We start from the raw sequence: 53494 nt of genomic DNA, 5'->3' as shown, positions 1-53494 counted from the left end.
AACCGCTCGGCGACGGCGAAGCCGATCCCCCGGCTCGCGCCGGTGACGATCGCGACCTTGCCCTCGAAGCGGCCCCCGGAGGTCTGGCTCATCAGGACAGACGCTCCAGGACCATGGCCATGCCCATGCCGCCGCCGACGCACATCGACTCGACGCCGAACTGCTTGTCGTGGTGCTGCAGCGAGTTGATCAGGGTGCTGGTGATGCGGGCGCCGGTCATGCCGAAGGGGTGGCCGACCGCGATCGCACCGCCGTTGACGTTGAGCTTGTCCATCGGGATGCCGAGCACCTTGGCCGAGCCCCAGGCCTGGACGGCGAAGGCCTCGTTGATCTCGAACAGGTCGATGTCGTCCAGGCCCATGCCGGCGTTGCGCAGGGCCGCCGGGATGGCCTCGACCGGGCCGAGGCCCATGACCTCCGGCGACAGACCGGTGACAGCGGTCGACACGATGCGCGCCAGCGGCGTCAGGCCGAGCTCCTTGGCCTTGGTGTCGCTCATGATGACGACGGCGGCCGCGCCGTCGTTGAGGGGGCACGCGTTGCCGGCGGTCACGGTGCCGTCGGGACGGAACACCGGCTTGAGGCCGCTGATGCCCTCCAGCGTCGTGCCGGCACGCGGTCCGTCGTCGGCCGAGACGACCGTGCCGTCGGGCAGGGTCACGGGAGTGATGTCCTTGGCCCAGAAGCCGTCGTTGATGCCCTTCTCGGCGAGGTTCTGGCTACGGACCGCGAACTCGTCCTGCTCCTGGCGGCTCATGCCGAGGTGCTGGGCGACGTTCTCGGCCGTCTGGCCCATCGCGATGTAGAGGTCAGGCAGCTCACCGGACTCGCGGGGGTCGGTCCAGGTGTCGGCGCCACCCTCGGCGCGCTTCGCGGTGCGGGCGATCGCGTCGGCGAATCGCGGGTTCTCCGACCCGGGCAGGTCGGCGAATCCGTTCTGGAACCGGCTCACGGTCTCGACACCGGCCGAGATGTAGGCATCACCCTCGCCGGCCTTGATGGCGTGGAACGCCATGCGGGTCGTCTGCAGCGACGACGAGCAGTAGCGGTTGACCGTGACACCGGGCAGGTGGTCGAACCCCGACAGCACCGCGACCGCACGGGCCAGGTTGTGACCGGCCTCGCCGGCCGGCTGACCGACTCCCAGGTGCAGGTCGGTGATGTCGCGCGGGTCCAGACCCGGCACCTTGGCCAGCGCGGCCTGGAGCATCTGGACCGTCAGGTCGTCAGGACGCATGTCCTTGAGGGAGCCCTTGACGGCTCGTCCGATCGGAGAGCGGGCGGTTGAGACGATGACTGCTTCGGGCATGACGTGCCTTTCGGGTGGTGGTGGTTCAGAAGCCGAGGTCGCGGCCGATGAGCTCTTTCATGATCTCGTTGGACCCGGCCCAGATCTTGCTGACGCGAGCATCACGCCATGCGCGGGCCACGCGGTACTCGTTCATGAAGCCGTAGCCGCCGTGCAGCTGGACGCAGTGGTCGAGCACGTCGTTCTGGATCTCCGACGACCACCACTTCGCCTTGGCGGCGTCGGTGGCGGTGGCCTCGCCCTGCGTGTGGGCCAGGACGGCCTGGTCGACGTACGCCTCGGCGACCTCGATCTTGGTGACGAGCTCGGCCAGGAGGAACTTGTTGTGCTGCAGGCTGCCGATCGACTGCTTGAAGGCCTGGCGGTCGTGGGCGTACTGGATCGTCTCGACGAGGATCTGCTTGGCGTGCGCGATGTTGGACACCGAGCAGCTCAGCCGCTCCTGCGGCAGGCGCTCCATCATGTAGACGAAGCCACGGTCGACCTCGCCGATGATCCGGTCGTCGCCCACCCGGACGTCCTCGAAGAAGAGCTCTGCCGTGTCGGCCTCGCCCTGCCCGACCTTGTCGAGCTTGCGGCCGCGGCTGAACCCCGCATCGGTCGCCTCGAGGCCGAACAGCGTGATGCCCTTGGCGCCCTTCTCGGGCGACGTGCGCACGGCGGTCAGCACCAGGTCGGCCGAGAACCCGTTGGTGATGAACGTCTTGGAGCCGTTGATGACCCACTCGTCACCGTCGCGCACCGCGGTGGTCTTGAGGGCGGCGAGGTCGGAGCCACCCCCCGGCTCGGTCATGCCGATCGCGGTGACGATCTCGCCCGTCGCGCAGCCGGGCAGCCAGCGCTGCTTCTGCTCCTGGGTGCCGAGGTCGACGATGTAGGGCACCGCGATGTCGGAGTGGATGGCCGCGCACGACGCGAGCGCGGCGTTGAGCTTGCTGAGCTCCTCGGCCCAGACGGCGTTGAACCGGAAGTCGCCGGCCTCGGAGCCACCGAACTCCTCGGGGATCTCCAGGCCCAGGTAGCCCTCGGCCCCGGCGGCGAGCCAGAAGTCGCGCGGCAGCGCCTTGTCCTCCAGATAGGTCTCGAGGTTCGGCGTGACGTGCTTGGCCAGGAACGCGGCACACGAGTCGCGGAACGCGTCGTGGTCCTCGTCGAAGATCATCCGCTTCATGGGGACCGCCTCGTGCAGGAGATTCAGGGGGACATGCGAACTAAGCGCTTGCTTAGCATGCAAGTCCTCCGTCATGCTGTCAACCAAGGAGGCACCGACATGACGACCGTCACGGCACGCGAACGGCTGATCAACGCCGCCGTCGAGGCCTTTGCCGAGAAGGGGTTCGCCGCCACCACGACGCGCGACATCGCCTCGCGCGCCGGCATGAGCCCCGCGGCGGTCTACGTGCACCACGACTCCAAGGAGAGCCTGCTCTTCACCGTCAGCCTGACGGGCCACCGCTCGGCCCTCGCCATGATCAACGCGGCCGCCGCGTCGAGCACCGACCCGGTCGCCCGCCTGCGTGCCATGGTCTACGACTTCAGCCTGTGGCACGCCGACAACAGCCGAGTGGGCCGCATCGTCCAGTACGAGTACCACGCCCTCACGCCCGAGCACCGCGCCGAGGTGGCGGCTCTGCGGCGCAGTATCGAGAAGACGATGCAGGACGCCCTGGCCGACGGTGTCGACCAGGGCGTCCTGGATGTGGCCGACATCCCCGGGACGGCATTTTCGGTGCTGTCCCTGGGTGTCGACCTCGTGCGGTGGTTCGAGCCCGGCGGGTCACGCTCAGGTCACGAGCTCGCCGCACTGCACGCGGACCTCGCGGTCCGCATGACGCTGCGGACGTCGTCCGGCAGCGCCTGAGGGGCGATCAGGCCTGGAGGACGGCCTCGGCGACGATCGTGATCGAGATCTTGTCGCCGATCATGAGCTTGTCAGCACCCTCGACCGGGATGTTGAAGTCGATGCCGAACTCCTTGCGGCTGATCGACGTCGAGGCCTCGATGCCGACGCGCGTGCCGCCCCACGGGTCGCCGCCCTCGCCGAGGAACTCGGTGGCCAGCTCGACGGACTTCGTGATGTTCTTGATCGTCAGGTCGCCGGTGACGACGAACTCGCCCGCAGCCTTCTCGACGATGCCGGTCGACACGAAGGTCATCTTCGGGTTCTCCTCGGCGTTGAAGAAGTCACCGGAGCGCAGGTGCGCGTCACGGTCGGCGTTGCTCGTGTTGACCGAGGCGAGGTCGACGGAGACGGTGACCGACGAGGCCGTGATGTCCTCGGCGCTGACGATCGAGCCCTCGAAGGTCTCGAACTTGCCGCGCACCTTGCTCATCAGGTGGCGAACGGTGAAACCGATCTCGGTGTGGCTGGCGTCGATAGCCCAGGTTCCGGTGGTGACGCTGGTGGCGGTGCTCATGGTGTCTCCTCGAAAGTATGTAGTTGATCATTCAACAAGATAGACTGTAGCACGAGGTTTAAACTTCAACCAACACTCTCACGACGTAGGATGGATCACATGGAGACCGTCACCGACACCCCGTGGCTCAGCACCGAGCAGCAGCACATCTGGCGCGCGTTCCTCGGTGGGACCACCGTCCTCACGGACCGGCTCGATCGCGACCTGCGGACCGCCCACGGACTCTCGATGCCCGAGTACGAGATCCTGGTCCGGCTGTCCGAGGCTCCCGACCGGGCGATCCGCATGGCCGAGCTGGCCGATGCCGTCTCGCACTCCCGCAGTCGCGTGACCCACACCATCGCCCGCCTCGAGCGCGAGGGCATCGTGCAGCGCGGCAACTGCTCCGACGACGGGCGAGGTGTCTCCGCGATCCTCACTGACCACGGCTTCAGCGTCCTCGAGGAGGCCGCCCACACCCACGTCCGTGGCGTCAACGACTACCTGATCGAGAACGCCGACCCGGCCGACCTCGAGGCCCTGGGGCGCATCATGCAGCAGGTCGTCGAGCAGCTGCAGGGCAAGCGGTTCTGACCGCTGCCCTGCTGCCTGCTCAGTCGCGGGTCAGGCGACGGTGCGTGACGCGGTGCGGACGCGCGGCGTCGGCACCGAGGCGCTCGATCTTGTTGTCCTCGTAGGACTGGAAGTTGCCCTCGAACCAGAACCACTGCGCCGGGTTCTCGTCGGTGCCCTCCCACGCCAGGATGTGCGTGGCGATGCGGTCGAGGAACCAGCGATCGTGCGACGTGACCACGGCGCAGCCCGGGAAGTCCAGCAGCGCGTCCTCGAGCGACGACAGGGTCTCCACGTCGAGGTCGTTGGTGGGCTCGTCGAGCAGCAGCAGGTTGCCGCCCTGCTTGAGCGTCAGCGCCAGGTTGAGACGGTTGCGCTCACCGCCTGACAGCACGCCGGCCTTCTTCTGCTGGTCGGGGCCCTTGAAGCCGAACGACGCGACGTAGGCGCGGCTGTTCATCTCGAAGTTGGCGACCTTGATGAAGTCGAGCCCGTCGGACACGGTCTCCCAGACGTTCTTGTCGCCCGCGATCTCGCCGCGGTTCTGGTCGGCATAGCTGATCTTGACGGTCTGGCCGACGTCGAGCGCTCCGGCATCAGGCGTCTCAGCACCGGTGATCATGCGGAACAGCGTCGTCTTGCCGACACCGTTGGGACCGACGACGCCGACGATGCCGGCCCGCGGGAGCGTGAACGAGATGTCGTCCCAGAGCACCCGGCCGTCGTAGCCCTTGGTCAGGCCCTTCGCGTCGAGCACGACGTCGCCGAGCCGGGGGCCGGCCGGGATGTTGATCTCGCTGGTGTCGATCTTGCGGGCCTTCTCGGCCTCGGCGGCGAGCTCCTCGTAGCGCGCCAGACGCGACTTGGACTTGGTCTGGCGCCCCTTGGCGTTGGAGCGCACCCAGTCGAGCTCGCGCTCGAGCATCTTGGCCCGCTTGGCGTCCTTCTGCCCCTCGATCTTGAGGCGCTCCTTCTTGGACTCCAGGTAGGTCGAGTAGTTGCCCTCGTAGCCGTGGATCGACCCGCGGTCGACCTCGGCGATCCACTCGGCGACGTTGTCGAGGAAGTAGCGGTCGTGGGTCACGGCCAGGACGGCGCCCGGGTAGTTCTTCAGGTGGCCCTCGAGCCACTGGACCGACTCGGCGTCCAGGTGGTTGGTCGGCTCGTCGAGCAGCAGCAGGTCGGGCTGCTGCAGCAGCAGCTTGCACAGCGCGACGCGGCGGCGCTCACCACCGGACAGGTGGTCGACGAGCTCGTCGGCCGGCGGGCAGCGCAGCGCGTCCATGGCCTGGTCGAGGCGCGAGTCGAGCTCCCACGCGTTGTGCGTGTCGAGATCGGTCTGCAGGTCGCCCATCTCGGCGAGCAGGGTGTCGTAGTCGGCGTCGGGGCTCGCAAGCTCCTCGCTGATGGCGTTGAAGCGGTCGAGCTTGCCCTTGATCTCGGCGACGGCCTCCTCGACGTTCTCCAGGACGGTCTTGCCCTCGGTCAGCGGGGGCTCCTGCTGGAGCATGCCCACCGTCGCGTCGGGGTCGCGCACGATGTCGCCGTTGTTGGGCTGGTCGAGGCCGGCCATGAGCTTCAGCAGCGACGACTTGCCCATGCCGTTGGGACCGACGACACCGATCTTGGCCCCGTGCAGGAACGACAGCGTGACGTTGTCGAGGACCACCTTGTCGCCGTGGGCCTTGCGGACGTTGCGCAGGGAAAGAACGTATTCAGCCATGCGCACCAGCCTATCGAGCGCCCTGTGCAGGACCCACGGCGGTCAGGCGGCGGGGGTGGCGACCTGCCGGGACTCGAGCTCGGCGAGCGCCTCGGCCGTGCCGTCGGACGTCGGGGCAGCCTGCTGCTGTCGATCGACCTTGCGGAAGCGGGTCACGCCGCGGCCGAGGTCGTGGGCGATCGTCGACGCCTCGAGGACCGTGCTCTCGCGCGTCTCGCCCTCCTTGGTCGTCCACGTCTCCGTGCGCAGCCGGCCGATCACGATGACGGGGTCGCCGACCGACAAGGACTCCGCAGCGTTCTGGGCGAGATGGCGGAACGCCTTGATCGACATCCACGTCGTCGGCAGGTCGCGCCACGACCGGCTGGCCTGGTCCCAGACGCTCGGCGTGGACGCGACCCGGAACACGACCCAGGGAACGCTGCTGCCCTCGCGCACCTCGACCGGGGTGCCGACGTGGCCGTGGAACGTGAGCATGTTGTCGTACGACATGGAGGTCTCCTTCGATGTGAGGAGCTCCAGCCTCACCCGGCACGACGCAGCGAGAAACCGCACTCCCCCTGCCTGTGGACGACCGCGTGCGCACCGGCACCTGTGGAGAGTCGGTCGAGCGCATCCTCACCCCAGGGCGGTGAGGATGCCTGAGCGGTAGGCGCCGTAGGAGTCGAGCTCGACCTGGACCGGCGCGATGACCTTGTCAGCGGCGACGCGGTCGATGGCCGACCGCAGCTCGCGATCGGCCCGTGCGGCCTTGCGCCGACCACCGATTCGCGAGGCGATGCGCGACAGGCCGGCAAGCACGATGCCGCCGACCAGGGCGCCTACCGTGACCACGGCGGCCATCGGGACGCCGGCGACCTCACCGAGGTCGGGCATGTCGGCCGTCGAGAACTGCGTGATGCCCTGAGCAGCGAGCCACAGCAGACCCGCGCCGGCCACGACGATGCCGAGCATCTGGACGGCCTGGACGACCACCCACCACGCGGAGGGCTTGGCGACGTCGACGCTCGTCGCGTGGATCGCGGCGTCGAGCTCGCCGATGATGTCCTCACCCTGCGGGCTGGAGGCGTCGCGGACCGCGTCACGCCACGGCCGCTCGAGGCCCACGGCGGCCTTGTCGGCCAGGTCGCGGATCGCGAGCTCGGCGTTGGCCCGCTGCACGTTGCCTGCCTCGGGCAGCGCGACCCGCGCCAGCGACGAGAGCGAGAGGTCGTCGCCGAGCTCCAGCTCGTCGAGCGGCTTCTTGCCCAGGCGCCCGATCCACCGGGCGACGGGCCAACCGGTGCGGAGCACGGCGCGACGCCGGGTCGACGCCGCGATGGCATCGACGAGCTGGGGCACGCCCGCGCAGTCGACCAGGGCATCGTCGAGGGCCTGGCGGTCCGCGGGGCTGATGCCCGGGGCGGCGGCCGAGCCACCGACCTGGGCGATGACCTCGGCGGCGGCGGAGATGTCGGACGCCAGGCGCCCCTTGGCCGAGGTCTTCGCGCGGATCCGTGCGGCGAGCTCGCGCTTGAGGTCCTCGATGCCGTCGCCCCGGGTCGCCGACACACCGAGGACGGCGACGTCGGGCAGTCCCTCGTCGGCGAGGATGCGTCGGACGTCGGCCATCGCACGCTCGCGCTCCTCGAACGGGATGCGGTCGATCTGGTTGAGCACGACGAGGGTCACGTCGCTGTAGGCAGCCATGGGCCGGATGTAGCGGTCGTGGATCGCGGCATCGGCGTACTTCTGCGGGTCGAGGACCCACACGAGCAGGTCGGCGTACTTGACCAGCCGGTCCATCTCGAGGTGGTGCGAGACCTCGGTCGAGTCGTGGTCGGGCAGGTCGAGCAGCACGAGCCCGTCGAGCTTGGTGTCCTCGGCCGAGTGGTCGAGCATGCTCATGCGTGACACCTGGTGGCGCGCGGGGATGCCCATCCACTCGAGCAGGCCCTGGGCGCCGTCGGGACCCCACGCGCAGGCCAGGGCCCACGACGTCGTCGGGCGACGCACGCCCACGCCGGCCAGCTCCAGATCGGTCAACGAGTTGAACAGCGACGACTTGCCGGAGCCCGTGGCACCCGCCAGTGCGACGATCGTGTGCTCGCCGGACAGGGTCAGCCGCTCCGCGGCGCGACCGGACAGCATCTCGGCGGGAGCCAGGATCTCGTCGTCGATGCGACCGCGGCTGGCGGTGACCGCACGGGTCAGGCCCTCGAGGCGGGCTGCGACGTCGTTGCGCACGCCGCCGAAGACGACCTCGCTGGCCTCGACCGTGGATGTCATGACGTCGTCTCTCCGTCCAGGAAGTCGGCGTGCCGGGCGTACTCGGCCTTGCGGGCCGCCTCGCGCAGGGTCGCCTGGACGATCTTGAGGGTCTCGGGCGGGTCGAGCAGGGTGTGGAACCGGTGGAGCTCGGTCTCGAACAGAGCCGCGACGCGGGAGTCGAGGTCGGCGTGGGCGCGTTCGACCAGGTCGTCGACCACGGCCTCGCCGAAGATCGCGTCGAGCAGCTTGCGGCCGAGGGTTGCCGTGCCGCCGGCACCCGTGCCGTCGGTGCTGCGCGAGAACATGACGATCATCAGGGCCACGGCGATGCCGTTGACCCCGAACGCGAGGAACCGTGCGGTCATGCGCTTGTCGGCCCCCTCGACGCGGACGAGCTCGAGCACGGACTGACGCCAGTCGTGGACGGTGCGCTCGGCCTTGACGCGGAAGTCCTGCGAGGCACGGTCGAGGCCGCGCTGGCGGTCGAGCATCTGCCGGCCAGGCGTGGAGCCGCCCCAGCTGCGCGCGATCTGCTCGGCTGCGGACTCCGCGTGCTCGACGAGCAGCATGTGCACGGCGGTCTCGATCGCGTCGACGACCTCGGTGGACCGGGTGCGCTTGCCGGTCATGCCGTCGACGAACCGGTCGCGGATGCGGCTGACCTTCTCCTCGACCGACTTCAGCAGCTCGCCGGTGCCGACGAACTCCTGCCAGCTGGCCAGCACCTCGCCACGCAGCAGCGTGCCGTCGGACGTCTGGGTCGCGAGCTCGTCGAGCTCCTTGCGCTGGATCGTCTCGGCGTCGCGATAGAGCGACTCGGCGACCTCGATCTGGGCGTCGAGCGCGTCGGCGACGTCGTGCGTGCGCAGCACGACGTGTCGCACGGCCCCGTCGAGGGTGCGGTGGACGACCATCTGGCGGGCCTTGGGGTCGGCGGCCAGCTCGTGCAGCCAGCCGACCATCGGCGCGACGGCGTCGGCGGGCAGCAGCCCGTCGGCGTCGAGCCCCGACTCGGGCACGGTGAACAGGGGCGAGTCGGACAGCCCGCGCGACGTCATCATGCGGGCCAGGTGGCCCCGCACCTCGATGACGGCCTCGTCGCTCGTGCGGTCGAGCACGACGGCGACCGAGGTGCTGCGCTCGGCGGCCTGACGCAGGTAGTCCCACGGGACCTGGTCGGCGTAGCGGGCAGCGGACGTCACGAACAGCCACAGGTCGGCGGCAGCGAGCAGCTGGGCCGCCAGGTCGCGGTTGCCCTTGTCGATCGAGTCGACGTCGGGGGCGTCGAGGATCGCCAGACCCTTCGGGATCTTGGCGGAGGACGCCAGTCGCAGGGCGTAGGAGTCGTTGCCGATCGCCAGGGTCCGCGGCAGGTCGGGCAGGATGCGATCGGGCTGGAACCACGCCGCGTCGTCGGGGTGGTGCACGAGCACCGGCGAGCGGGTGGTCGGCCTCAGCACGCCCGACTCGGTGACCCGCTCCCCCACCAGGGAGTTGACGAGCGTCGACTTGCCGGCCCCGGTCGACCCGCCGACGACGGCCAGCAGCGGGGCGTCCAGCTGAACCAGACGCGGCAGCACGTAGTCGGAGAGCTGGTCGGTGACCGCGGCCTGCGTCTCACGCGCCTCGTCGATGCCCGGCGTGTCGAGACGCAGCGGGACGTCGCGCACGGTGATGAGCAGCGATCCCATGGCCGCGAGGAGCTCGGCCGAAGCGTGGTCGCCGGGCACGGGCTGCTCCTCTCGTCGACGGTGAATCTGCTGTGGGTGGGTGTACAGACAGATTAGTCGACTTGAGGCCACTTCGTGGCCGCGGCTCGTGCGGCACGGGGGTCAGGAGTGACGAGTGGTGTTCTGCAGCGCCGGTGGGAATCGGAGTGCCGGCCGCAGCGCGTACATCGCGTCGAGCAGCGCATAGGTGCGTTCGACCCCGTGCGGCTTGGAACGGCCGCTCATCAGCGCGTCGTGCAGGAAGGCCATCTCGCTCGACAGCCGTTGATATCGCTTGACGACCTGACCGGCCACCTTGCCGTGGTTCTTGGTCGCAAATCGCCGCGCGGCCTTGCGATGGCCGAAGCGCGACAGGTAGGGGATCTCCGCCGGGTGGATCCAGCCGCGCTGCGCGACGTACGACAGCGACCGCTCCAGGATCCGCACCTGTCGCACGCGGACCACGATGGCCAGGACGGCCGTGGCCAGCAGCAGTGCGGCGAGCGCCAGGTAGGCCAGGACGAAGGCCGTGCCCGTCTCGTCATAGCTCAGCGAGCCGTTCCAGAGGGCGTGCAGGCCGATGCTCGCCGCCAGGCCCAGCGTCCCGATGAGGAAACGGGCGACCTTGGACTTGCGCGAGACGGCGAGGCCGATCGCCACGCCGAACGCGGCGGTGAACAGCGGGTGCGCGAAGGGGCTGAACAGCCCACGGACCACGAACGTGCTGGTGACGCCACCGGCGCCGGCGACCTGGTAGTCGGCCGACTCGGTGTAGCTGCTGGCGTAGTAGCCGATGTTCTCGATGAACGCGAAGCCGATGCCGACGATGCCGGCGTAGATGAGTCCGTCGAGCACCCCGTCGATGACGCGGCGCGAGCGCACGAACGTCAGCAGCAGGAACAGACACTTCGCCGGCTCCTCGGCCAGCGGCGCGACGAAGGACGCCGTCGCGTCGTCGCTCAGGTCGAACGCCTTCTGCGCCCAGAGCTCGAGGGTCAGGGCGATCGCGACGGCGACGACCCCGCCCCAGACGAAGCCCGCGAACTTGTAGCGGCGCGGCTCGGGCTCGTAGCGGTCGAGCCACCAGAAGACGAACCACAGCAGCGGCAGCGGGATCATCGCGTAGAAGAGCGACAGGCCGGTGCCCTCGCCCGAGCCCGCGCTGAGCGAGATGCCGATGCCGCCCACTGCTCCGGCGATCGCGATCACGATGAAGCTGACGAGCAGCAGCGTGCGGCCCCGCTGACGGACCACCTCGCGATAGGGGGGCAGCGCGGCTGGAATCGGGCTGGCTGTCACGTCCGTCACCCGTCAGATCGTAGGGCATCGCCCTTCGGTGCGCGGGACGTGACAGCCGCGGTGAGCAGCGCCGATAGTCTGGCCTCAGCGCGCCCGTAGCTCAGCTGGATAGAGCAAGAGCCTTCTAATCTCTAGGTCGCAGGTTCGAGTCCTGCCGGGCGCACCCCGTCCCCGCTCCCGCCCACCCGTGTCACCAGCTCGACGTCGTGATGCCGGGCAGCTCGCCCCGGTGGGCCGCAGTCCGGAACCGGATGCGCGACAGCCCGGCGAGGCCGACGTAGCCCCGCGGCCGACCGTCGACCTGGTCGCGGTTGCGCACCCGCACCGGCGAGGAGTCGCGCGGCAGGCGCGCGAGCGCCCGCCCGGCCGCGATCCGTTCGTCGAGCGGGAGCCCACGATCCCTCGCGGCGGACCGCAACGCGGACCGCCGCTCCGCGTACCGCTCCACGACCACCTTGCGGCGCTCGTTGGCGACGATCTTGCTGCGCCTGGCCATCAGCGCTCCTCGCGGAAGTCGACGTGCTGGCGGACCACGGGGTCGAACTTGCGCAGGACGATCCGGTCGGGGTCGTTACGACGGTTCTTGCGGGTGACGTACGTGAAGCCGGTGCCCGCGGTCGACCGCAGCTTGACGATGGGACGGATGTCGTTGCCCTTGCGTGCCATCAGATCTTCTCTCCTCGTGCCTGGATGTCTGCGACCACGGCGTCGATGCCGCGGACGTCGATCGTCTTGATGCCTCGGGCGCTGACCCGCAGCGTCACGTGACGCCCCCAGGTCGGCACCCAGTAGCGCTTGCGCCCGATGTTGGCGTCGAACCGCCTCTTGGTCCGACGGTGCGAGTGCGAGACGTGGTGACCGAACCCCACCGTCGCGCCCGTGACCTGACACACCCGTGACATGCGCCGCTCCTTATGTAGACTGACAATCATTCTCATTAAGTCTACCCACAGGAGCAAGTCATGACGAAGAGCATCCCCGCGGCGGTGGCCCCATGAGCACGCCGCTCGTGCTGCTGACCGGGATCGACGCCGACGCGATGGCGCACGCGATGGTCGGCCTGCAGTGGGACGCCCCCCGGGCCGTCGCCGTCCGCCACACGATCGACGTCGACGAGCAGGTCCTGACCCGAGTCGTCAGCGACATGACGGGGGTCGTCGAGCGGGTCCACATCGACCTCGCCCACGCCTGCGTCGGCTGCGCCCTGCGCGAGGACGTCGTGCCGACGCTCGAGCGCCTCGCCGACGACGGCCGGTGGAGCACGATCATCGCGCACCTGCCGATCGCGGCCGGAGCCGAGCAGATCTGCGCGATCCTCGACCACGACGCCGTGCTCGGCGCGAAGCTCCACGTCGCGTCGGTGCTCGCCGTCGTCAACGGACCGACGGCTCGCGAGGACCTCCTCGGCGACGACCTGCTGCGCGAGCGGCACCTGCAGACCTCCGTCGAGGACGCACGCGGTGTGGCCGAGGTGCACGCCTCGCTCGTCGAGCACGCCGACATGGTCGTCGTGGTCGGCGACATCGAGGAGACCGACCGGGATCTCGTCCGGGCACTGCTCCGCCCCGGTGCCAGCGAGGTCGTCGACCACCTCTCGATCGACACCGCCGCCGTCGTGGGCGCCCGGCGCTCCCACCGTGACGCGCAGGCGTGGGTCGATCCCGCGCACCGCGCGACCGTCGGGCTCGTCGAGATCGGAGCGGCATGGACCGTGGAGCTGCGGTCCGACCGACCGTTCCACCCCGAGCGGCTGATGGCCAACCTGGAGGGTCTCGGCGGCGGCGCTCGGCGATCTCGGGGCTGCTTCTGGCTGCCGACGCGTCACGACCAGATCTGCGAGTGGGACGGCGCCGGCGGTCAGCTGAGCGTCGGCCCCTGCGAGCACGGATCGAGCGAGCCGCACGTCCGCCTCCTCGTGACCGGCATCGACGGCGGCCGGGACGAGCTGCTCGCCCTGTTCAGGTCGTGCCTGCTGACCGACCGGGAGATCGCCGAGCGCGGCACGATCTGGGAGAGCCACGAGGACGGCTTCGAGCCCTGGCTCGGCCCCACCCGTCAGCCTGCCTGACCCACCACCGGACACCCGTCACCCGACCCCGAAAGAGGCACCATGGCCGTCCCCAAGCGCAAGCTGTCGCGCAGCAACACCCGTCACCGCCGCTCGAGCTGGAAGGCGACGCCCGTCGCCTTGGTGCCGGTCACCGTCGACGGCGTCACGCACCGCGTCCCCCGTCGCCTCGTCCGAGCCGTCCAGCGCGGCCTCGTCACCCGCCAGGAGCACGCATGAAGGTCCGCAACTCGCTCAGGTCGCTCAAGAACCAGCCCGGTGCGCAAGTCGTCCGGCGCCGCGGTCGCACGTTCGTGATCAACAAGCAGAACCCGCGCCTGAAGGGCCGGCAGGGCTGACCCGCTCAGGGCAGGGCGTCGAACGCCTCGGGAGTGACCGCTCCCCCGGCCTCGCCCCGCTCCACCGCGGTGAGGAACCCGCGCCGCCGCGCCTCGGCGACCCGGTTGGTCCACGTGCCTGCCGCGCCGCCGAGGCGCTCGGCGAGCGTCTTGGACGGCGTACGATCGCCGGCCTCGACGATCGCGACGTACTCGAAGGCGAGAGCCGCCAGCATCTCGTCGCTGCTGCCGAACGTGCCGCCGTTGCCGGCGATCATCACCGCGAGGTCGACCGGACGGACCGTCGGCACCTGCACCTCGGCGCTCTTGGTGGCCAGACGGCGGGCCTCCGACAGCAGCGAGCCCAGTGGCAGCTCGCGGACGTCGTTGCCGTTGATGCTCGCGTCGTGGTCGAGCAGACGCAGGGTCACCTCGCGGATGTTCCACTGACGGTGGGTGCCGCGGCGGTGCAGCCTGACGCCGACACCCCAGTCGTCGGCGAGGCGCATCGCGACCAGCTGGTCGCCGTCGTCGCCCGGACTCACCGCGTGCGGCTCGAGGAGCCCGTCCAACAGCTCGTCGAGGTCCATCGCCGCTCCTCAGTGGTAGTGACTTGACGTTACCACCGCACGGGTCTCAGCGCAGGTGATCTGCAGCCGCTGCACGGACAGCGGCCGCCACTGCGTCGAGCGCCGGCGTCCGCAGCGTCCACTGCTGCCAGTGCAGCGTGACGTCGACGTGCTGGCCGGGGTCGAGCTCGACCAGGCGCCCGTCGCGCTCGGCGTCGAGGCTCTGCTCGTCCGGCAGCATCCCCCACCCCAGACCCAGCAGCACGGCCCGGGCGAACTCGACCGACGAGGGCACGTGGTGGCGCGGGGGCGACAGCCGGCTCCTCGACCGTCGGCGCAGGTAGGCGTCCTGCAGGTCGTCCTTGCGGTCGTAGACCACGACGGGTGCCGCGGCGAGGGACGACGCGTCGACGCCGTCGGCGAACCACCGCTCGACGACGGCGGGGGTCGCCATCGGTCGATATCGCATCGAGCCGAGCCGCTCGACCCGGCACCCCTGCACCGGCCGGTCGTCGGAGGTGATCGCCGCCATGACCGTGCCCGACCGGAGCAGGTCGGCAGTGTGCGCCTGGTCGTCGCGGTGCAGGTCGAAGCAGATCGTCGGGGGCAGCGTCGCCAGCGCCGGAAGGATCCACGTGGCGAGCGAGTCGGCGTTGACGGCGATGGGAATGGTGACCGTCGCCTCGACCCCCGTCTCGGCACGAGCCTCGTGCACCAGGGCGTCGACCTGGCGCGCCAGGCGCACGTAGGCCTCACCGGCGTCGGTCGCCGCGGTCGGTCGCGCGCGTCGCACGAGCACCTGCCCGGTCGACTGCTCGAGCGCCTTGATGCGCTGACTGATCGCCGACGGGGTGACGTGCAGCGCCGAGGCCGCGGCGTCGAAAGATCCCTCGTCGACCACCGCGGCGAGGGCCTGCAGCTGGGCCAGATCCATGTGAAGCAACACTAATGCAAGGCAAGAAACATTCGTTGGACTTCAGCAAGTGGGACCTCTAGCGTCGACGACATGACCCACGCCGCGCTCGTCGCCTCCGCCTCGGGGCTCGGCTTCGGGCTGTCGCTCATCATCGCGATCGGCGCCCAGAACGCCTACGTCCTGCGCCAGGGCCTGCGCCGGGAGCACGTCCTCCCGGTGGTCGCGATCTGCGCCGGGTCCGACGCCGTCCTGATCCTGCTCGGGGTCGGCGGGCTCGGCTCCCTGCTCGAGCTCGCCCCGTGGCTCACCGACGTGATGCGCATCGGCGGCGCCGCCTTCCTGCTCACGTACGCAGCCCTCGCGGCGCGCCGTGCCTGGCGCCCCGCGGCGCTCGACACCGAGGCCGACGGCAGGTCGACACCGCTGTGGCCGGTCGTCACGACGATCCTCGCGCTGACCTGGCTCAATCCCCACGTCTACCTCGACACGCTCGTGCTGCTCGGGTCGGTGGCCGCGACGCACGGCGACGACCGGTGGTGGTTCGGGCTGGGCGCGGCCGTCGGCAGCGTCGTCTGGTTCACCACCCTCGGCTTCGGCGCGCGCCTGCTGCGGCCCGTGTTCGCGCGCCCGGTCGCCTGGCGGGTGCTCGACGCGCTGATCGCGATCGTGATGGTCGCCATCGCTGCCACGCTCCTGCATGGTCTGATGGGCGGGTGAGAGCGTTCGCCGTCGTCGTCGCAGGTGGTGCCGCCGGCACCCTGGGCCGGCACGGCGTGTCGTCGTGGCTCGACAGCACACACCTCTTCCCCACCGGCACGTTCGTCGTCAACGTCACCGGCTCGTTCGTCCTCGGCGCCCTGCTGGCAGCGCTGGTCGTCCGTGGGGACGACACGGGCGACCGCCGCACGCTCCGTCTCCTGCTGGGGACGGGCTTCCTCGGCGGCTACACGACCTACAGCGCCCTCGCGGTCGAGACCGACACCCTGCTGCGCGGCGACCACGTGGCCCTCGGCCTGACGTACGCCGTCGGCTCGGTGCTGGCCGGCCTCGTCGCTGCCGCCGCCGGCATCGCAGCCGCCCGGGCGGTGACGCGATGACGACGCTGCTGATGGCCCTGGCCGGGGGGCTCGGCGCGGGCACGCGCTACTCGCTCGACGCGTGGATCCGACCGCGGACGTCGGACCGCCTCCCGTGGTCGACGCTCGTCATCAACGTCACGGGCTCGTTCCTGCTCGGGCTGCTCGTCGGGCTGGCCACCGGCGACGCCTGGCTCACGATCCTCGGCACCGGCTTCCTCGGCGGCTACACGACGTTCAGCACCGCGAGCGTCGAGACCACGCACCTGGCGCTCGAGCGCAGGTACGCAGCAGCCGCCGTCAACGCCCTGGTGATGCTCGTGCTGGGCGTTGCGGCGGCTGCGTGCGGGTATGCCGTCGGGCGCTAGGCCTTCTTGGCCGCGTCGATGGCCTTCTGGATGTCGGCCTGCTGCGGGATGGTGTTGCCCTCGCCGCTGACGTCCTTGCCGTCGATGCGCATCGTCGGGGTGCCCGAGACACCGTCGTCCTTGCCCTGCGAGAGGGCGTCCTCGATCCACGGGGTGAACGTCTGCTTGTTGATGCAGGCGTCGACGCCGGTGACTCCGGCCTCCTTCGCCCACTCGATCAGCTGGGAGTTCTCCGGTCCGGCGCCGCCCTCCTGGGGCTGGTTGGCGAACAGGATGTCGTGGAACGCCTTGAAGGCCTTGGGCCCGCCCTTGTCGTTGACGCACGCGGCGGCGTTCCAGGCACGCTGGGAGTACTCGTTGGTGCTCTGGTTCACGAGGAACGCGTAGGGGCGGTACTCGATCTGGATCTCACCCGCGGCGACCTGGTCGCTCAGGAAGGAGCCGGCGGTCTGCTCGAGGGCGCCGCAGCCGGGGCACAGGAAGTCCTCGTACAGCGTCACCTTGACGGGGTCGGCGTCGGAGGCCGGGGCCTTGCCCGTCGCGACCTCGGGCGTGTAGAGGATGCCGTAGTCCTTGTTGACGTTCTGCGGAGTCGTCAGCTCGGTGGCGATCTCCTTGTCCTTCTTCATGCTCTGGTAGCCGAAGCCGGCCAGCGCGATGAGCGCGACGACCACGACCACGATGCCCACCGTGATGAGGTTGCGCTGCTTGCGGTCGGCCTTCTCGCGCTCCTTGCGCATCTGCTCCGCGCGCGCGGCCCGTTCCTGTCGATCGTTCGCCATGTCGTTCCTCAGTCTGTCCAGCCGCATCGGTCGCGACGTGTTCGGGGATGGGCACTCGACGTCCTGCCGGTCACCGAAGGGACCAACGCAGAACCGTCGCCGAAGGTTCCTCGTGAGCCTACCGGCCCGTCCGAAGCCCCATCGCGGGCGTCGCAGTAGTGTCGGGGCGTGAATGACAAGCTGGTGTGGATCGACTGCGAGATGACCGGACTCTCCCTGGAGGCAGATGCGCTCGTGGAGGTGGCGGCCCTCGTCACCGACTACGACCTCAACGTGCTCGGCGACGGTGTCGACCTCGTCATCAAGCCCCCGCAGGCCGCTCTCGACCAGATGAACGACTTCGTCACCGACATGCACACCAGCTCAGGACTCCTGACCGAGCTCGAGACCGGCCTGAGCCTGCGCGAGGCCGAGGAGCAGGTGCTGGCGTACGTCCGCGAGTTCGTCAAGGAGCCGGGCAAGGCGCCGATGGCCGGCAACACGATCGGCACCGACCGCTCGTTCCTCGCCCGCGACATGACCGAGCTCGAGGGCTGGCTGCACTACCGCGTGATCGACGTCTCGTCCATCAAGGAGCTCTCGCGCCAGTGGTTCCCGCGGGCCTACTTCGCCGCGCCGACCAAGGGCGGGCAGCACCGCGCGCTGGTCGACATCCAGGAGAGCATCGAGGAGCTGCGCTACTACCGCCGTGCCGTCTTCACCCCCGATCCGGGCATCGACTCCGAGTCCGCCAAGGCCATCGCGGCCGAGGTCTCGGGCTCGGTGACGGGTCAGGCCTGAGTCGGCCCACCCGGTCGTGAGCACGGTCGGGCTTGCGTTAGACTCTTCTTCGCCGTGTCGGGCGTATGCCCGGCACGCGTGGTGGGTGTAGCTCAGCTGGTAGAGCACCGGCTTGTGGTGCCGGTGGTCGCGGGTTCAAGTCCCGTCACTCACCCCACATGACAAGGCCCCCGGACCGCGGTCCGGGGGCCTTGTCATGTCACCGGTCAGGCCGGGTGCAGGCTCACTTCGTCGTGATGTCGATGTCGCCGCTCGCCGTGGTCGCGCGCACGAACCCGTCGCCGTCCTCGTCGGACGTGAGGTCGGAGGACTCGTCCCCCGACGTCGACTTCATCGTGACGGCGTAGGTGACCTTGCCCGTCGGGATGCGGGCCGAGATGTCGCCGCTGCTGGTCGTCGCCTTGAGGGCGAAGGGCTGGGTCTTGAAGTCGGCCGAGATGTCGCCCGACGCGGTCTCGGCGGAGAACTCGTCGACCGTGAGACCGCGGCCCGAGATGTCGCCGCTGCCGGTCTGCACCGTCAGCACGCCCTCGTCGACCGTGTCGGCCACGACGTCGCCCGCCGTGGTGCGGATGACGACCGGGAACCCCTCGGGGATCTCGAGGGTCGTGTCGACGCCGCAGCCGGGGTTGAGCCACGTCTGGCAGCCCGAGAGGATCTTGATCTCGTCGCCGCGACGACCCACCTCGAACGACGTGGTGCGCAGCCCGCTCGTGATCCTCGCTGCGAGGCGGATGACGTCCGGTCCGCCCTGGACGATCTTCACGTCCGCGTCGCCGGCGTCGACGACGATCTGCTGGGAGTCGCCGATCTCGATGACGCTCGTCGAGACCTTGGTGTCGCGCATCAGGATGGACGCACCCAGCACCAGCCCGGCGACGAGGCCGACGAACAGGATCGTGCCGACGACCGTGATGAGGGTGCGGGACGCCGGAGAGCGGACGTCGTAGTCGGCGACGACCTCCTCCTCGGTCACGAGGCGTCCCCGGTGCTGGGCTGGGTCGAGACCGGCACGACGTCCTCGGCGCCCATGCGTGCGGCGTCGGCGGTCTCGTCGTCGGGCATCGTCTGGCTCTCGCGCTCGGCGGCGACGCGCTTGAGGTAGTGGTCGACCTCGTTGTCACGCTGCGCCTCGGTCCAGCCGAGCACGTCGCCCATGAGCCCGGCGACCTCCACCGCGACGTCGGTGCCGCGGTCGAACGTCTCGATCGAGATCCGGGTGCGGCGCGCGATCGCGTCGTCGAGGTGACGGGCGCCCTCGTGGGACGCCGCGTAGGAGATCTCGGCCCGCAGGTAGTCGTCGGCACCGGTCAGCGGCTTGCCGAGGTCGGGCTGCTCGGCGATCAGGTCGAGCAGCTCGCCGATGAGCGAGCCGTAGCGGTGCAGGAGGTGCTCGATCCGGCCGACGCCGAGCCCGCTCGACTTCGCGATCATGTGGCGCTGGTTCCACAGCGCCTGGTAGCCGTCGGCACCCAGCAGCGGGACGTCCTCGGTCACCGAGGCGGGCGCGTGACGATCGAGCTGGGTCGTCATGCCGTGGACAGCAGCGTCGACGGCATCCTTGGCCATGACGCGGTAGGTCGTGTACTTGCCGCCCGCGATGACGACGAGTCCCTTGACGCTCGTGCCGACGGCGTGCTCGCGCGACAGCTTGCTGGTCGCCTCGTCCTCGCCGGCCAGCAGCGGGCGGAGTCCGGCATAGACGCCCTCGACGTCCTCGTGGGTCAGCGGCTCGACGAGCACGCTGTTGACGTGCTCGAGCAGGTAGTCGATGTCGCTGCGGCTCGCGGCCGGGTGGTCCTTGGACAGCGACCAGTCGGTGTCGGTCGTGCCGATGATCCAGTGACGTCCCCACGGGATGACGAAGAGCACGGACTTCTCCGTGCGCAGGATCAGGCCGGACTCGCCCCGGATGCGATCGCGCGGCACGACGAGGTGCACGCCCTTGCTCGCGCGGACGTGGAACTGGCCACGCTGCCCCGCGAACGACTGGGTCTCGTCGGTCCACACGCCGCTGGCGTTGACGACCTGCTTGGCGAGGATGTCGAACTCGCGGCCGGACTCGAGATCCTTGACCCTGGCGCCCACGACGCGGTCGCCATCGCGCAGCAGGTCGATGACACGGGTGCGGCTCGCGACGTGCGCGCCGTAGGCCGCGGCCGTGCGCGACAGGAACATCGTGTGGCGGGCGTCGTCGACCTGGCCGTCGTAGTAGTGCAGGGCGCCGATCAGCGCGTCCTTCTTGAGCGCCGGCATCAGCCGACGCGCGCCGCGGCGCGTCAGGTGACGGTGCAGCGGCACGTCCTGCCCGTAGCCCGACGCCTTGCTCATCGCGTCGTAGAGCGCGACGCCGGAGCCGGCGTAGAAGCGCTCCCAGACGCGGTGGGTCAGGGGATAGATGAAGCCGACCTCGTGGACGAGGTGGGGCGCGAGCTTCTGCAGGCTCAGACCGCGCTCCTTGAGCGCCTCGGCGACCAGCCGGAAGTCGAGCATCTCCAGATAGCGCAGGCCTCCGTGCATGAGCTTGCTCGAGCGGCTCGAGGTGCCCGACGCGAAGTCGCGCGCCTCCACCAGGCCGACCGTGAGGCCTCGGGTCGCGGCGTCGAGGGCGGCGCCGCCACCGACGACACCACCGCCGATGACCAGGATGTCGAGCGGGGTCGACGCCATGGCGTCGAGGGCTGCTTGGCGGTTCTCGGGGGACAGGGCGACAGATCGCATGCCCCCAGTCAATCAGCCCGACCCAGCAAGGGCGAACGCCCGCCGCAGGATGTGACTCAGTCGACGTCGACCCAGCCGAGAGTGCGTTCGACGGCCTTCTTCCACTGCGCGTGACCCGCGGTGCGCTGCTCCGGCGTCGAGGTCGACTCCCAGCGCTTGGCCTCGTTCCAGTTGGCGACGAGCTCGTCGGTGCCGGCCCAGAAACCGACCGCGAGGCCTGCGGCATAGGCGGCACCGAGCGCCGTCGTCTCGGCCACGACCGGACGGCTGACCGCCACGCCGAGGACGTCGGCCTGGATCTGCATGCAGAGCTCGTTGTCGGTGACACCACCGTCGACGCGCAGGATCTGCAGGTCGAGAGCGGCGTCGGCGACCATCGCGTCGACGACGTCCTTGCTCTGGTAGCAGATCGCCTCGAGCGCGGCCCGGGCGATGTGGGCGACGGTGTTGTAGCGCGAGAGCCCCACGATCGCGCCGCGCGCGTCGGAGCGCCAGTAGGGAGCGAACAGGCCGGAGAAGGCGGGGACGAAGCACACCCCGCCGTTGTCGTCGACGCTCGCCGCGAGCCCCTCGGTCTCGGCCGCCGCCTTGATGACGCCGAGCTGGTCACGGAGCCACTGGATCGCGGACCCCGTGACGGCGATCGAGCCCTCGAGGGCATAGACCGCCGGGGCGTCACCGAGCTGGTAGGCGACCGTCGTCAGCAGGCCGTGGGTCGACCGCACGATCTCGGTGCCCGTGTTGAGCACCAGGAAGTTGCCGGTGCCGTAGGTGTTCTTGAGCTCGCCGGGCTCGAAGCAGACCTGTCCGACGAGGGCCGCGTGCTGGTCGCCGAGGTCGCCGGCCACGGCCACCTCTCCCCCGAATGGCCCCTCGGCCTCGGTGTGGCCGTAGACCTGCGAGGACGACCTGATCTCCGGCAGCATCGAGCGAGGGACGTCGAAGATCGCCAGCAGCTCGTCGTCCCAGGCCAGCGTCTCCAGGTCCATCAGCATCGTCCGGCTGGCGTTGGTGACGTCGGTGAGGTGCAGGCCGCCGTCCGGACCGCCGGTGAGCCACCACATGAGCCAGGTGTCGATGGTGCCGAAGATCGCGTGCCCGGCCTCGGCATCGGCGCGGGCGCCGTCGACCGTGTCGAGGATCCACTGGATCTTGCTGCCCGAGAAGTAGGGCGCCGGGGGCAGTCCGGCCCGGTGACGGATCCGGTCTCCCCGACCGTCCTTGTCGAGGGCGGCGACGACCGTGTCGGTGCGGGTGTCCTGCCAGACGATCGCGTTGTAGTACGGCACCCCGGTGCGCCGGTCCCACACGACGGTCGTCTCGCGCTGGTTGGTGATGCCGATCGCCGCGAGGTCGCCCGCGGTGATGCCGGCGCGGCCCATCGCGGTCTGCACGACGTCCTGGGTCGCCTCCCAGATCTCGTGCGGGTCGTGCTCGACCCAACCAGCCTGCGGGAAGATCTGCTCGTGCTCGAGCTGGTGCCGCGCGACCTCGTGGCCGTCGTGGCCGAAGATCATGAATCGTGTGCTGGTGGTGCCCTGGTCGATCGCACCGACATACTTCGCCATGGCCGAGACCCTATCCGTAGGCTCGCCCCATGCGTCTGATCCTCATCCGCCACGGCCAGACCCCTGCCAACGTCGCCGGCGTGCTCGAGTCGACCGTGCCGGGTCCCGGTCTCACCGACCTCGGCACGACCCAGGCCGAAGAGCTCGTCGAAGCCCTCGCCGGCGACTCGATCGACGCCCTCTTCGTGTCGAACATGGTGCGCACCCATCTCACGGCGGCACCGCTCGCGGCCGCCCGTGGTCTCGACCCGATCGAGCGGCCCGGGCTGCGCGAGATCGCGGCCGGCGACGTCGAGGGCAACACCGACGAGGCCTCGGTCCACCAGTACGTCTCCACGCTCCTCGCGTGGTGCGGTGGCGACCTCGACGTCCGGATGCCCGGCGCCGAGTCGGGTCACGAGGTCATTGCCAGGTACGACGAGGTCGTCGCCGAGGCGGAGGCCCTGGGCGTCGGATCGGTCGCGCTCGTCAGCCACGGCGCCGTCATCCGCGCCTGGTGCGCCGCCCGCACCGACAACGTCGATCTCGAGTTCGTCAGCACGCACTACGTCGTCAACACCGGCATCGTCGTCGTCGAGGGATCGACGGAGCAGGGATGGGAAGTCACGTCCTGGCTCGGCGAGAGCATCAGCGAGGCCGCGGCTCGCGGTGTCACCTCCGACCACAGCCCCGCCTCGGAGCCGCTCGAGGACTGATCCCCGGGCCGCGGTCACCACGATCGGACGGCGCGTGCTCCCGTGGGATGAGACGATGCCGACGAGAGGCAACGCCAGCAGGGTCGTACCTAACCAACAGGTACCTGAGTCGTTGACGTAGGCATGCGCTGGATCCGAAAGCACCCCCGCCAGTCCGCTGGTCTGTTCGCCGTCGCCATCGGGATCGTCCTGGCGGTGCTGGCCGCGACCAACCTGCTCGGCGGCGACGACTCTGACCCGCTCGCCGGATCCGGTGACTCCAGCACCGAAGGGCCCGTCGAGGACCCCTTCCTCGGCCCGGCCGAGGACATCGCGCCCGACGACACCCCTCCCACGAGCCTCGCCGACCTCGACCCCAACCAGGGACGCGTCGACTTCGCGGGCTCGAACGGCGGTGGCGGCCTGCAGGGCCAGGGAGCCACCACGGGACTCCCCCGTCACTCGCTCACGGTGCGCATGACGTCCAAGGAGCCCATTCGCGGCGTCGGCTACATCATCCCGACCAGCCTGGCGAAGTACTACGGCGTCGAGCGCAACGTCGGCACCTCGTGGACCCTCAAGACCACGGTCTACGGCGACCCGGCCTACGCCCAGGTGTTCTCCCAGGCAGGCGCCCGCGGATTCCCCGTGACCTGCACGATCTCCGTCGACGGCAAGGTCACGGAGCAGCGGGCCACCGAGGGTCCGTACGGCCAGCTCTACTGCGTGGGCTGACCGCACGGACCGCTCAGGCGGAGGTCACTCGGGCTGCAGCATCTCGCCGTGGACGTCCGCGTGCGGGACGGTCGGGATCGTGCCGAGACGCCCCTTCTGGAAGTCCTCGAACGCCTGCATGACCTCGGCCTTGGTGTTCATGACGAACGGGCCGGCCCAGGCGATGGGCTCGCGGATCGGCAGCCCGCCGAGCAGAGCCACCTCCAGGGTGGGGTTCTTGCTGTCCTGCTTCTGGTCAGCACCGACCGTGATGGTCTCTCCGTGGCCGAGGACGGCCAGCTGGCCGGCCCGGATCGGACGACGGTCGCGGCCGACGTAGCCGGTGCCGCTCATGACGTAGACGAGGGCGTTGAAGTCGGTGCGCCACGGCACCGTCATCTTCGCGCCCGGCAGCAGTGTCGCGTGCACCATCGCCATGGGCGTGTGGGTCGACCCGGGACCCTTGACGCCGTCGACCTCACCGGCGATCACGCGCAGCAGCGCGCCGGCGTCAGGGGTCGAGGCCAGGCCCACGTCTCCGCCGCGGATGTCCTGGTAGTGCGGCGGCAGCCACTTGTCGGCCTTCGGCAGGTTGACCCACAGCTGCAGGCCGTGGAACGTCCCACCCTTGACGACGAGCCACTCCGGCGGGGTCTCGATGTGCAGCAGGCCGCTGCCGGCGGTCATCCACTGGGTGTCGCCGTCGGTGATCGAGCCGCCACCGCCGTGCGTGTCCTGGTGGTCCATGACGCCGTCGATCATGTAGGTCACGGTCTCGAAGCCGCGGTGCGGGTGCCACGGGGTGCCCTTGGGCTCGCCGGGCTCGTACTCGACCTCGCCCATCTGGTCCATGTGGATGAACGGGTCGAGCTTCGCGGCGTCCACGCCCGCGAACGCGCGGCGGACGGGGAAGCCTTCTCCCTCGTAGCCGGTGGGGGCGGTCGTCACGCTGACCGGGGCTCGGTCCTCCTCCTGCGTCGGCGCAGCGATCACGCGGGGCAGGACGGTCCAGTCGGCAACGTTCACAGCAGGCATCGCGTTCTCCTTCGTAGGTCTGACAATCTAGTTCAACATTCAACTACCGTCAAGCATTCCATTACTCTCGATCCATGGATGCTGCACTGATCGACGCGATCCGGGCCGACCTGCGCGACGAGGCCGACCCCTCCAGGGCGCCCGGCATGCAGGCGTACATGAAGTCGGCCCTGCCGTTCCTCGGGGTCCGCCTGCCTGCCGTCCGGACGATCGTCGCGGCAGCCTCCCGTCGACATCCGCCACAGGGCCTCGACACGCTCGACGCGAGCGTCCGTGAGCTCTGGGACGGCGCAGAGTTCCGCGAGGAGCGCTACGCGGCCGCCGCCCTGCTGCGGCTCCCCCTGGCGCGAGGAGAGCTCGCTCTGGTGCCGCTGATCGAGCACCTCGCCACGACCGGCGCCTGGTGGGACCACGTCGACGACCTCGCGGGCCGCGTGGCCGACCTGCACGACGCGCACCCTCGCGAGACGGGCGACATCGTCCGGGCCTGGAGCGTCGACGACGACCTCTGGCTGCGCAGGCTCGCGATCATCAGTCAGCTCGGTCGCCAGGACCGTGTCGACCGCGCCCTGCTCGCCGACGTCATCATTCCCCGCCTGAGCGACCGGGAGTTCTTCGTGCGCAAGGCGATCGGCTGGGCGCTGCGGGACGTCGCGCGGGTCGATCCCGCCTGGGTGCGGCTGTTCGTCGCCGATCACGAGGACAGCATCAGCGGGCTGAGCAGGCGAGAGGCGCTCAAGCACCTGCAGTGACACCCGAGCCGCACGACCAAGGCCTCACGCGACGGGGATCGACCCTAGGCTGGGCGACATGACGTCGACCAGCACCGCTCCCGAGCGCCACGACATCGTGATCGTCGGCGGAGGCCACAACGCCCTCGTCGCCTCGATCTACTTGGCCCGCGCCGGCAAGGACGTGCTCGTCCTCGAGCGGCTCCCGCACGTCGGGGGCGCGGCCATCAGTGCGCGGCCCTTCGATGGCATCGACGCGCGCCTCTCGCGGTTCTCCTACCTGGTGAGCCTGATGCCGCAGCAGCTCATCGACGAGCTGGGGCTGCAGCTGGAGCTGCGATCGCGCGACACCGCGTCCTACACGCCGTACGACGGTGGCGGGCTGCTCGTCGAGACGGCGGAGGGACCGGCTACCGAGGAGTCGTTCCGGGCCCTGACCGGCAACGACGACGAGCTCGCCGCGTGGCGCCGCTTCTACGCCGAGGTGGGCACCGTGGCCGAGGCCCTGGCCCCCACCCTGCTGTCGCCTCTGCCGCACATCGGCGAGATCCGCGACCGGGTCGAGATGGCGATCTGGACCGACCTGGTCGACGAGCCGCTCGGCACCGCGATCGAGCGCCGCTTCTCGAACGACCTCGTGCGCGGCGTCGTGGGCACCGACGCCCTGATCGGCACCTTCGCCTCCCTGCACGACCGCACGCTCGTGCAGAACCGCTGCTTCCTCTACCACCTGATCGGCAACGGGACCGGCGAGTGGCGGGTGCCGGTCGGTGGCATGGGAGCCGTCACCGGTGAGCTCGAGCGGGTGGCCCGCGAGGCCGGGGTCCAGATCCGCACCGACACGGCAGCGACAGCGGCGACGGCCACCGAGTCCGGTGTCACCGTGGCCGGTGACGGGTTCGCGGTCGAGGCCGACTGGCTGCTCAGCGGCGTCGCACCGTACGTCCTGGCGGGCCTGCTCGGCGATCCCCTCCCCCCGAAGCCGTCGGGCTCCCAGTTCAAGATCAATCTCCTGGTCTCCCGACTGCCACGGCTGAGGTCGGGCATCGATCCGGCGGTCGCCTTCGCCGGCACGTTCCACCTCGGCGAGTCGATGACCGAGCTGGAGGACGCCTACGCGCAGGCGGCCGCCGGCGCCCTCCCGAGCCGCGCCGCCGGCGAGCTCTACTGCCACACCCTGACGGACCGATCGATCCTCGGGCCCGACCTGGCCGCGACCGACGCCCAGACCCTGACCTACTTCGGCCTGCACACCCCCTACGAGGTGATGTCGGACGAGGCCGCGGGCCGGGCCGCCTACGCCCAGTTCGTCGCTGCGCTCGACGAGCACCTCGCCGAGCCGATCGAGCCGCTGATCCGTGGCGTCGAGCACAGGACGCCGGCGCAGGTCGAGGAGGCCCTCGCCATGCCCGGCGGACACATCTTCCACGGCGACCTGCAGTGGCCGTGGCTCGAGGAAGGCGAGAGGCCCCGCCATCCCAGTGAGAAATGGGGTGTCGCCACCGGGAGTCCGCGCGTCCTCGTCTGCGGGAGCGGGGCTCGACGGGGCGGCGCCGTGAGCGGGATCGGCGGCCACAACGCAGCTCATGCGGTACTCGATTATGAGCAGGCGGGAGGGCCCTGCTAGTGTTTCTCGTCGCGCGGCATTAGCTCAATTGGCAGAGCAGCTGACTCTTAATCAGCGGGTTCGGGGTTCGAGTCCCTGATGCCGCACCAGCGCGAGAGGCCCCGGTCACCCGGGGCCTTCGTCGTTCCACCGGAGGCACTCATGGACGCTCGATCACGGCTCGAGTCGGACCGCCGGACGACCTTGGCCCGGCTGGCCCTCCTGCAGCGTGACGTCGCCGCCATCATCGCCGCCTCGGAGGGCTCCAACGCCGACGACGAGCACGATCCGGAGGGCGCGACGATTGCGTTCGAGCGGTCGCAGGCGACCTCCCTGGTGCAGCAGGCCGAGCGCCACCTCACCGAGATTGATGCGGCGCTCGCGCGCCTCGACGACGGCACGTACGGCGTCTGCGAGGTCTGCGGAGCGCCAATCCCGGCCCCCCGCCTCTCGGCCCGTCCTGTGGCCCGCACCTGCGTCACCTGCGGTTGACGCGGTCACCCTCCGGCGGGGCGGTCGTGCCGAGCCGCCTTCGCGCGGTACATCGCGACGTCAGCTTCGCGCACGATCTTGTCGATGTGCGCGCCGCTCTCTCCCCTGGCGACACCGATGCTGGCCGTCACCGTGATGTCGCCGTCACGCGACGGAAAGGGTGCCTCGATGAGCGTCCTCACCTTGGTGACCAGGTCGCCGACCGCCGCCTCGTCCAGGTCGACACCCATGACCAGCAGCTCGTCACCGCCGATGCGGAAGAGGCGTTCGCCACGCCCGAGTCCGCTCTCGAGTCGCTGCGCCACGTCCCGGAGCAGACGGTCGCCTGCATCGTGCCCGAGCTCGTCGTTGATCTGCTTGAACCCGTCGAGATCGATGAAGAGCACCGCGACGGGCCGCCTGTCGTCGGTCAGGCCGTCGGCGAAGGCCTGGTAGGCCGCTCGGTTGGGGACCGCCGTGAGCTGGTCGGTGAACGCCATGACGCGCAGGTGCTCCTCCGCCGCGGCACGCACCGCGTCGTCGAACATGACCGGCGTGTTGATCAGCGCCTTGTAGTTGCGGCGCAGCCCCAGGTAGGTGATTGCGACGACGGCACCGAGGATCTCGATGAGCACGTTGTGGATGCCGCTGTAGGTCTGGCGGGTCGCTTCGAGACCGGCCCTGCCGCCGCCCCCTTCCGGTATGAGCAGGTGAAGACCATGGGCCCAGTGGTGGATCGCACAGCTGGCGAAGATCATGCCTGTGGCCAGCGCCAGCCGGTTGGACCGCAGCTGTCTCGTCCGCACCAGGCCGGTGAAGATGAGGGCGGAGATCACGACGTACGCGACGGCGATCACCATGTTCAAGACGACCACCAGCGCCCACGTCATCTGCTGAAAGTAGCGCCGCGTGAGGTCGTCCCGACAGTGTCCGAGAGGGCGTTGACCCGATGTCCCAGCTGATTCAGGACATTGGTCCCCGTCTCTGGGGTCCCATCGGGCCATCGACGGGAACTCTTCGGCCGTGAGACCAGTTGGACAGGACAAGGAGGAATCATCCATGAAGTGCCCGACTGACAACGCGACGCTCGTCATGAGCGAACGTTCCGGCATCGAGATCGACTACTGCCCCGAGTGCCGGGGTGTGTGGCTCGACCGGGGCGAGCTCGACAAGATCATCGACCGCGCCACCGCCGACGTGCCGGCTCCGGCGCCCGCTGCAGCACCTGCACCTGCACCGCAGCAGTACGCCGAGCCTCGGTACGACGACCGGCAGCGCTACGGACAGCAGCCGTACGGCCAGCAGCCCTACCGCAAGAAGAAGAAGGAGCACTGGCTCTCCGAGCTGTTCGACTGAGCCGGAATATCCGGACCGGCTCCCCCGGTTGGACCTGACATGAAGATCTTGCTCACCGGGGGAACCGGTCTCATCGGATCAGCCGTTCTCGATGCCCTCGTCTCTGCGGGCCACCAGGTCACGGCGATCGTCCGCAGCCAGTCGTCGTCGCTCAAGGTCAGCGACCAGGGCGCCACCGGCATCATCGGCGACCTTTTCGACGCCCCGTGGCTCGCCTCGGAGCTCCGCGGTCACGACGCCGCCATCCACACCGCCGCCGGCAGCGACGAGCGAGACCCCGACCTCAACGACGCCGTGATCGCCGCGGCGCTCGACGCCTTCGGCGGCACCGACAAGCCGTTCGTGCACACCGGCGGCATCTGGATCTACGGCGACAACCCCTCCATCTCGGAGACCGACGAGCCGCAGCCGGCGACGCTCACCGCATGGCGGCTGGCCGGCGAGCAGCGCGTGCTCGACGGTGACATCAAGGGCTCCGTCGTCCAGCCGGCGGTCGTCTACGGCCGCGGCGCAGGCATCCCCGCCATGCTGGTACAGGCGGCCGCTGAGGACGGCATGCTGACCCTGATCGGCAGCGGCGACCAGCACTGGACGACGGTGCACGTCGACGACCTGGCCGACCTCTACGTCCGCGTGCTCGAGCAGGCACCGGGCGGCAAGGCCTACGTGGCTGCCAGCGGCGTCAACCCCACGGTGCGCGAGCTCGGCGAGGCCCTCACCGACACCGTCACGCCGGAGTCCGCCGAGGCGACGGTCGCCCGCCTCGGCCTGTTCGGCGAGGCCCTGCTGCTCGACCAGCAGGCGTCCGGCGAGCGGGCCAGGTCCGAGCTGGGCTGGGCCCCGAGCCGTCCGTCGCTCGTCGAGCAGCTGACCGAGGGCTACACCGACGCCGAGTGACCCTGCATCCTGACGGCATGTGGATCGGTTGGCTGGAGCTCGACCTCCTGCTCGGTGACGTGCACTCGCTCAAGCAGAAGCGATCGATCGTCCGGCCGATCGTGGCCGACCTGAGACGGACCTTCGCGGTGTCGGTGGCCGAGACCGGAGGCCTCGACCTGCATCGCCGTGCAGGCATCGGCGTGAGCCTGGTGGCGGCTGACCGTCGGCACGTCGTCGACGTGCTCGACCGCGTGGAGGACTTCGTCGCGCGCCGGCCGGAGGTCGACCTGCTATCAGCCGGACGGGGCCTGGTCACCAGCTCGGACGAGTAGGCGTGGACAGGCGGAAGGGGAGCGACCGGGCGGTCGCTCCCCTTCCGTCACGCTGCTTCGGCGCTAGGCGCGTCCTCCGAGAAGACGACGGACGCCTGCCACGACCCGTGCGACGACGCCGCGCAGACCGGTCAGGGCCGCCTCTGCGACGGGCAGCTGCTGCACCGCCCGCGGCGGAAGGGCCAGCGCGTACGCCGGTCCCGCCCCGGCCGAGAACGCGTGCACGACGGGACGACGGCTCATCAAGATGATGATTCCGGCAGCCGTCATGGACCCGCCCAGGAGCAGGAACCAGAGCGGCACACCGCCCGTGTCCGGCAGGAGGTCGTTCTCACGCACCGGGTCGGACGCCGCCGCGGCCACGTCACTGCTCGGCGTGTCGCCGCCGAAGCTGCCCTCGCCCGGGTCGTTGTCACCACCACCCGACCCGACGCACTCGACGGATGTGGGATCTCCAGCGTCACCGCTGAAGACCGTCTGGACGTCGTCCGCGAGGAAGAATCCATCGGCCGCCGAGGCCGTGATCTCCCACGGTCCCGCCAGCCCGTCACCGACCGTGTAGGCGTAGACGACGCCCTCGATCGGCGTCGGCGTCGGCGCCTGCGCCCCGTCACACGTCTCCGCCGTCGTCACCGCGGGCGTCACGCACCGCGAAGGATCTCCAGCGTCACCGCTGAAGACCGTCTGGACGTCGTCCGCGAGGAAGAATCCATCGGCCGCCGAGGCCGTGATCTCCCACGGTCCCGCCAGCCCGTCACCGACCGTGTAGGCGTAGACGACGCCCTCGATCGGCGTCGGCGTCGGCGCCTGCGCCCCGTCACACGTCTCCGCCGTCGTCACCGCGGGCGTCACGCACCGCGAAGGATCTCCAGCGTCACCGCTGAAGACCGTCTGGGCGCCGTCGGCGAACTCGAACGTGTCGTTCAGCAGCGTGGCCGTGATCTCCCACGGTCCGGTGACTCCGTCGCCGGTCGTGAAGGAGTAGACGACCCCGGCGACCTCGGCGATGACCGGGCGCTCGCCGCCGTCGCACACGTCAGTCGTGGTGACGAGCGGCGTCACCTCGGTCGCCAGGCCGTCGGTGGGCGCGCAGCCGTTGGCGAGGATCAGCTGACCGGCCGCGTCCCAGTTCTGGCCGGGGTAGTCGACACCCTCGTAGGTGTAGGGCGGGATGATGTCGCCCCACTCGATCTGCTGCGCCTTGAGCGTCGGGTTCCAGAGGGGCCCCTCGTGCTCGGAGTCGTGGCCGTTCGCGAATGCGGCGACGGCCGGGCCGATCGAGACGTACGGCTTGACGTTGCTGTTGGTCCGGTGACAGATCGTCAGGTCGACCGTGTCGCACTGCTCGCCGGTCAGCTCGTCCTGAGGAGTGAACTCCGTGAAGACCAGCAGCAGGGGGTTGGTCAAGTAGTAGCCCGGCGCCGGGATCGCGGTCACGTAGTGACTCCCCATGATCACGATGTCCGCGTAGAACACGTTGTCGGTGTCCGCCAGCGTGAAGGTGCCGTCGGCCGAGCACGTCGCGTCGCTCAGGGTCGGAAGCTCGGCGGTCGCCGGCTTCAGGCCGCCGATGACACACTCGGCGCCGGTCACCTGGGGCAGGACGGTGACGGACTCCTCGTAGTCAGGGTTGGTCAGCACGAACCCGACGGCTGCCGAGGCCGTGACCGTGTAGGTCCCCGGGCCGGTGCCATCAGGGGAGCTGGAGTAGATCACGCCGGTCGTCGTCGGCAGGACGAGCGAACCGTCAGCCCCGCACGTCGGCGCGATCGTGGTCGGCGCGACAGCGGTCGCCGACGTCAGCTGCACGGGCGGCTGACCCACGGGGGCACAGCCGTTGTCGTAGATGGCCTGTCCGGCCGTGGTCCAGTTGAGCCCCGCGAAGCTGGTGCCGTTGAAGGTGAACGGCGGGATGATGTCGCCCCATCCCGCGGGTCCCCCAGCCACGAACACGGGCCCGGTGTGGCCTGCGTGGCCGTTGAGGTCGGCGCTCTGGTTGGGCGAGTTCTCGATGTACGGGTTGCTCTGCGACGCAGTGGCGTGGCAGATCTTGATCTTGACCGGGGCAGCAGCGACCTTCTTGGTCGACTGCTTGACGGCGCGTTCCTGCGAGGCCGGCTCCTCCGCCGGCGTCTCGTCGGCGCGCGGCTCCTCCGCCTCATCGGCGACCGGCTCCTCCGCCTCGTCGACGGGCGGCTCCTCCGCCTTCTCGACGGGCGGCTTCTCCGCCTTCTCGACGGGCGGCTTCTCTGCCTCGTCGACGGCCGGCGCAGGCGCGCTCTCGGGCTGCTGCTCGGGGGGAGGAGCCTCCTCCGGCGCAGGAGCCTTCGGCGGCTCGTCGGCGGGAGCCTTGGGCTCTGACGGTGCTGCAGCGACCTGCTCGGTCGCATCGTCCCCCTCGGCGGCCACGGCAGGCTGCCCCAGGAAGACGGTGCCGGCCAGGATGGCCAGCACCAGGAGGATCTTCTTCATCGTGACCACGTCCAGTTCCCCCTGCCAGGAGATGCACCGGGAGCTCCCCGGCACACGGCTGCGACACAGCAGAGGAATGTGTCAGCCTTTCGAGAGACAACCTGAGACACCCGTCCGGGTTACGCCGGAACTGGCTGATAAGCGCAGTAATTGCAGGAAAATTGACAAATGGCTCGACTGGACTATCCGGAGTGGTCACGATGAACCATGAGACCTGGCCGGCACTGCCCAGGGCCCGATGGGTCACTCGGGCCATGCCGGATCAGTGGACGAGTCGGTAGCCGATGCCCGGGTCGGTCAGGAAGATCGTCGGCCGCGACGGGTCGACCTCGAGCTTGCGGCGCAGCTGGGCCAGATAGACCCGCAGGTAGTTGGTCTCACGGTCGTACCCGGGCCCCCACACCTCGTGCAGCAGGTCGGACTGGCGCACGAGCCGACCCTCGTGCCGGGCCAGCACCTCGACGATGTGCCACTCCGTCGGCGTCAGGCGCACCTCTTCACCGCCACGCACCGCCTGCCGCTCGGTGACGTCGAGGCGTATGTCGCCGACCTCGACCACGAGCGGCGCGTCCTCCGCACCGCTGCGGCGGATCGCGGCGCGCACCCGGGCCAGGAGCTCCTCCATGTCGAAGGGCTTGGTCACGTAGTCGTCGGCTCCCTCATCGAGCGCCTCGACCTTGTCGTCGGACTCGTGCCGGGCCGACAGGACGACGACGGGCACCCGGGTGAAGCCGCGCAGCTGCTTCAGGACCGTCACGCCGTCGAGATCGGGCAGACCCAGGTCGAGGATCACGACGTCAGGTATCCGCTCGTCGACGATCTGCAGCGCAGAGCGACCGTCGCCGGCGGTCTCGACGTCGTAGCCGCGAGCCCGCAGGTTGATCGACAGGGTGCGCAGGATCGCCGGGTCGTCGTCGACCGCGAGCACGAACGTCACGACAGCCCTCCTGTCAGCGGCAGGTCGAGGACGAACGTCAACCCGCCTCCGGGCGTGTCCTCGGCGGTCAACGTACCGCCCATGGCCTCGGCGAGCCCGCGCGCCACCGCGAGGCCCAGACCGACGCCTTCGCCGCGGGGCACGTCGCCCAGGCGCTGGAACGGCTCGAACAAGCGGTCACGCTGGTCGGGCGGGACGCCCGGGCCGGTGTCGACCACGCGGATGGCGGCCCGGCCACCCACCGCGGCCACGTCCACCCGGACGGGACTGTCGGCCGGCGCGTAGGTCAGTGCGTTGCCGACGACGTTCGCCAGCACCCGCTCGAGCAGACCCGCGTCGGCCGCGACGAACGTCGCAGCGGGGTCGACCACGACCGAGACCCGTGAGCTGCCACCCAGCGACGCGAGGGCGGCCCGCACCGTCGCCTCCAGCTCCACCTCGTCGACATGGGCCGTCACCGCTCCCATCCGGAGCCGACTCATGTCGAGCAGGTTGGCCACGAGGTCGTCGAGGCGGTCGGCGCCCTCCTCGACCGTGGCGAGGAGGGCCTCCTCGTCCTCCGGCGACCAGTCGATGTCGGTGTTGCGCAGGCTGCTCACGGCCGCCTTGACGGCGGCGAGCGGCGAGCGGAGGTCGTGCGACACCGCAGCGAGGAGGGCGGTCCGTGTCTGGTCGGCCTCTGCGAGCACCCGGCGCTCGCTGCTCTCCTTCGCTGCCCGGCGCCGCTCGGCCAGCACCGAGGCATGCGCGGCGTACGCCTTGAGCAGGCGCTGGTCGCCTGCGGCCAGGGTGCGGCCGACGAGCACCAGGCTCGTGTCGTCGTCGACCTGCACGACGACGTCGGCGTCGTCGATCTGCGTCACCGGATCGCCGTGCGACGCGACGACCTCGCCGTCGGTGCCCACGATCGCGGCGCCCCGCATGCCGAAGAGCTCGCAGGCGCTGGCGAGGAGCGCGCGGATGTCGCCTGCGTGCAGGAGGCCGTGCGAGAGGACGGTCAACGCGTCCGCCTCCGCTGACGCCTTCTCGGCCTGCGCCGTGCGTCGTGCCGCCAGGCCGACGACCGACGAGACCCCGACCCCGACGGCGATGAACAGCACCACGGCGAAGGCGTTCTCACCGCTGGCGATCGTGATGGTCCTCAACGGTGGCGTGAAGAAGAAGTTGAGCGTGAACCCGCCGATGAACGAGCAGACGACCGCCGGCCAGCGTCCACCCACGATCGCCGTTGCCACCACCAGCGCCATGAACAGCATCGCCTCGGTCGGCAGGCCGTGGAAGTCGGGCGTGACGAGCAGCAGCACGGACAGGGCGAACGGTCCGAGCACTCCGACGAGGTAGCCGTAGAGACGGCGGCGCCGGCTGAGCGCCGGTGTGGCACGGACGTTCGCCTTGGTCCGACGAGCCTGGTCGTGCGTGACGATGTGGACGTCGATGTCGCCGGACTCGGCGATGACGATCTCGCCGATGCCGGGATTGACCAGGGTCGAGACGCGACCGCGCCGGCTCGCCCCGATCAGGACCTGGGTCGCGTTCTCTGCCCGCGCGAAGTCGAGGATGGCGGTCGCGGTGTCGTCGCCGATGACGGTGTGGAAGGTGCCACCCATGTCCTCGGTCATGGTGTGCAGCCGGTGCAGCCGCGCGGGGTCCATCTGCAGCAGCCCGTCGCCCCGGGTCACGTAGAGCGCGAGCCACTCCCCTCCGCCCGTGCGCGACGCGATGCGGGCCGCGCGGCGCAGCAGCACGTCGGACTCCGGACCGCCCGTGACCGCGACGACGATGCGTTCGCGGGCCGCCCAGGTCGAGTCGATCTCGTGCTGGGCGCGATACCGGCCGAGTCCCTCGTCGACCCGGTCGGCCAGCCACAGCAGCGCCAGCTCGCGCAGCGCCGTGAGGTTGCCCTCCCGGAAGAACTGCGACAGGGCGGAGTCGACCTTGTCGGGCGCATAGATGTTGCCGTGCGCCATGCGCCTGCGCAGCGACTGCGGGCTCATGTCGACCAGCTCGATCGCGTCGGCCTGCCGCACCACCGTGTCGGGCACGGTCTCGCGCTGCCTGATGCCGGTGATCGACTCGACGACGTCGTTGAGCGACTCCAGGTGCTGGATGTTGACGGTCGTGATGACGCAGATGCCGGCGGCGAGCAGCGCCTCCACGTCCTGCCAACGCTTCTCGTGCAGTGATCCCGGGACGTTGGAGTGCGCCAGCTCGTCGACGAGCGCGACCTCCGGCGCCCGGGCCAGCAGGCCCGCGAGGTCGAGCTCCTCCTGGGCGGTGCCCCGGTGATCGATCACGAGCCGCGGCAGCACCTCCAGGTCGCCGATCTGCTCGGCCGTGCGGGTGCGTCCGTGCGTCTCGACGAGCCCGATGACGACGTCGGTGCCCCGCTCAGCCCGCCGCCTGCCCTCGTCGAGCATCGCGTACGTCTTGCCGACCCCCGGTGACGCACCGAGATAGACGCGGAGGATTCCTCGGGGACGGGTTGCGGGCTCCACGGTCTCAGTGTGCACCCGACGCTCGCCTCGCCGACGAAGGAGCGCGGACAGAGCTGTTGACGTCAGTCTTGCAGATGCCTCGGACACTCAATTCTTGCTGAAACGACAGCGAATTATCTGGGCCACACTCTTGCTATCGAACATCTGTTCGAGTAGTGTTAAGTCATGAATCCGCAGCCGACGATCGAGGCGATGCGCACCGCTGCGCAGGTCCTGTCGTCCGGTGACGTGCGGGAGAAGCTTCACGCCCTTCAAGAGGTCCAGGACGCTGTTGATGCGGCGAAGTCGATGTTGCTGGCGGAGCTGCAGGCGTCGAAGGAGTTCGAGCTCGATGGTGCGTCGACCCTGAATGCGTGGGTCCGCAACCAGCTGCGGTTGAAGCCCGGCCAGGCCAGCATCTTGGTCAGGAACGTTCAGGTGTTGGGTGACTTGTCGTTGGTGGCTGAGGCTGCTCTGGCGGGCAAGATGTCCGCGGCTCATGTGGCGGTGTTCGCCTACGGTTTGCGGCACATCGGTTTGGAGTCGATGCGTGAGTTCGAGGCCGAGTTCGTCGACGTCGCGTTGGCTCGTGCGCCGGGGGACTTGTTCGAGGCGGTCAAGCATCTGCAGGACGTGCTCCATCCCGAGGACCTGGATGAGAAGTATCTCGATGGCATGGAGAAGGAGGACTTCTCCATCGACGCACTGCCCGACGGTTTCCACGTCACGGGGTTCTTGAACACGGTGACCGGTTCGAAGCTGAAGAGAGCCATCGATGCTCTGTCGGCACCCACGGGGGTGGATGACACCAGGACCGGGGCCGAGCGACGGGTCCAGGCCGTCGACGACCTCGCCTCTGCGTTCCTCGGTTCAGGACTGCCGGCCGACAAGGGCGTGAAGCCCCACATGTCGGTCTTCGTCGACGCCGAGACCTTGGCCGCTGCTGCGGCCCATGTCGAGCAGACCACCAAAAAGCCCTACCTGAATCCGCCTCCGATGCCGGCGACCGAGCCCGCTGTGCTGGCCGGTCACGGTGCGATCGGCCCACAGCTGCTGATGATGCTGACCTGCATGGCTGCTGTGACGCCGATCGTGATGAAGGACGGCCAAGCCGTCCAGTCACAGATCTTGAACGTCGGCACAGCGATGTATTCGCCGAACCTGCGGCAGCGCAAGGGTGTCATCGCTCGGCAGATGGGCGAGTGCGCTGCACCTGGTTGCAAGCAGACCCATCTGGAGATTCACCACTCGATCTGGTGGTCACTCGGTGGCCCCACCGACATCGACCTGCTGATCGGGTTGTGCACGCGCTGTCATCATCTGGTGCACCGCAACCTCCTGCAGATCAGCGGGGACGCTGTGTCCGGGTTCGTGTTCACGACCCGCGACGGCAGACGCCTACGGCGTCGACGACGAACCGGCTACCGCCGAGCCGCCTGACCAGCCACCCGCCCCCCTGGTCCGGCGGCCCACCGGCACGCCCGGGGCCGATCCGACCGTCGAGGCCCCCTGGCCGTGTGACACCCGCCCTACCCGGCAGTAACGACGCATCGGCATACTGGCAGGAGTTTTGTCCTCCGCAGACTCTGCCCAGCTAGAGAGTGAACCGCGTGCGCAATCCCCGAGCTTTCCTCCGCCCCCTTGCCGTCGGAGCACCGGCGCCCGTCGCGGACATCCCGTTCCGCCCGAGCCGCATGATCCACTTCTTCGACCCGAGCAACCCCAAGATGGCCGAGAAGGTCCCGGACATCGCCACGAAGGTCGACATCATCCTCGGCAACCTCGAGGACGCGATCAAGACGGAGAACAAGGAAGCCGCTCGCCAGGGGCTCGTGGACATCGCGAAGAGAACCGACTTCGGCCAGACCCAGCTCTGGACCCGCATCAACAGCCTCGACTCCCCGTGGGCGCTCGACGACCTCATCACGCTCGTGACCGAGATCGGTGACAAGCTCGACGTCGTCATGGTGCCGAAGGTCGAGGGCGCCCAGGACATCCACTACGTCGACCGCATCCTCGCCCAGCTCGAGGCCCGCGCCGGCCTGACCCGCCCGATCCTCGTGCACGCGATCCTCGAGACCGCCGAGGGCGTGACCAACGTCGAGGAGATCTGCGCCGCCAGCCCCCGCATGCAGGGCATCTCGCTGGGCCCGGCCGACCTCGCGGCGAGCCGTCGCATGAAGACGACCCGCGTCGGTGGCGGCCACCCCGGCTACCTCGTGCGCGAGGACCCCACGGGCGACGACCTCACCCAGGGCCGCGCGACCTACCAGCAGGATCTGTGGCACTACACGATCGCCCGCATGGTCGACGCCTGCGCCGCCAACGACGTGCTCCCGTTCTACGGACCGTTCGGTGACATCAAGGACGTCGTGGCCTGCGAGGACCAGTTCCGCAACGCCTTCCTGCTGGGCTGCGTCGGCGCGTGGAGCCTGCACCCGGTGCAGATCGACATCGCCAAGCGCGTCTTCTCGCCCGACCCGGCCGACGTGGCACACGCCAAGGAGGTCGTCGCGGCGATGGGCGACGGATCGGGCGCCGTGATGATCAACGGCAAGATGGAGGACGACGCCTCCTGCAAGCAGTGCCTCGTCATGCTCGACCTCGCCAAGGCCCTGGCCGAGCGCGATCCCGAGCTCGCCGCCGCCTACGACCTCTGAGGACTTCCCATGACTGACCTGAAGCTCCGCCCCCGCCGTTCCGTCCTCTACATGCCCGGCGCCAACGAGCGCGCCCTCGAGAAGGCCAAGGGCATCGACGCCGATGCCCTGATCCTCGACCTCGAGGACGCGGTCTCCCCTGACGCCAAGCCCGAGGCCCGCGACCGCGTGTGCGCGGCCGTCCAGTCCGGCGAGTACGGGCACCGCGAGCTCGCGATCCGCGTCAACGGGATCGGTACCGAGTGGCACGACGCCGACATCGCGGCTGCTGCCGCCGCCGGTCCTGACGCCGTCCTGGTCCCCAAGGTCAACTCGGCCCAGGAGGTCCTCGACCTCGTCGCCGCACTGGAGGCCGCCGGCGCACCCGACAAGACCCAGCTCTGGGCCATGATCGAGACCCCCGTCGCGCTGCTGCACGCCGAGGAGATCTGCGCCGCGCACGAGCGACTCACGGTGATCGTCATGGGCACCAACGACGTCGTCAACGAGACCTACGGGCTCCACGTCCCGGGGCGCAACCCGCTGGTGCTCACGGCCCTCTCGCTCTCGCTGCTCGCGGCGCGGGCGGCCGGCAAGGTCATCATCGACGGTGTCTACAACGACGTGAAGAACCTCGAGGGCTTCGACGACGAGGCCCGTCAGGGCCGCGAGATGGGCTTCGACGGCAAGACGTTGATCCACCCCAGCCAGGTCGAGCCGGCCAACGTCGCCTTCGCCCCGTCCGCCGACGACATCGAGCACGCCGAGGCGATGATCTCGACCTTCGACGAGGCCAAGGCCGCTGGCCAGGGCGTCGTGACCTTCAACGGTCGCATGGTCGAGGAGCTGCACGTCCGCGACGCGAAGCGCATCCTCGCGTTCGCCGAGGCCATCGCCACCCGCTGACGAGACCTTTTCCGCCCTACGAGGAGAGGGTTGCCGCCCCTGGTCGGGGCGGCAACCCTCTCGTCAAGGGGCCGCAACCCTCTCCTCAGCGGGAGGGGCTACTTGTTGATGCGCATGCCGTACAGCTCGGAGTAGATCTTGGTCTTCTGCGCCTGATACTTGCGACGCTGCCGCACCGCCTCCAGGAGCACCAGACGATCGATCTCGGACAACTCGTCCCAGGCGCGCGATCCGCGGGCCCGACGGGACTCGAACAGTGCCACTGCCTTCACCCCCTCTCCATGTGTTCCTGACGTCGAGGGGTGTCCTGTCGTCTGGGTGGGATCGGTGGGGTTCTGAGCGGGCTGGGGTCGTGCATCGAGCTGGGTGGTCATAGCGCGCCTCCTTTCGGGAAGGTCGGATGGATGGGTCGAGGGACGGATGGGTTGAGGGACAACAAAAAAACCGCTTCAGATCCGAGGATCCGAAGCGGCAGAAGAGCCGACAGATGTGGGCTACTTCAGGTGCACTGCTCCGGAGGTCGGACCGGCGAAGGACGTGACGGCATCGCGTCGCGTCACGAAGGTCATCGGCGTGATGATCGACGTCATGGGTCCACCTCCTTGCGAACAGGTTCGCGCTCTGGTCAGAGCAGCTTCAGCAACGTAGCGCACCTGTGAGCGGGCTGTCCAGCCTCGACGACGAAGCGGCCGCCGGGAGCCCCTGCAGGGCTGTCCCGGCGGCCGCGACGAGTCGCGCCGGTTCTACTTCGAGAGCGTCAGCGCCCGCGAGATCGTGAAGAACAGGTCGGTCTGGTCGGTCAGGCCGACCACGTTGGCGGCCTGCGGACCGTACGCCGCGATGCGCAGCTGGCTTCCGGTGTGCTGCTGCGAGCCACCGGCGGCCGACGTGCCGTAGTTGATCGTCAACGGGCTGCCCTCGTTGGTGAGCAGGTTCGTCGTGAGACCGGGGGTCGTGCTGCCGGCCTCGACGATCTGGCTCGTGTGAGCGTGATCGGCGGTCACGATGACCGTCGTGTGACCGTCCTTCTTGGCGAAGTCGAGCGCGGCCTTGACCGCCTCGTCCAGGTCGACCGTCTCACCGATCTGGCCGCACGCGTCGGCGGCGTGATCCTGCTTGTCGATGCTCGCGCCCTCGACCTGCAGGAAGAAGCCCTTCGAGCCGGACGTGTCCAGCAGCTTGATCGACTTCTTGGTCATCGCCGCGAGCGACGGCAGCGACGACGTGCGTGCGGGGTTGGCGGCGCAGCGGGCCGGGGCCTTCTTGCCACCGTCCGGCGTCGCGGCCGGGCCGGTCCAGCGCACCGGGAAGTTGCCGGACGAGAAGAGCCCGAGCACCGGCTGCTTCTGGTCGGCCTTCTTGATCTTGTCGAGCGAGGCCAGGTCGGTCGGCAGCTGGTAGCCGCGGCGCTGGGCCTGGTCGAGCAGGGTCAGGCCCTTCCACGTGCCGGCCGTGGCCTTCTCGTTGAACGTCGCCGCGCCGCCGCCGAGGCTGACGTCGGGACGCGTCGCGAGCAGCTGCTCGGAGATCGAGCCCTTGCCGCCGTTCTCGAGGGAGGCCTCCGGGCAGGTGGCCGACGTCTTGACCGGTCCGTAGCAGGAGCGGGCCGAGATGTGCGCGACCTGGACGGCCGGCGTCGCGTCCTGCAGCTCTGCGGTGCTCACGTTGCCGGTCTTGAGGCCACGCTTCTTGGCCAGCTCGAGCAGCGTGGGCTGCGCCTTGCCGCGGATGTCGACGGAGATCGCGTTGTCGTACGTCTTGGTGCCGGTCGCCCAGGCGCTGCCGGTGGCGGCGGAGTCGGGCACGTAGTCGGTCTTGCCGTCCTTGGTGAGCGAGTACGTCGTGTACTGGCCCGTCAGCGGCAGCGCGTCGATGCCGGGGAACCGTCCGCCGGCGCCCTGCTGGTAGTCGCGCGCCGAGGTGATCTCGGAGTCGCCCATGCCGTCACCGATGAGCAGGATGACGTTGTCGGCGCGGCCACCCTTGATGGCCTTCTTGACTGCCTTGGTCTGGTCGCCGGAGAGACGTGCTGCTCCCCCGTGCTTCGAGAGGTCCTTGCCAACACCGATGGCACCTGCCGTGCCCGCACCGACGACGACAGCCGCGACGGCGAGGCTGACGACGGTGCGCCTGCTGGTCTTGCCCGTGAATGAGTTCATGCCCGCCAGACCATCGTGGCCGGATGAACGGTTGCCCAACAGCCGGCCACCCCTGGTCAACACGAACTAGTCCATCGGAACTACAGAACCGTGTGCCGTCGGAGGCGCCGGACGTCAGTCGAAGTCGAGACGCTCGTCGATCTCGTCGCGGGTGGCACCGCTGGCGTAGAGGAGGTCCGCCGCGAGCGACCGCACCTGGGCGGCGATCGCGGCGGTGTTCATCGTCATGGCACCCGGCAGCGCGGCGACCGCGATCCGTGCCGCCTCGACGAGCTGCTGTCGCGCCTCGTCGAAGTCGTCGTGCTCCGACAGGTCGTCGGCGAAGATCTCGACGGCCCGCGCCAGCGACTCCACCGCGAGGTCCATCCCGGCGGGGGCCGCCTCGCCGTGGCGCAACATCGCGGAGGTCCTCCGGGCCAGGACACGGGCATCGCGGATCGCGTTGTCGAAGTCGCGGATCGCGCCGACGTAGAGGCCGACGTGCTCGCGCTGCTTCCAGCGCATCGGCGACATGCGGGCGATCTCGGACACGTTGGCCGCCGTCGCCTCGAGCGCCTGGATGCCCGGCTGCATGTCGCGCGCCTCGTCGAGCGCCTGCTCGGCGACCGAGGCGTCATCGAGCCGCATCGCCTCGGCACAGCGCGACAGGACGCCGGCGAGACGGCGCAGCAGCACCTGCACCTCGACGTCGATGTCGCGCACCGCGTTGCGGGGCACCAGCAGGATCATCGCGAGCCCGGCACAGCCGCCGATGAAGGCGTCGAGGAACCGCGTCACCGCAGGATTGCCCGCGTTGGCCACGGGCACCACGGCCGCGAGCAGCACCGACGAGTTGGCCGCCTGGGTCATGGCCAGCCCCTTGATGCCGACGAGGGTGCTGACCAGGACCGTGAGGACGACGACGAGTGCGATCTGCCAGGTGCCACGACCGATCGCGAGGATCAGCAGCTCGCCGACCAGCACGCCCAGCGCCACCCCGATGACGAGCTCGAACAGCGTGCGCGCACGCAGGCCGGCGCCCGCGATGATGACGATGATCGCCGAGATCGGCGCGAAGAACGCCTGCGAGTGCCCCAGCAGGTGGGTCGAGATGAAGAAGGCTCCGGCGGTGGCCACGCTCAGGCGCAGCAGGAGCCGCCACCGCTTGCGCACCAGGAGCAGCCGGTCCTGCCACGTGACGACCGGGCGGCGAAGCCGGAGCCGTCGCAGCGGGACGTCGCGGAAGCCGCTCACCTCGTCATCACAGGTAGAGGCCCGTCTGCCCTTCCTCGATCCGCTCGGACGCGACGGCGTGCAGGTCGCGCTCACGCAGGAGGATGAAGTCCTCGCCGCGGACCTCGACCTCCGACCGGTCGTCGGGGTCGAACAGCACCCGGTCACCAACCTCGACGGAGCGGACGTGCGCCCCGATCGCTTCGACCCGTGCCCACGACAGACGCTTGCCCACCGCCGCCGTGGCGGGGATGACGATGCCACCCGTCGAGCGCCGGTCGCCGGCATCCTTGTCGAGGGCGACGAGGAGCCGGTCGGCCAGCATGCGGATCGGGAGCTTGCTGCTCATGGTCAGCGCAGCAGCTTGCGGATAACGACGATGCCGGCGACGACGGCGACCGCGCCACCGACGACGGGCACGATCGTGCTGAGCCGGGGCGAGCCCGTCTCGTCGACGAACCGGCCCTTCAGGTTGTCGAGACCCCGGCGCGCGATGTTCTTGGGGTTGGAGCGGTCGATCAGCTGGTCGACGGTGCCTGCCAGGCGCTCGCGGATCTGCTCGATCTCGTCGACAAGATCATCGGAATTGGCCTTCGCCACGTCGCGCCTCGCTCACCTGGGACTGTGCTCTCGGAAGATGCGCGCGGAGGTCCGGACTGCGGGCCCACACGCATACGTCAGGATAGTCGCCATGACGACGCGACTGCAGGCAGGCGACACCGCACCCGACTTCACGCTCACCAACGACGCCGGCGAGCCGGTGACGCTGTCGGAGCAGACCGGCAAGGTCATCGTCTACTTCTACCCCGCTGCCATGACGCCGGGGTGCACCAAGCAGGCGTGCGACTTCAGCGACTCGATCGACCGCCTGCAGTCCGAGGGCTACACCGTCCTCGGCATCTCGCCCGACAAGCCGGAGAAGCTGGCGAAGTTCCGCGAAAAGGACGGGCTCACGATCGGCCTGCTGTCCGACCCCGACAAGGACGTCCTGACCGAGTGGGGAGCGTTCGGCGAGAAGAAGCTCTACGGCAAGGTCGTGCAGGGCGTCATCCGCTCCACGTTCGTCGTCGAGGACGGCACGATCTCGCTCGCCCAGTACAACGTCAAGGCCACGGGTCACGTCGCCAAGCTCCGCAAGGACCTCGGCCTCGAGGCATAGAGCGGGGTCTATTCTGGGCTCCGAGTCGGTGTGGTGGAACTGGTAGACACGCAGGATTTAGGTTCCTGTGCTCTCGAGCGTGCAGGTTCAAGTCCTGTCACCGACACTCGCGGATGTTTGGCACCTCCGGTTCCGGGTAACACGACGGTCCGGGCCCTTCGGGGAGACCGGTCACAGTCGGAGGACATCTCATGCCCAACGTCGTCACCCCCTTCATGCGCAAGAAGAAGCACGGCACCATCGACCCCGCTGACGCGCGGCACCGCCGCGACGGATGGTTCGACGAGCAGGACAACTGGCACGACGCCGAGAGTCAGGCGGCCGCGACCGCCGACGGCACGACCGTGCGCTGACCCCAGCCCTTCCGGCACTTCCTGGCGGAGTCGTACGTTGTGCAGGTGAAACCTCACGACGAGTCGTCCCAGGAGAAGAGCACGCCATGAAGTCCGATCTGTTCGCCCAGGCCAATCTCGAGGTGCAGACCTCGGACCGTTTCACCTTGCAGAATCCCCGCATGCTCAAGGTGACGCTCGGCGCACCGGTGCTCGCGACCAAGGGCGTCATGGTCGCCTACCAAGGACAGGTGACCTTCGAGCACAAGTCGGCCGGCAGCATCGGCAAGCTCATGAAGAAGGTCGTCACGAGCGAGGACAACCCGCTGATGACGGTCGCGGGACAGGGCGAGGTCTTCTTCGCCGACACCGCCAAGAACGTCTTCATCCTCACCCTCGAGGGCGACGGCATCTCGATCAACGGCCGCAACCTGCTGGCCTTCGACGCCACCCTCGATCACGACATCCGTCGCGTCAAGGGCGTGGGCGTGGCCGCCGGCGGCCTGTTCAACACGATCGTCAACGGCACCGGCCAGGTGGCCCTCGTCGCCGACGGCGACCCGATGATCCTCGACTGCTCGCAGCAGCCGACCTACGTCGACATCAACGCAGCGGTCTGCTGGTCGGCCAACCTCGCACCGCAGATCCACAACAGCATGAGCATGCGCTCGTCGCTGCGCGGCGGGTCGGGCGAGGCGTTCCAGTACGCCTTCCACGGCCCGGGCTTCGTCGTGGTCCAGCCGTCCGAGGGTCCGGCCTACAACCAGGGCGGCGGGGGCAACGGCGGCAACGTCGCGGCCGCAGCGGTCGGTGGCGGCATCCTCGGCGGCATCCTCAGCTGATGCGATGACGTCGCCGGTCTACCGAGCCCCGATGCGCTCGCGACAGGACGACGTCGGCCATGCGGCGTCCGTCGAGCGTGCGCTGCGGCTCGGCCTCGTCGGCATGGGCGAGGCCACCGACGAGGGAGCCGAGCGACGTCTCGAACGACTGGCAGCGGCGCCCGTGGGTGCATTCGTCTGGACCCGCCATCCCGACGGTCGGACGTTCGTCGGACGCATCGACGGCCCGTGGCGCGAAGACCCGGGCGGCGCGGAGGTCGACCTGGTGCACGTCCGCGAGGCGACCTGGGCGGAGGTCGACCCCGCGCTCGTGCCCGCTGCGGTCGAGCAGACCTTCGCCCGGGGCGGACGCAACTTCCAGCAGATCCACCCCGGCGACGTCGAGGCGGCGACAGCCCGGGTCTGGCAGCGGCTCAGCGCCTAGCGTCCAGCAGCATCGCGGTCGAGCGGTCCAGGTGGTCGCGGACGGCCTGCTCCCCCACCCGCTGCACGTCGTCGAGATAGGCGCGGTGCTCGCGGCACAGCAGCTGCGCGTCGTAGTGGAACGCGAGCTGGCGCAGGAACAGCAGCATCTCGGCGTCGAGGCGCGCGTACGCCTCGGTGATGCGCGGGCTGCCTGCCGCCGCGACGAGCAGGCGGTGCAGCTCGGCGTGCGCCTCCTCGACGCTCCCAGTGGTCTCGAGCCGGCTGAGCGCGGCCTCCAGCGGCTCGACGACCGCAGCCGGCCAGACGTCGCCGTGCTCGACCCGGATCAGGCGCACGGCCTCGCTCTCGAGGGCGGCACGCAGCTGCTGCAGCGCCACGACGTCGGCGTCGGCGAAGGCGGCGACCCGGACGCCGCGATAGGGCTCGGACTCCAGCAGGCGCTCCGCCACGAGTCGCTCGAGCGCACGGCGGACGGTGTGCCGCGACAGCCCGTGCTCCTCGGCGATCGCCTCCTCCCTGAGCGGGGCTCCCGGCGCCAGCTCGCCCGACAGCACCCGTCGGCGCAGCGCGTCGACGAGCAGGTCAGCCCCCGTCGCCCGGGTCATGCGACGACCTCGGCGCCGCGGGCCGGACGGGCGAGGACGACGACACCTGCGAGCAGCACTGCCAGGCCCGCCCAGCCGACGGACGACAGCCGTTCGTCGAGCAGGACGAGCCCGAGGACGCAGGCGGTCATGGGCTCGACGAGGGTCAGGGTCGACACCGTCGACGCCGAGAGCGTCCTCAGTCCGTGGGCGAACAGGACGTAGGCGACGACGACCGTCACGACCGCGAGCCACAGCACCATCGCCGGGCCCGACCTCGAGGCCAGCCAGTCGAGGTCGACGAGCAGCAGGAACGGTGCGCCGAGCAGCGCCGCAGTCGCGAAGACGCTCCCGACCGCCGCCGTGGGAGTCCACCCCGTGTCGAGCAGGCGCTTGGCCGCGATCGTGTAGACCGCGTACGACAGTGCCGCTCCGAGCGAGCCGGCGAGGCCGCGGGCGCTGACGTCCTGACCCGCCCCCTCCAGCAGGCCGCTGAGCAGCACCACCCCGGCGACGGCGCACGCCGTGCCCGCGAACCAGGCGACGGGCGGGACGCGACGTGTGACCAGCCACTCGAGCAGACCGGTCATCACCGGGGCAGCCCCCAGGGTCACGACCGCCCCGATCGCGACGCCGTTGAGCCGGGCGCCGGCGAAGAACGTCGGCTGGTAGGCCAGGACCGCGGCGCCGCCGACCAGCACGTTGAGCAGCGCCGGTCGAGCCGACGGGGCGAGGACCGTCCGCGGGGCTGCTGTCCGGCGACCGGCGACCCACCACGCGACGAGGCCCAGCAACGCGCCCCCGGCCACGATGCGGGTCAGCCCGACGGCCGAGCTCGAGGCGGCGTCGGGGCCGTACGCCTGGGCCGTCCCGGTCGTGCCGAAGCACACCGCGGATGCCAGGACCAGCAGGACGGCGCGCACGCCATATTGTTACACAATCCTGGGTTCAGCCGGCGCGCGCGTCGTTCCTGCCGCTGGGCTACGGCGTGAGCTTGCCGAGCCCCTTCGAGATGTTCTTGGTCAGGACCTTGCCGATGATTCCGGCGACGCCGGGGATCGGCATGTCGAAGCCGATCGTGTAGTCGAGCAACGTGCCGCCGTCGGTCGTGGGCGTCAGGACCTGTCGTCCCCAGTGACCCTTGAGCGGGCTGCCCTTGGAGATCTTGTACTCGATCAGGGTGTGCGGCTCAGCCACCGTCGTCGTCTCGTGGAAGGCCGGCAGCGGACCGATTTTGAGGCTGCGGGTCGACCCGACGCCGTTGCGCGACGTGTCACCGTCCTTGACGCGGGTGATCTTGGCCCCGAAGACGGGTCCGAGGTTCTCGTGCTCCGCGAGCTTCTCGAAGACGGTGGCGGGATCGGACGTGTACGTGTGCGTGACGTGGACGCGCTGGGGAGTGGCCATGGTCGAGGAGTCTAGGGTGAATCCCCATGGAGCGGGAGATGACGGACGACGGCGACCGCGCCGACCTCCGCCAGCCGATCAGTGCCGGCGTCATCGCAGCACTCGTCGGGTCCACCAGCTCGTTCGCGGTCGTCCTGACCGGTCTCTCCGCGGTCGGCGCCACGGGCCGCCAGGCCGCCTCCGGGCTGCTGGTGCTCTGCCTGGCCCAGGCCGCCGGGATGATCTGGCTCAGCGCCCGCTACCGCATCCCCCTCGTCCTCGCCTGGTCCACGCCGGGCGCAGCCCTCCTGGCCGGCACCGAGGCCCTCGACGGCGGCTGGGCCGTCGCGGTCGGCGCCTTCCTCGTCGCGGGAGCCGCGTACGTCGTGACCGGGCTGTGGCCGGCGCTCGGTCGGCTGATCGCGCGCATCCCCGCGCCCATCGCGCAGGCGATGCTGGCAGGCGTCGTGCTCGAGCTGTGCCTCGAGCCGGTGACGGCACTGCGCGACGACCCGGGGGCCATCCTGCCGATCGCGGTGGTCTGGCTCCTCGGCATCCGGTTCGCCCCCCGGTGGGCCGTGCCCGCCGCGTTCCTGGCCGCCGGGGTCGTCATCGGCGTCGACATGGTGCGCCAGGGCACCTCGATCCCGGCCTCGTCGCTCGTCCCGCACCTGTCGTTCACGACGCCGGAGTGGAGCTGGGCCGCCATGGTGGGCATCGCCCTGCCGCTCTACATCGTCACGATGGCGTCGCAGAACGTCCCGGGCGTCGCGATCATGAAGTCCCTCGGCTACGACGTCCCCTGGCGCGGCACGATCGTGACGGCCGGCGTCGCGACCGTCGCCGGCGCTCCGGCGGGCGGGCACTCGGTCAACCTTGCCGCGATCAGCGCCGCCCTTGCTGCCGGCCCACCGGCCGGGCCCGACCCGAGACGGCGGTGGGTCGCCGCCCAGTCGGCCGGCTGGACGTACGTCGTCATCGCCGCTGCGTCGGCCGCCCTCGTCGCGCTGGTCGCCGTCGCACCGGCCGGCGTCATCGCGACCGTCGCGGGGCTCGCCCTGCTCGGCACGCTGGCCGACGCGCTCGAGGGAGCAGTCTCCGAGCGAAGGGGGCGCGAGGCGGCCGTCATCACGTTCCTCGTCGCTGCCTCGGGCATCACGGCGCTCGGCATCGGCTCCGCCTTCTGGGCACTCGTCGCGGGCCTCGTCGTCCACCTCGTCCTCGACCGGAGACCCGCCTGATGTTCCGCATCCTGTTCTACGAGCCCCGCATCGCCGGCAACACCGGTGCGGCGATCCGCCTCGCCGCCGTGACCGGGGCCGAGCTGCACCTGGTCGAGCCGCTCGGCTTCGACCTCGAGGAGTCCAAGCTGCGCCGCGCCGGCCTGGACTACCACGACCTTGCCGTCATGACGGTCCACGCCGACCTGGACGCCGCACTCGCAGCCCTCTCCCCCGCCCGGGTCTTCGCCTTCACGGCCAAGGGCGAGGACGTCTACACCGACGTCGCCTACGAGCCCGGCGACGTCCTGATGTTCGGGCCGGAGCCCACCGGACTGCCGCCCGAGGTGCTCGACGACCCCCGGGTCACCGCCCGCGTCCGGCTGCCGATGCTGCCCGGTCGCCGGTCGATGAACCTCGCCAACACCGCCTCCGTCGCGGTCTTCGAGGCGTGGCGCCAGCAGGGGTTCGCCCTGCCCGACTGATCCCCGATGACCTGCACGAACCAGCACGCATGGTCCCTGTGGATGATCTTGGGTGACTTTTGTGTTGACTTCGGCACATCGGCGAGACGGGGGCCGGAACCGGACATAGAGTTGCGCTCTCTCGGGAGGAAGAAAGAGCACCATGACCATGTCCAGGACCGCGCTGCGCAGGCCGGTCTTCATCGCGTTCGCACTCGCCCTGGTCCTCGGACCGTTCGTCGCCTGGCAGGGCGCCCAGGGTGGTCAGACCCATCAGGAGTCGGCGCTGGCGCCGCAGGGCATCGTGGTCGTCGGCGACTCCATCACCGCCCGCTACAACAACAGCCCCGGTGACGCCGACCAGGGCTGGTGGAGCATCGTCGGGCACCGCTTCGCCGCCGACGTGAAGACCTATGCGCAGTCGGGCTCGGGCTACCTGCGCCCCGGGCACCGGTGCGAGGGCAACCGGTTCATCGACCGCACCCAGGTCTACACCGCGGAGGCCCCGTCGATCCTGTTCGTCGAGGGCGGCCGCAACGACTGGGCCCGCTGCGTCGACGGCGTGTTCGTTCCCGCGACCGACGCCGAGGTCGACCACGCGGTCGACACCTACCTCGACACCCTCACGACGTTCGTGCCGCGCTCGACCCGCATCATCGTGCTCGGCCCGCCGTGGGGACCGCTCGACCGCGAGAACGGCGTCCGGATCACCCGCATCGTCCGCGCGCAGGCCGAGGCCCACGGCTTCGAGTTCATCAGCACGGCCGGCGCCCTCACGGCCGCCCGGGTCGTCGACGGCGTGCACCCCAACCGCGACGGCAGCGCCGCCATCGCGCGACGGGTCATCCGCGCCCTCGAGTGACGTCTGTCGGAGTGGTCGTCAGCCGATGAGGGCGTCGACCACCGACGGGGCGATGGCGGCCAGCGCCTTCCCCCGGTGGCTGATGCGGTCCTTCTCGCCCGGATCGAGCTCGGCGGTCGAGACGTCGTAGCCGTCGGCGGCGAACAGCGGGTCGTAGCCGAAGCCGCCGCCCCCGTGCTCGGCCTGCAGGATGCGGCCGGCCATCTCACCGTGCTCGACCAGCTCGCGTCCCTCGGGGGTGCACAGCGCCATGGCGCAGCGGAACTGTGCCGTGCGGCGCCCCTCCGCCACGTCGGACAGCTGGCTGAGCAGCAGCCGGTTGTTGGCCGCGTCGCCGCCCTCGTCCTTGGGCACGCCCGACCAGCGGGCCGACAGGACGCCGGGCATGCCGTTGAGCGCGTCGACGCACAGGCCCGAGTCGTCGGCGAGCGACGGCAGGCCTGTGGCCGCAAGCGCCGCCCGCGCCTTGATGAGGGCATTGCCCTCGAACGTCGGCTCGGTCTCGGCCGGCTCGGGATAGGCCGGGAAGTCGCCGAGCCCCAGCACCTCGATGCCGGGCACCAGCGGCTCGAGGATGCGGCGCAGCTCGGCCAGCTTCTTGGCGTTGTTGGACGCCAGGACCACGCGGCTCATCGACCTGCCCTCATCGACCCAGCGCCTCGTTCTGCAGACGCGTCAGGTCGACGCACCCCTTCGCGGCGAGCTCGAGCAGCGCGTCGAGCTCGGCCTTGTCGAACGGCGCACCCTCGGCGGTGCCCTGCACCTCGACGAACTTGCCGGAGCCGGTCATCACGACGTTCATGTCGGTCTCGGCCCGGACGTCCTCGACGTACGGGAGATCGAGCAGCGGGACGCCGTCGATGATGCCGACGCTGATCGCAGCGACCGACTCGACGAGCGGCTCGCCGGCAAGGGCGCCCTTGGCGCGCAGGTGCTCGACGGCGTCGGCCAGCGCGACGTACGCACCGGTGATCGCGGCCGTGCGGGTGCCGCCGTCGGCCTGCAGCACGTCGCAGTCGATCGTGATCGTGTTCTCGCCGAGCGCCTGGTAGTCGATCGCCATGCGCAGCGACCGGCCGACCAGACGAGAGATCTCGTGGGTGCGTCCGCCGATGCGGCCCTTGACCGACTCGCGGGCCGAGCGGTCGTGCGTCGCCTGCGGGAGCATCGCGTACTCCGCCGTGACCCAGCCGAGGCCGGAGCCCTTGCGCCAGCGCGGGACACCCTCGCTCGCGCTCGCAGCGCACAGCACCTTGGTCTTGCCGAACTCGATGAGGCAGGAGCCCTGCGCGTGGTCGAGCCAGTTGCGGGTGATGGTCACGGGGCGGAGCTGATCGGCGGCGCGGCCGTCTTCACGAGTCATGCTGCGAGCCTATCGGGCACCAGCGACCCCGCCGGGGACGGTCAGAGGTCGTAGGTGGAGCCGGCGGTGACGATCTCGTAGGGCCCGTCCCACGTGCTCTTGACGTCGGACTCGACCTCGGCCGCGTCGGTCCACGTCGGGATGTGGGTCACGAGCAGGCGCCCGACGTTGCAGCGTGTCGCGTACTCCCCTGCCTCCGCACCCGTCAGGTGCAGGTTGGGCGGGTTGGTGCCGGACTCGACGAACGAGGCCTCGCACAGGAACACGTCGACACCGTCGACGATGTCGACGAGCGCCTCGGTCGGCCCGGTGTCGCCGGAGTAGGCCAACGAGTGCGTCTTCGTCTCGACGCGGAACGCATAGGCCGGCACGGGGTGGTTGACCAGTGCGGACGTCACGGTGAACGGTCCGAGCTGCACCGTGCCGCCGTCCTGCCACGGGCTGAAGTCGAACTGCTCGCGCATCCCGGTCTGCTCCTCGATGCCGTAGGCCGCGACGAGGAAGTCACCGGCACCGTCGGGCGCGTGCACCGGGATCTGGTCGAAGGCGCCCTCGGGGTGGTAGCGGCTGACGACGTAGAAGCCCGACATGTCGAAGCAGTGGTCGGCATGCAGGTGTGACAGCGCGATCGCGTCGATGTCGCGGATGGTGCTGTAGCGCTGCAACGGGCCGAACGCGCCGCTGCCGAGGTCGATGAGCAGGCGGTAGGTGCGCCCCTCGAAGGGCGCCTCGACCAGGTAGCAGCTGGCGGGCGAGTCGGGCCCCGCGAACGACCCGGCGCAGCCGACGACGGTGAGCTTCATGCCGGACGTGGTCATGCGACCCCCACCCAGGAGAACTGGCGGGCGTTCTCGACCTCGGGGCCGAGGAAGCGACGGGCGAGGGCCGTGAACTCCTCGGGGCGTCCGGTCGTCAGGAACCCGTGGGCCGGAGCCGGGAGGGCCGCGTCCCGCTCGAGGCCTTCGCGGACCAGAAGCGCATAGACGTCCTTGGCCGTCTCCTCGGCGCTCGAGACGAGCGTCACGCCGTCACCCATGACGTAGGAGAGTACGCCCGTCAGCAACGGATAGTGCGTGCAGCCGAGGACGAGCGTGTCGATACCGACCTCGATGAGCGGCTGGAGATAGCCCTCGGCCACCGCCAGCAGCTCAGGGCCGCTCGTGACGCCCTGCTCCACGAGGTCGACGAAGCGCGGGCAGGCCTGCGTGTGCAGGGTGATGCCCGGATTGGCCGCGAAGGCGTCGTCGTAGGCGCGGGACGTCGCCGTCGCCTCGGTGCAGATGACACCGATCGTGCCGTTGCGCGTCGCGCTGACGGCCCGTCGGGTCGCCGGGACGATGACCTCGACGACGGGCACGTCGTAGCGCTCGCGGGCGTCGCGCAGGACGGCGGCGCTGGCGGAGTTGCAGGCGATGACCAGAGCCTTGACCCCCTGGGCCACGAGGTGGTCGAGGCACTCCAGGGCGTACTCGCGGACCTCGGAGATCGGCTTGGGGCCGTAGGGCTGTCGGGCCGTGTCGCCGAGGTAGAGGATCGGCTCGTGCGGAAGCTGGTCGAGGACGGCACGCGCCACCGTCAGGCCACCGAAGCCTGAGTCGAAGATGCCGATTGGTGCGTCACTCACAACGTGAAAGCGTACGTGCGAGTTGTGTTACGGGAAAGTGAACGGGCCCCAGATCACATGTGAGCCCGCCCCCATTCCCGGGGTATGCGCCTAGGGCGTGTCTCCTAAAGATCGGCGTGTGAGCGCGAGATTGTTGGAGCATGTCTCGTGCAGCTCTTCTCACTGACGCTCAGTGGGCGCGGATTGAGCCGGTGATGCCGTCCTCTGATGG

At 69.8% G+C, this 53494-nt stretch carries 62 protein-coding genes and 4 tRNA genes (1 of these 66 cut by a window edge); 31 read left to right on the top strand and 35 right to left on the bottom strand.

Annotated elements, in window-relative coordinates:
• The 3 genes in view from HQK15_RS15010 to HQK15_RS15000 are tightly spaced (at most 25 nt apart) and all read right to left on the bottom strand, a layout consistent with a single transcriptional unit that may run on beyond the window.
• Window positions 1-92, bottom strand: the beginning of a protein-coding gene (locus tag HQK15_RS15010; protein ID WP_173492321.1) for an SDR family oxidoreductase. 676 nt of this gene lie to the left of the window's left edge; only the first 92 of its 768 coding nucleotides appear in the window; it begins with the start codon at window positions 90-92; the stop codon falls past the left edge of the window.
• A complete protein-coding gene (locus HQK15_RS15005) occupies window positions 92-1309 on the bottom strand; it encodes an acetyl-CoA C-acetyltransferase (RefSeq protein ID WP_173492320.1) in 1218 nt (405 codons plus the stop codon). The genes HQK15_RS15010 and HQK15_RS15005 overlap by 1 nt, the downstream gene beginning before the upstream one ends.
• Before the next feature lie 25 nt (window positions 1310-1334).
• Entirely contained in the window at window positions 1335-2480 is a 1146-nt protein-coding gene (locus HQK15_RS15000) for an acyl-CoA dehydrogenase family protein (RefSeq protein ID WP_173492319.1), read from the bottom strand.
• 99 nt (window positions 2481-2579) lie between these two features.
• On the opposite strand from HQK15_RS15000, the gene HQK15_RS14995 reads away from it, so the two are divergent.
• Window positions 2580-3170, top strand: a complete 591-nt coding sequence (locus HQK15_RS14995; protein ID WP_217361746.1) for a TetR/AcrR family transcriptional regulator — start codon at window positions 2580-2582, stop codon at window positions 3168-3170.
• Window positions 3171-3177: 7 nt separating this feature from the next.
• On the opposite strand, the gene HQK15_RS14990 is transcribed toward HQK15_RS14995, so the two are convergent.
• Entirely contained in the window at window positions 3178-3726 is a 549-nt protein-coding gene (locus HQK15_RS14990) for a YceI family protein (protein WP_173492317.1), read from the bottom strand.
• 99 nt (window positions 3727-3825) lie between these two features.
• Between HQK15_RS14990 and HQK15_RS14985 the strand changes: the two genes are divergently transcribed.
• Window positions 3826-4299 (top strand): MarR family winged helix-turn-helix transcriptional regulator, encoded by a 474-nt coding sequence (locus HQK15_RS14985; protein WP_173492316.1) that lies wholly within the window; start codon window positions 3826-3828, stop codon window positions 4297-4299.
• Window positions 4300-4318: 19 nt separating this feature from the next.
• Here HQK15_RS14985 and ettA read toward each other — a convergent pair whose 3' ends face one another.
• The 5 genes from ettA to HQK15_RS14960 form a co-directional block, all read right to left on the bottom strand.
• Window positions 4319-6001, bottom strand: coding sequence for an energy-dependent translational throttle protein EttA (ettA, locus tag HQK15_RS14980; protein WP_173492315.1), 1683 nt, complete (start codon window positions 5999-6001; stop codon window positions 4319-4321).
• 42 nt (window positions 6002-6043) lie between these two features.
• Window positions 6044-6493 carry a single-stranded DNA-binding protein gene (locus tag HQK15_RS14975; protein WP_173492314.1) on the bottom strand — a complete coding sequence of 150 codons (450 nt, stop codon included), beginning with the start codon at window positions 6491-6493 and terminating at the stop codon, window positions 6044-6046.
• A gap of 126 nt (window positions 6494-6619) precedes the next feature.
• Window positions 6620-8269 (bottom strand): GTPase, encoded by a 1650-nt coding sequence (locus tag HQK15_RS14970; RefSeq protein WP_173492313.1) that lies wholly within the window; start codon window positions 8267-8269, stop codon window positions 6620-6622.
• Window positions 8266-9981, bottom strand: a complete 1716-nt coding sequence (locus tag HQK15_RS14965; protein WP_367649203.1) for a P-loop NTPase family protein — start codon at window positions 9979-9981, stop codon at window positions 8266-8268. The genes HQK15_RS14970 and HQK15_RS14965 overlap by 4 nt, the downstream gene beginning before the upstream one ends.
• A gap of 102 nt (window positions 9982-10083) precedes the next feature.
• Window positions 10084-11268, bottom strand: coding sequence for a PrsW family intramembrane metalloprotease (locus tag HQK15_RS14960; RefSeq protein ID WP_173492312.1), 1185 nt, complete (start codon window positions 11266-11268; stop codon window positions 10084-10086).
• An 80-nt stretch (window positions 11269-11348) separates the two neighbouring features.
• On the opposite strand from HQK15_RS14960, the gene HQK15_RS14955 reads away from it, so the two are divergent.
• A tRNA-Arg gene (locus tag HQK15_RS14955) sits at window positions 11349-11422 on the top strand.
• A 27-nt stretch (window positions 11423-11449) separates the two neighbouring features.
• Here HQK15_RS14955 and rpsN read toward each other — a convergent pair.
• Genes rpsN through rpmB form a run of 3 tightly spaced genes read right to left on the bottom strand, consistent with a single transcriptional unit; the run spans window position 11450 to window position 12161 of the window.
• Entirely contained in the window at window positions 11450-11755 is a 306-nt protein-coding gene (rpsN, locus tag HQK15_RS14950) for a 30S ribosomal protein S14 (protein ID WP_173492311.1), read from the bottom strand.
• Entirely contained in the window at window positions 11755-11925 is a 171-nt protein-coding gene (rpmG, locus tag HQK15_RS14945; RefSeq protein WP_173492310.1) for a 50S ribosomal protein L33, read from the bottom strand. Before rpmG ends, rpsN begins: the two co-directional genes overlap by 1 nt.
• Window positions 11925-12161: a 50S ribosomal protein L28 gene (gene rpmB, locus HQK15_RS14940; protein WP_173492309.1), complete on the bottom strand. Its 237-nt coding sequence runs from the start codon at window positions 12159-12161 to the stop codon at window positions 11925-11927. Before rpmB ends, rpmG begins: the two co-directional genes overlap by 1 nt.
• Before the next feature lie 92 nt (window positions 12162-12253).
• Between rpmB and HQK15_RS14935 the strand changes: the two genes are divergently transcribed.
• The 3 genes from HQK15_RS14935 to ykgO are packed head-to-tail and all read left to right on the top strand — an operon-like array spanning window position 12254 to window position 13665.
• A complete protein-coding gene (locus HQK15_RS14935; protein WP_173492308.1) occupies window positions 12254-13327 on the top strand; it encodes a GTP-binding protein in 1074 nt (357 codons plus the stop codon).
• A 42-nt stretch (window positions 13328-13369) separates the two neighbouring features.
• A complete protein-coding gene (rpmF, locus tag HQK15_RS14930; protein ID WP_173492307.1) occupies window positions 13370-13546 on the top strand; it encodes a 50S ribosomal protein L32 in 177 nt (58 codons plus the stop codon).
• Complete coding sequence (gene ykgO, locus HQK15_RS14925; RefSeq protein ID WP_173492306.1) at window positions 13543-13665, top strand: type B 50S ribosomal protein L36; 123 nt, start codon at window positions 13543-13545, stop codon at window positions 13663-13665. The genes rpmF and ykgO overlap by 4 nt, the downstream gene beginning before the upstream one ends.
• Window positions 13666-13670: 5 nt before the next feature.
• Here the strand turns inward: ykgO and HQK15_RS14920 are convergent, their stop codons facing one another.
• Window positions 13671-14234 carry a hypothetical protein gene (locus HQK15_RS14920; RefSeq protein WP_173492305.1) on the bottom strand — a complete coding sequence of 188 codons (564 nt, stop codon included), beginning with the start codon at window positions 14232-14234 and terminating at the stop codon, window positions 13671-13673.
• Window positions 14235-14280: 46 nt separating this feature from the next.
• Window positions 14281-15147, bottom strand: coding sequence for a LysR family transcriptional regulator ArgP (locus tag HQK15_RS14915; protein ID WP_173492304.1), 867 nt, complete (start codon window positions 15145-15147; stop codon window positions 14281-14283).
• A gap of 72 nt (window positions 15148-15219) precedes the next feature.
• On the opposite strand from HQK15_RS14915, the gene HQK15_RS14910 reads away from it, so the two are divergent.
• From HQK15_RS14910 to HQK15_RS14900, 3 genes are read left to right on the top strand one after another with little or no spacing between them, the layout of a single operon-like run.
• Entirely contained in the window at window positions 15220-15846 is a 627-nt protein-coding gene (locus HQK15_RS14910; protein WP_173492303.1) for a LysE/ArgO family amino acid transporter, read from the top strand.
• Entirely contained in the window at window positions 15843-16226 is a 384-nt protein-coding gene (locus HQK15_RS14905) for a fluoride efflux transporter FluC (RefSeq protein ID WP_173492302.1), read from the top strand. Before HQK15_RS14910 ends, HQK15_RS14905 begins: the two co-directional genes overlap by 4 nt.
• The gene (locus HQK15_RS14900) at window positions 16223-16573 is read left to right on the top strand and encodes a fluoride efflux transporter FluC (protein WP_173492301.1); all 351 of its coding nucleotides are present in this window, start codon (window positions 16223-16225) and stop codon (window positions 16571-16573) included. The genes HQK15_RS14905 and HQK15_RS14900 overlap by 4 nt, the downstream gene beginning before the upstream one ends.
• On the opposite strand, the gene HQK15_RS14895 is transcribed toward HQK15_RS14900, so the two are convergent.
• A complete protein-coding gene (locus HQK15_RS14895) occupies window positions 16570-17355 on the bottom strand; it encodes a DsbA family protein (RefSeq protein ID WP_173492300.1) in 786 nt (261 codons plus the stop codon). The two genes, HQK15_RS14900 and HQK15_RS14895, sit on opposite strands and share 4 nt — an antisense overlap.
• A gap of 168 nt (window positions 17356-17523) precedes the next feature.
• Here HQK15_RS14895 and orn point away from each other — a divergent pair, with 168 nt between their 5' ends.
• The gene (orn, locus tag HQK15_RS14890; RefSeq protein WP_173492299.1) at window positions 17524-18135 is read left to right on the top strand and encodes an oligoribonuclease; all 612 of its coding nucleotides are present in this window, start codon (window positions 17524-17526) and stop codon (window positions 18133-18135) included.
• An 81-nt stretch (window positions 18136-18216) separates the two neighbouring features.
• Window positions 18217-18292, top strand: a tRNA-His gene (locus HQK15_RS14885).
• A 66-nt stretch (window positions 18293-18358) separates the two neighbouring features.
• Here HQK15_RS14885 and HQK15_RS14880 read toward each other — a convergent pair.
• Genes HQK15_RS14880 through glpK form a run of 3 tightly spaced genes read right to left on the bottom strand, consistent with a single transcriptional unit; the run spans window position 18359 to window position 22424 of the window.
• On the bottom strand, window positions 18359-19111 hold the full coding sequence (locus tag HQK15_RS14880) for a DUF4097 family beta strand repeat-containing protein (RefSeq protein WP_173492298.1): 753 nt from the start codon (window positions 19109-19111) through the stop codon (window positions 18359-18361).
• Window positions 19108-20856 carry a glycerol-3-phosphate dehydrogenase/oxidase gene (locus tag HQK15_RS14875; protein WP_173492297.1) on the bottom strand — a complete coding sequence of 583 codons (1749 nt, stop codon included), beginning with the start codon at window positions 20854-20856 and terminating at the stop codon, window positions 19108-19110. Before HQK15_RS14875 ends, HQK15_RS14880 begins: the two co-directional genes overlap by 4 nt.
• A 56-nt stretch (window positions 20857-20912) precedes the next feature.
• The gene (glpK, locus tag HQK15_RS14870; protein ID WP_173492296.1) at window positions 20913-22424 is read right to left on the bottom strand and encodes a glycerol kinase GlpK; all 1512 of its coding nucleotides are present in this window, start codon (window positions 22422-22424) and stop codon (window positions 20913-20915) included.
• Window positions 22425-22453: 29 nt separating this feature from the next.
• On the opposite strand from glpK, the gene HQK15_RS14865 reads away from it, so the two are divergent.
• Together HQK15_RS14865 and HQK15_RS14860 are read left to right on the top strand one after the other, a co-directional pair.
• A complete protein-coding gene (locus HQK15_RS14865) occupies window positions 22454-23119 on the top strand; it encodes a histidine phosphatase family protein (protein WP_173492295.1) in 666 nt (221 codons plus the stop codon).
• A gap of 123 nt (window positions 23120-23242) precedes the next feature.
• Window positions 23243-23833: a hypothetical protein gene (locus tag HQK15_RS14860; RefSeq protein ID WP_173492294.1), complete on the top strand. Its 591-nt coding sequence runs from the start codon at window positions 23243-23245 to the stop codon at window positions 23831-23833.
• A gap of 24 nt (window positions 23834-23857) precedes the next feature.
• On the opposite strand, the gene HQK15_RS14855 is transcribed toward HQK15_RS14860, so the two are convergent.
• Window positions 23858-24847, bottom strand: a complete 990-nt coding sequence (locus tag HQK15_RS14855; protein WP_173492293.1) for a pirin family protein — start codon at window positions 24845-24847, stop codon at window positions 23858-23860.
• Window positions 24848-24921: 74 nt separating this feature from the next.
• Here HQK15_RS14855 and HQK15_RS14850 point away from each other — a divergent pair, with 74 nt between their 5' ends.
• From HQK15_RS14850 to HQK15_RS14835, 4 genes are all read left to right on the top strand, one after another.
• A complete protein-coding gene (locus tag HQK15_RS14850) occupies window positions 24922-25599 on the top strand; it encodes a DNA alkylation repair protein (RefSeq protein ID WP_173492292.1) in 678 nt (225 codons plus the stop codon).
• 58 nt (window positions 25600-25657) lie between these two features.
• Window positions 25658-27205 carry a phytoene desaturase family protein gene (locus HQK15_RS14845; protein ID WP_173492291.1) on the top strand — a complete coding sequence of 516 codons (1548 nt, stop codon included), beginning with the start codon at window positions 25658-25660 and terminating at the stop codon, window positions 27203-27205.
• Between the two features lie 13 nt (window positions 27206-27218).
• Window positions 27219-27294 (top strand) — tRNA-Lys (locus HQK15_RS14840).
• A gap of 52 nt (window positions 27295-27346) precedes the next feature.
• Complete coding sequence (locus HQK15_RS14835; RefSeq protein ID WP_173492290.1) at window positions 27347-27676, top strand: TraR/DksA family transcriptional regulator; 330 nt, start codon at window positions 27347-27349, stop codon at window positions 27674-27676.
• Window positions 27677-27681: 5 nt separating this feature from the next.
• Here HQK15_RS14835 and HQK15_RS14830 read toward each other — a convergent pair whose 3' ends face one another.
• Window positions 27682-28545, bottom strand: coding sequence for a GGDEF domain-containing protein (locus HQK15_RS14830; protein WP_173492289.1), 864 nt, complete (start codon window positions 28543-28545; stop codon window positions 27682-27684).
• A gap of 169 nt (window positions 28546-28714) precedes the next feature.
• On the opposite strand from HQK15_RS14830, the gene HQK15_RS14825 reads away from it, so the two are divergent.
• Genes HQK15_RS14825 through HQK15_RS14815 form a run of 3 tightly spaced genes read left to right on the top strand, consistent with a single transcriptional unit; the run spans window position 28715 to window position 30222 of the window.
• On the top strand, window positions 28715-29011 hold the full coding sequence (locus HQK15_RS14825) for a TFIIB-type zinc ribbon-containing protein (RefSeq protein ID WP_173492288.1): 297 nt from the start codon (window positions 28715-28717) through the stop codon (window positions 29009-29011).
• A gap of 39 nt (window positions 29012-29050) precedes the next feature.
• On the top strand, window positions 29051-29908 hold the full coding sequence (locus HQK15_RS14820) for an NAD-dependent epimerase/dehydratase family protein (protein ID WP_173492287.1): 858 nt from the start codon (window positions 29051-29053) through the stop codon (window positions 29906-29908).
• Between the two features lie 17 nt (window positions 29909-29925).
• The gene (locus HQK15_RS14815) at window positions 29926-30222 is read left to right on the top strand and encodes a DUF503 domain-containing protein (RefSeq protein WP_173492286.1); all 297 of its coding nucleotides are present in this window, start codon (window positions 29926-29928) and stop codon (window positions 30220-30222) included.
• A 63-nt stretch (window positions 30223-30285) separates the two neighbouring features.
• On the opposite strand, the gene HQK15_RS14810 is transcribed toward HQK15_RS14815, so the two are convergent.
• From HQK15_RS14810 to HQK15_RS14800, 3 genes are all read right to left on the bottom strand, one after another.
• On the bottom strand, window positions 30286-32694 hold the full coding sequence (locus HQK15_RS14810; RefSeq protein WP_173492285.1) for a hypothetical protein: 2409 nt from the start codon (window positions 32692-32694) through the stop codon (window positions 30286-30288).
• A gap of 262 nt (window positions 32695-32956) precedes the next feature.
• A complete protein-coding gene (locus HQK15_RS14805) occupies window positions 32957-33631 on the bottom strand; it encodes a response regulator transcription factor (RefSeq protein ID WP_173492284.1) in 675 nt (224 codons plus the stop codon).
• Window positions 33628-36126 (bottom strand): ATP-binding protein, encoded by a 2499-nt coding sequence (locus HQK15_RS14800; protein ID WP_367649202.1) that lies wholly within the window; start codon window positions 36124-36126, stop codon window positions 33628-33630. The genes HQK15_RS14805 and HQK15_RS14800 overlap by 4 nt, the downstream gene beginning before the upstream one ends.
• A 165-nt stretch (window positions 36127-36291) precedes the next feature.
• Between HQK15_RS14800 and HQK15_RS14795 the strand changes: the two genes are divergently transcribed.
• The 3 genes from HQK15_RS14795 (at window position 36292) to HQK15_RS14785 (ending at window position 39650) form a co-directional block, all read left to right on the top strand.
• Complete coding sequence (locus HQK15_RS14795) at window positions 36292-37545, top strand: HNH endonuclease signature motif containing protein (protein ID WP_173492283.1); 1254 nt, start codon at window positions 36292-36294, stop codon at window positions 37543-37545.
• A 170-nt stretch (window positions 37546-37715) separates the two neighbouring features.
• Window positions 37716-38765, top strand: coding sequence for an HpcH/HpaI aldolase/citrate lyase family protein (locus HQK15_RS14790; RefSeq protein ID WP_173492282.1), 1050 nt, complete (start codon window positions 37716-37718; stop codon window positions 38763-38765).
• Window positions 38766-38774: 9 nt separating this feature from the next.
• Entirely contained in the window at window positions 38775-39650 is an 876-nt protein-coding gene (locus tag HQK15_RS14785) for an HpcH/HpaI aldolase/citrate lyase family protein (RefSeq protein ID WP_173492281.1), read from the top strand.
• A gap of 98 nt (window positions 39651-39748) precedes the next feature.
• On the opposite strand, the gene HQK15_RS14780 is transcribed toward HQK15_RS14785, so the two are convergent.
• From HQK15_RS14780 to HQK15_RS14760, 5 genes are all read right to left on the bottom strand, one after another.
• Window positions 39749-39922 carry a hypothetical protein gene (locus HQK15_RS14780; RefSeq protein ID WP_173492280.1) on the bottom strand — a complete coding sequence of 58 codons (174 nt, stop codon included), beginning with the start codon at window positions 39920-39922 and terminating at the stop codon, window positions 39749-39751.
• 471 nt (window positions 39923-40393) lie between these two features.
• Window positions 40394-41809 carry an alkaline phosphatase gene (gene phoA / locus HQK15_RS14775; protein ID WP_173492279.1) on the bottom strand — a complete coding sequence of 472 codons (1416 nt, stop codon included), beginning with the start codon at window positions 41807-41809 and terminating at the stop codon, window positions 40394-40396.
• 114 nt (window positions 41810-41923) lie between these two features.
• Window positions 41924-43042: an FUSC family protein gene (locus HQK15_RS14770; RefSeq protein WP_173492278.1), complete on the bottom strand. Its 1119-nt coding sequence runs from the start codon at window positions 43040-43042 to the stop codon at window positions 41924-41926.
• Window positions 43043-43049: 7 nt separating this feature from the next.
• Complete coding sequence (locus tag HQK15_RS14765; RefSeq protein ID WP_173492277.1) at window positions 43050-43370, bottom strand: GroES family chaperonin; 321 nt, start codon at window positions 43368-43370, stop codon at window positions 43050-43052.
• A gap of 2 nt (window positions 43371-43372) precedes the next feature.
• Window positions 43373-43621, bottom strand: a complete 249-nt coding sequence (locus HQK15_RS14760; protein ID WP_173492276.1) for a DUF3618 domain-containing protein — start codon at window positions 43619-43621, stop codon at window positions 43373-43375.
• 91 nt (window positions 43622-43712) lie between these two features.
• On the opposite strand from HQK15_RS14760, the gene bcp reads away from it, so the two are divergent.
• The 5 genes from bcp (at window position 43713) to HQK15_RS14735 (ending at window position 45778) form a co-directional block, all read left to right on the top strand.
• Window positions 43713-44180 (top strand): thioredoxin-dependent thiol peroxidase, encoded by a 468-nt coding sequence (gene bcp / locus HQK15_RS14755; protein WP_173492275.1) that lies wholly within the window; start codon window positions 43713-43715, stop codon window positions 44178-44180.
• A 24-nt stretch (window positions 44181-44204) separates the two neighbouring features.
• Window positions 44205-44286 (top strand) — tRNA-Leu (locus HQK15_RS14750).
• An 85-nt stretch (window positions 44287-44371) separates the two neighbouring features.
• Window positions 44372-44533, top strand: coding sequence for a hypothetical protein (locus HQK15_RS14745; RefSeq protein ID WP_173492274.1), 162 nt, complete (start codon window positions 44372-44374; stop codon window positions 44531-44533).
• A gap of 86 nt (window positions 44534-44619) precedes the next feature.
• The gene (locus tag HQK15_RS14740) at window positions 44620-45354 is read left to right on the top strand and encodes an AIM24 family protein (RefSeq protein WP_173492273.1); all 735 of its coding nucleotides are present in this window, start codon (window positions 44620-44622) and stop codon (window positions 45352-45354) included.
• A 31-nt stretch (window positions 45355-45385) separates the two neighbouring features.
• Window positions 45386-45778 carry a GAF domain-containing protein gene (locus HQK15_RS14735; RefSeq protein WP_254451079.1) on the top strand — a complete coding sequence of 131 codons (393 nt, stop codon included), beginning with the start codon at window positions 45386-45388 and terminating at the stop codon, window positions 45776-45778.
• Here the strand turns inward: HQK15_RS14735 and HQK15_RS14730 are convergent.
• The 3 genes from HQK15_RS14730 to HQK15_RS14720 are packed head-to-tail and all read right to left on the bottom strand — an operon-like array spanning window position 45768 to window position 47771.
• Window positions 45768-46385 carry a GntR family transcriptional regulator gene (locus HQK15_RS14730; RefSeq protein WP_173492271.1) on the bottom strand — a complete coding sequence of 206 codons (618 nt, stop codon included), beginning with the start codon at window positions 46383-46385 and terminating at the stop codon, window positions 45768-45770. The genes HQK15_RS14735 and HQK15_RS14730 overlap by 11 nt on opposite strands.
• On the bottom strand, window positions 46382-47287 hold the full coding sequence (locus tag HQK15_RS14725; protein WP_173492270.1) for a DMT family transporter: 906 nt from the start codon (window positions 47285-47287) through the stop codon (window positions 46382-46384). Before HQK15_RS14725 ends, HQK15_RS14730 begins: the two co-directional genes overlap by 4 nt.
• A gap of 58 nt (window positions 47288-47345) precedes the next feature.
• Complete coding sequence (locus tag HQK15_RS14720) at window positions 47346-47771, bottom strand: SRPBCC family protein (RefSeq protein WP_173492269.1); 426 nt, start codon at window positions 47769-47771, stop codon at window positions 47346-47348.
• 26 nt (window positions 47772-47797) lie between these two features.
• Between HQK15_RS14720 and HQK15_RS14715 the strand changes: the two genes are divergently transcribed.
• The 3 genes from HQK15_RS14715 (at window position 47798) to HQK15_RS14705 (ending at window position 50296) form a co-directional block, all read left to right on the top strand.
• Window positions 47798-48991 (top strand): benzoate/H(+) symporter BenE family transporter, encoded by a 1194-nt coding sequence (locus HQK15_RS14715; protein ID WP_254451078.1) that lies wholly within the window; start codon window positions 47798-47800, stop codon window positions 48989-48991.
• The gene (locus HQK15_RS14710) at window positions 48991-49455 is read left to right on the top strand and encodes a tRNA (cytidine(34)-2'-O)-methyltransferase (protein WP_173492268.1); all 465 of its coding nucleotides are present in this window, start codon (window positions 48991-48993) and stop codon (window positions 49453-49455) included. Before HQK15_RS14715 ends, HQK15_RS14710 begins: the two co-directional genes overlap by 1 nt.
• Before the next feature lie 142 nt (window positions 49456-49597).
• Window positions 49598-50296: an SGNH/GDSL hydrolase family protein gene (locus HQK15_RS14705; protein ID WP_173492267.1), complete on the top strand. Its 699-nt coding sequence runs from the start codon at window positions 49598-49600 to the stop codon at window positions 50294-50296.
• A gap of 18 nt (window positions 50297-50314) precedes the next feature.
• Here HQK15_RS14705 and rdgB read toward each other — a convergent pair whose 3' ends face one another.
• Genes rdgB through murI form a run of 4 tightly spaced genes read right to left on the bottom strand, consistent with a single transcriptional unit; the run spans window position 50315 to window position 53283 of the window.
• Window positions 50315-50929, bottom strand: a complete 615-nt coding sequence (gene rdgB, locus HQK15_RS14700) for an RdgB/HAM1 family non-canonical purine NTP pyrophosphatase (protein ID WP_173492266.1) — start codon at window positions 50927-50929, stop codon at window positions 50315-50317.
• A gap of 10 nt (window positions 50930-50939) precedes the next feature.
• Entirely contained in the window at window positions 50940-51659 is a 720-nt protein-coding gene (rph, locus tag HQK15_RS14695) for a ribonuclease PH (RefSeq protein WP_173492265.1), read from the bottom strand.
• Between the two features lie 41 nt (window positions 51660-51700).
• Complete coding sequence (locus HQK15_RS14690; RefSeq protein WP_254451077.1) at window positions 51701-52477, bottom strand: MBL fold metallo-hydrolase; 777 nt, start codon at window positions 52475-52477, stop codon at window positions 51701-51703.
• Entirely contained in the window at window positions 52474-53283 is an 810-nt protein-coding gene (murI, locus tag HQK15_RS14685) for a glutamate racemase (protein WP_173492264.1), read from the bottom strand. The genes HQK15_RS14690 and murI overlap by 4 nt, the downstream gene beginning before the upstream one ends.
• Between the last annotated feature and the right edge of the window lie 211 nt (window positions 53284-53494).

The sequence above is a fragment of the Aeromicrobium stalagmiti genome, from assembly GCF_013283745.1.
Lineage (GTDB): Bacteria > Actinomycetota > Actinomycetes > Propionibacteriales > Nocardioidaceae > Aeromicrobium > Aeromicrobium stalagmiti.
The sequence above is the reverse complement of the archived record's forward strand: the minus strand, read 5'-3'. Positions and strand labels throughout refer to the sequence as shown.

Coding starts and splice junctions, on each gene's coding strand:
- HQK15_RS15005 (WP_173492320.1), bottom strand. CDS start 1,309: ATGCCCGAAGCAGTCATCGTCTCAACCGCCCGCTCTCCGATCGGACGA.
- HQK15_RS15000 (WP_173492319.1), bottom strand. CDS start 2,480: ATGAAGCGGATGATCTTCGACGAGGACCACGACGCGTTCCGCGACTCG.
- HQK15_RS14995 (WP_217361746.1), top strand. CDS start 2,580: ATGACGACCGTCACGGCACGCGAACGGCTGATCAACGCCGCCGTCGAG.
- HQK15_RS14990 (WP_173492317.1), bottom strand. CDS start 3,726: ATGAGCACCGCCACCAGCGTCACCACCGGAACCTGGGCTATCGACGCC.
- HQK15_RS14985 (WP_173492316.1), top strand. CDS start 3,826: ATGGAGACCGTCACCGACACCCCGTGGCTCAGCACCGAGCAGCAGCAC.
- ettA (WP_173492315.1), bottom strand. CDS start 6,001: ATGGCTGAATACGTTCTTTCCCTGCGCAACGTCCGCAAGGCCCACGGC.
- HQK15_RS14975 (WP_173492314.1), bottom strand. CDS start 6,493: ATGTCGTACGACAACATGCTCACGTTCCACGGCCACGTCGGCACCCCG.
- HQK15_RS14970 (WP_173492313.1), bottom strand. CDS start 8,269: ATGACATCCACGGTCGAGGCCAGCGAGGTCGTCTTCGGCGGCGTGCGC.
- rpsN (WP_173492311.1), bottom strand. CDS start 11,755: ATGGCCAGGCGCAGCAAGATCGTCGCCAACGAGCGCCGCAAGGTGGTC.
- rpmG (WP_173492310.1), bottom strand. CDS start 11,925: ATGGCACGCAAGGGCAACGACATCCGTCCCATCGTCAAGCTGCGGTCG.
- rpmB (WP_173492309.1), bottom strand. CDS start 12,161: ATGTCACGGGTGTGTCAGGTCACGGGCGCGACGGTGGGGTTCGGTCAC.
- HQK15_RS14935 (WP_173492308.1), top strand. CDS start 12,254: ATGAGCACGCCGCTCGTGCTGCTGACCGGGATCGACGCCGACGCGATG.
- rpmF (WP_173492307.1), top strand. CDS start 13,370: ATGGCCGTCCCCAAGCGCAAGCTGTCGCGCAGCAACACCCGTCACCGC.
- ykgO (WP_173492306.1), top strand. CDS start 13,543: ATGAAGGTCCGCAACTCGCTCAGGTCGCTCAAGAACCAGCCCGGTGCG.
- HQK15_RS14920 (WP_173492305.1), bottom strand. CDS start 14,234: ATGGACCTCGACGAGCTGTTGGACGGGCTCCTCGAGCCGCACGCGGTG.
- HQK15_RS14915 (WP_173492304.1), bottom strand. CDS start 15,147: ATGGATCTGGCCCAGCTGCAGGCCCTCGCCGCGGTGGTCGACGAGGGA.
- HQK15_RS14910 (WP_173492303.1), top strand. CDS start 15,220: ATGACCCACGCCGCGCTCGTCGCCTCCGCCTCGGGGCTCGGCTTCGGG.
- HQK15_RS14900 (WP_173492301.1), top strand. CDS start 16,223: ATGACGACGCTGCTGATGGCCCTGGCCGGGGGGCTCGGCGCGGGCACG.
- HQK15_RS14895 (WP_173492300.1), bottom strand. CDS start 17,355: ATGGCGAACGATCGACAGGAACGGGCCGCGCGCGCGGAGCAGATGCGC.
- HQK15_RS14875 (WP_173492297.1), bottom strand. CDS start 20,856: ATGCGATCTGTCGCCCTGTCCCCCGAGAACCGCCAAGCAGCCCTCGAC.
- glpK (WP_173492296.1), bottom strand. CDS start 22,424: ATGGCGAAGTATGTCGGTGCGATCGACCAGGGCACCACCAGCACACGA.
- HQK15_RS14865 (WP_173492295.1), top strand. CDS start 22,454: ATGCGTCTGATCCTCATCCGCCACGGCCAGACCCCTGCCAACGTCGCC.
- HQK15_RS14860 (WP_173492294.1), top strand. CDS start 23,243: ATGCGCTGGATCCGAAAGCACCCCCGCCAGTCCGCTGGTCTGTTCGCC.
- HQK15_RS14855 (WP_173492293.1), bottom strand. CDS start 24,847: ATGCCTGCTGTGAACGTTGCCGACTGGACCGTCCTGCCCCGCGTGATC.
- HQK15_RS14850 (WP_173492292.1), top strand. CDS start 24,922: ATGGATGCTGCACTGATCGACGCGATCCGGGCCGACCTGCGCGACGAG.
- HQK15_RS14845 (WP_173492291.1), top strand. CDS start 25,658: ATGACGTCGACCAGCACCGCTCCCGAGCGCCACGACATCGTGATCGTC.
- HQK15_RS14835 (WP_173492290.1), top strand. CDS start 27,347: ATGGACGCTCGATCACGGCTCGAGTCGGACCGCCGGACGACCTTGGCC.
- HQK15_RS14830 (WP_173492289.1), bottom strand. CDS start 28,545: ATGACGTGGGCGCTGGTGGTCGTCTTGAACATGGTGATCGCCGTCGCG.
- HQK15_RS14825 (WP_173492288.1), top strand. CDS start 28,715: ATGAAGTGCCCGACTGACAACGCGACGCTCGTCATGAGCGAACGTTCC.
- HQK15_RS14820 (WP_173492287.1), top strand. CDS start 29,051: ATGAAGATCTTGCTCACCGGGGGAACCGGTCTCATCGGATCAGCCGTT.
- HQK15_RS14815 (WP_173492286.1), top strand. CDS start 29,926: ATGTGGATCGGTTGGCTGGAGCTCGACCTCCTGCTCGGTGACGTGCAC.
- HQK15_RS14810 (WP_173492285.1), bottom strand. CDS start 32,694: ATGAAGAAGATCCTCCTGGTGCTGGCCATCCTGGCCGGCACCGTCTTC.
- HQK15_RS14795 (WP_173492283.1), top strand. CDS start 36,292: ATGAATCCGCAGCCGACGATCGAGGCGATGCGCACCGCTGCGCAGGTC.
- HQK15_RS14785 (WP_173492281.1), top strand. CDS start 38,775: ATGACTGACCTGAAGCTCCGCCCCCGCCGTTCCGTCCTCTACATGCCC.
- phoA (WP_173492279.1), bottom strand. CDS start 41,809: ATGAACTCATTCACGGGCAAGACCAGCAGGCGCACCGTCGTCAGCCTC.
- HQK15_RS14765 (WP_173492277.1), bottom strand. CDS start 43,370: ATGAGCAGCAAGCTCCCGATCCGCATGCTGGCCGACCGGCTCCTCGTC.
- bcp (WP_173492275.1), top strand. CDS start 43,713: ATGACGACGCGACTGCAGGCAGGCGACACCGCACCCGACTTCACGCTC.
- HQK15_RS14745 (WP_173492274.1), top strand. CDS start 44,372: ATGCCCAACGTCGTCACCCCCTTCATGCGCAAGAAGAAGCACGGCACC.
- HQK15_RS14740 (WP_173492273.1), top strand. CDS start 44,620: ATGAAGTCCGATCTGTTCGCCCAGGCCAATCTCGAGGTGCAGACCTCG.
- HQK15_RS14735 (WP_254451079.1), top strand. CDS start 45,386: ATGCGCTCGCGACAGGACGACGTCGGCCATGCGGCGTCCGTCGAGCGT.
- HQK15_RS14730 (WP_173492271.1), bottom strand. CDS start 46,385: ATGACCCGGGCGACGGGGGCTGACCTGCTCGTCGACGCGCTGCGCCGA.
- HQK15_RS14720 (WP_173492269.1), bottom strand. CDS start 47,771: ATGGCCACTCCCCAGCGCGTCCACGTCACGCACACGTACACGTCCGAT.
- HQK15_RS14715 (WP_254451078.1), top strand. CDS start 47,798: ATGGAGCGGGAGATGACGGACGACGGCGACCGCGCCGACCTCCGCCAG.
- HQK15_RS14710 (WP_173492268.1), top strand. CDS start 48,991: ATGTTCCGCATCCTGTTCTACGAGCCCCGCATCGCCGGCAACACCGGT.
- HQK15_RS14705 (WP_173492267.1), top strand. CDS start 49,598: ATGACCATGTCCAGGACCGCGCTGCGCAGGCCGGTCTTCATCGCGTTC.
- rdgB (WP_173492266.1), bottom strand. CDS start 50,929: ATGAGCCGCGTGGTCCTGGCGTCCAACAACGCCAAGAAGCTGGCCGAG.
- rph (WP_173492265.1), bottom strand. CDS start 51,659: ATGACTCGTGAAGACGGCCGCGCCGCCGATCAGCTCCGCCCCGTGACC.
- HQK15_RS14690 (WP_254451077.1), bottom strand. CDS start 52,477: ATGACCACGTCCGGCATGAAGCTCACCGTCGTCGGCTGCGCCGGGTCG.